51 protein-coding genes, 22 tRNA genes, 2 rRNA genes and 1 riboswitch (1 of these 76 only partly in view) are annotated in these 56,817 nt (G+C 43.1%); of the genes, 21 read left to right on the top strand and 54 right to left on the bottom strand.

Annotation, left to right across the window (positions count from 1 at the left end; genetic code table 11):
• Positions 1–271 carry the beginning of a tetraprenyl-beta-curcumene synthase family protein gene (locus EKQ44_RS09915; protein ID WP_237663382.1) on the bottom strand. It extends 800 nt beyond the left edge of the window, so the window shows 271 of its 1,071 coding nt (coding positions 1–271); the start codon lies at positions 269–271; its stop codon lies beyond the left edge, outside the window.
• Between the two features lie 2 nt (positions 272–273).
• Entirely contained in the window at positions 274–1,065 is a 792-nt protein-coding gene (locus EKQ44_RS09910; protein WP_237663381.1) for an alpha/beta hydrolase, read from the bottom strand.
• An 82-nt stretch (positions 1,066–1,147) separates the two neighbouring features.
• On the opposite strand from EKQ44_RS09910, the gene EKQ44_RS09905 reads away from it, so the two are divergent.
• The 5 genes from EKQ44_RS09905 (at position 1,148) to abc-f (ending at position 5,944) form a co-directional block, all read left to right on the top strand.
• A complete protein-coding gene (locus EKQ44_RS09905) occupies positions 1,148–1,666 on the top strand; it encodes a gamma carbonic anhydrase (RefSeq protein WP_237663380.1) in 519 nt (172 codons plus the stop codon).
• Between the two features lie 171 nt (positions 1,667–1,837).
• Entirely contained in the window at positions 1,838–2,377 is a 540-nt protein-coding gene (locus EKQ44_RS09900; RefSeq protein ID WP_237663823.1) for a phosphatase PAP2 family protein, read from the top strand.
• Between the two features lie 196 nt (positions 2,378–2,573).
• Positions 2,574–3,719, top strand: a complete 1,146-nt coding sequence (locus EKQ44_RS09895) for a glycosyltransferase family 4 protein (RefSeq protein ID WP_237663379.1) — start codon at positions 2,574–2,576, stop codon at positions 3,717–3,719.
• A 77-nt stretch (positions 3,720–3,796) separates the two neighbouring features.
• Complete coding sequence (locus EKQ44_RS21575) at positions 3,797–3,928, top strand: RAxF-45 family protein (RefSeq protein WP_331254656.1); 132 nt, start codon at positions 3,797–3,799, stop codon at positions 3,926–3,928.
• Positions 3,929–4,057: 129 nt separating this feature from the next.
• Positions 4,058–5,944: a ribosomal protection-like ABC-F family protein gene (gene abc-f / locus EKQ44_RS09890; protein ID WP_237663378.1), complete on the top strand. Its 1,887-nt coding sequence runs from the start codon at positions 4,058–4,060 to the stop codon at positions 5,942–5,944.
• A 71-nt stretch (positions 5,945–6,015) separates the two neighbouring features.
• Here the strand turns inward: abc-f and metK are convergent, their stop codons facing one another.
• A complete protein-coding gene (metK, locus tag EKQ44_RS09885; RefSeq protein WP_148987974.1) occupies positions 6,016–7,215 on the bottom strand; it encodes a methionine adenosyltransferase in 1,200 nt (399 codons plus the stop codon).
• A gap of 177 nt (positions 7,216–7,392) precedes the next feature.
• A riboswitch (SAM riboswitch) is annotated at positions 7,393–7,557 on the bottom strand.
• Between the two features lie 455 nt (positions 7,558–8,012).
• On the opposite strand from metK, the gene pckA reads away from it, so the two are divergent.
• Positions 8,013–9,599, top strand: coding sequence for a phosphoenolpyruvate carboxykinase (ATP) (gene pckA, locus EKQ44_RS09880; protein ID WP_237663822.1), 1,587 nt, complete (start codon positions 8,013–8,015; stop codon positions 9,597–9,599).
• Positions 9,600–9,807: 208 nt separating this feature from the next.
• Here the strand turns inward: pckA and EKQ44_RS09875 are convergent, their stop codons facing one another.
• On the bottom strand, positions 9,808–10,578 hold the full coding sequence (locus EKQ44_RS09875) for an alpha/beta hydrolase family protein (RefSeq protein ID WP_237663821.1): 771 nt from the start codon (positions 10,576–10,578) through the stop codon (positions 9,808–9,810).
• Between the two features lie 123 nt (positions 10,579–10,701).
• On the opposite strand from EKQ44_RS09875, the gene EKQ44_RS09870 reads away from it, so the two are divergent.
• The 3 genes from EKQ44_RS09870 to EKQ44_RS09860 are packed head-to-tail and all read left to right on the top strand — an operon-like array spanning position 10,702 to position 13,272.
• Positions 10,702–11,697 (top strand): ABC transporter substrate-binding protein, encoded by a 996-nt coding sequence (locus tag EKQ44_RS09870; protein WP_237663377.1) that lies wholly within the window; start codon positions 10,702–10,704, stop codon positions 11,695–11,697.
• Between the two features lie 11 nt (positions 11,698–11,708).
• Positions 11,709–12,488, top strand: coding sequence for an ABC transporter ATP-binding protein (locus EKQ44_RS09865; protein WP_237663376.1), 780 nt, complete (start codon positions 11,709–11,711; stop codon positions 12,486–12,488).
• Positions 12,466–13,272, top strand: coding sequence for an ABC transporter permease (locus EKQ44_RS09860; RefSeq protein WP_237663375.1), 807 nt, complete (start codon positions 12,466–12,468; stop codon positions 13,270–13,272). The genes EKQ44_RS09865 and EKQ44_RS09860 overlap by 23 nt, the downstream gene beginning before the upstream one ends.
• Positions 13,273–13,482: 210 nt before the next feature.
• Here EKQ44_RS09860 and ytkD read toward each other — a convergent pair whose 3' ends face one another.
• The 3 genes from ytkD to EKQ44_RS09845 form a co-directional block, all read right to left on the bottom strand.
• Complete coding sequence (gene ytkD, locus EKQ44_RS09855; protein ID WP_237663374.1) at positions 13,483–13,953, bottom strand: RNA deprotection pyrophosphohydrolase; 471 nt, start codon at positions 13,951–13,953, stop codon at positions 13,483–13,485.
• A gap of 106 nt (positions 13,954–14,059) precedes the next feature.
• Positions 14,060–14,380, bottom strand: coding sequence for a hydrolase (locus EKQ44_RS09850; RefSeq protein ID WP_237663373.1), 321 nt, complete (start codon positions 14,378–14,380; stop codon positions 14,060–14,062).
• A 73-nt stretch (positions 14,381–14,453) separates the two neighbouring features.
• A complete protein-coding gene (locus EKQ44_RS09845) occupies positions 14,454–14,852 on the bottom strand; it encodes a phage holin family protein (RefSeq protein ID WP_237663372.1) in 399 nt (132 codons plus the stop codon).
• A 167-nt stretch (positions 14,853–15,019) separates the two neighbouring features.
• Here EKQ44_RS09845 and EKQ44_RS09840 point away from each other — a divergent pair, with 167 nt between their 5' ends.
• Entirely contained in the window at positions 15,020–15,256 is a 237-nt protein-coding gene (locus EKQ44_RS09840) for a hypothetical protein (RefSeq protein WP_237663371.1), read from the top strand.
• Positions 15,257–15,500: 244 nt separating this feature from the next.
• Here EKQ44_RS09840 and EKQ44_RS09835 read toward each other — a convergent pair whose 3' ends face one another.
• The gene (locus tag EKQ44_RS09835) at positions 15,501–15,941 is read right to left on the bottom strand and encodes a Dps family protein (RefSeq protein WP_237663370.1); all 441 of its coding nucleotides are present in this window, start codon (positions 15,939–15,941) and stop codon (positions 15,501–15,503) included.
• A gap of 161 nt (positions 15,942–16,102) precedes the next feature.
• Here EKQ44_RS09835 and ytzI point away from each other — a divergent pair, with 161 nt between their 5' ends.
• Positions 16,103–16,264: a YtzI protein gene (gene ytzI, locus EKQ44_RS09830; protein WP_237663369.1), complete on the top strand. Its 162-nt coding sequence runs from the start codon at positions 16,103–16,105 to the stop codon at positions 16,262–16,264.
• 168 nt (positions 16,265–16,432) lie between these two features.
• Here the strand turns inward: ytzI and EKQ44_RS09825 are convergent, their stop codons facing one another.
• Both EKQ44_RS09825 and EKQ44_RS09820 read right to left on the bottom strand, forming a co-directional pair.
• Positions 16,433–17,437: a TIGR03943 family putative permease subunit gene (locus tag EKQ44_RS09825; protein ID WP_237663368.1), complete on the bottom strand. Its 1,005-nt coding sequence runs from the start codon at positions 17,435–17,437 to the stop codon at positions 16,433–16,435.
• Between the two features lie 17 nt (positions 17,438–17,454).
• Positions 17,455–18,465, bottom strand: coding sequence for a permease (locus EKQ44_RS09820; protein WP_237663367.1), 1,011 nt, complete (start codon positions 18,463–18,465; stop codon positions 17,455–17,457).
• 225 nt (positions 18,466–18,690) lie between these two features.
• On the opposite strand from EKQ44_RS09820, the gene EKQ44_RS09815 reads away from it, so the two are divergent.
• Entirely contained in the window at positions 18,691–19,863 is a 1,173-nt protein-coding gene (locus tag EKQ44_RS09815; RefSeq protein WP_237663366.1) for an FAD/NAD(P)-binding protein, read from the top strand.
• Positions 19,864–19,903: 40 nt separating this feature from the next.
• Here EKQ44_RS09815 and EKQ44_RS09810 read toward each other — a convergent pair whose 3' ends face one another.
• A complete protein-coding gene (locus tag EKQ44_RS09810) occupies positions 19,904–20,377 on the bottom strand; it encodes an S-ribosylhomocysteine lyase (RefSeq protein ID WP_237663365.1) in 474 nt (157 codons plus the stop codon).
• 139 nt (positions 20,378–20,516) lie between these two features.
• Between EKQ44_RS09810 and yidD the strand changes: the two genes are divergently transcribed.
• Entirely contained in the window at positions 20,517–20,744 is a 228-nt protein-coding gene (gene yidD, locus EKQ44_RS09805) for a membrane protein insertion efficiency factor YidD (RefSeq protein ID WP_237663364.1), read from the top strand.
• Here the strand turns inward: yidD and EKQ44_RS09800 are convergent.
• On the bottom strand, positions 20,741–21,307 hold the full coding sequence (locus tag EKQ44_RS09800; protein WP_237663363.1) for a beta-class carbonic anhydrase: 567 nt from the start codon (positions 21,305–21,307) through the stop codon (positions 20,741–20,743). The two genes, yidD and EKQ44_RS09800, sit on opposite strands and share 4 nt — an antisense overlap.
• 167 nt (positions 21,308–21,474) lie before the next feature.
• Here EKQ44_RS09800 and EKQ44_RS09795 point away from each other — a divergent pair, with 167 nt between their 5' ends.
• The gene (locus EKQ44_RS09795; RefSeq protein WP_237663362.1) at positions 21,475–22,659 is read left to right on the top strand and encodes a GTP-binding protein; all 1,185 of its coding nucleotides are present in this window, start codon (positions 21,475–21,477) and stop codon (positions 22,657–22,659) included.
• Between the two features lie 92 nt (positions 22,660–22,751).
• Positions 22,752–23,963, top strand: a complete 1,212-nt coding sequence (locus tag EKQ44_RS09790; RefSeq protein WP_237663361.1) for a metal ABC transporter solute-binding protein, Zn/Mn family — start codon at positions 22,752–22,754, stop codon at positions 23,961–23,963.
• Between the two features lie 106 nt (positions 23,964–24,069).
• Here the strand turns inward: EKQ44_RS09790 and EKQ44_RS09785 are convergent, their stop codons facing one another.
• Positions 24,070–25,035, bottom strand: a complete 966-nt coding sequence (locus EKQ44_RS09785; protein WP_237663360.1) for a CobW family GTP-binding protein — start codon at positions 25,033–25,035, stop codon at positions 24,070–24,072.
• Positions 25,036–25,276: 241 nt separating this feature from the next.
• Between EKQ44_RS09785 and EKQ44_RS09780 the strand changes: the two genes are divergently transcribed.
• Together EKQ44_RS09780 and EKQ44_RS09775 are read left to right on the top strand one after the other, a co-directional pair.
• The gene (locus EKQ44_RS09780; protein WP_237663359.1) at positions 25,277–26,629 is read left to right on the top strand and encodes a cytochrome ubiquinol oxidase subunit I; all 1,353 of its coding nucleotides are present in this window, start codon (positions 25,277–25,279) and stop codon (positions 26,627–26,629) included.
• Between the two features lie 15 nt (positions 26,630–26,644).
• Positions 26,645–27,673, top strand: a complete 1,029-nt coding sequence (locus EKQ44_RS09775) for a cytochrome d ubiquinol oxidase subunit II (RefSeq protein WP_237663358.1) — start codon at positions 26,645–26,647, stop codon at positions 27,671–27,673.
• A 31-nt stretch (positions 27,674–27,704) separates the two neighbouring features.
• On the opposite strand, the gene EKQ44_RS09770 is transcribed toward EKQ44_RS09775, so the two are convergent.
• Complete coding sequence (locus tag EKQ44_RS09770) at positions 27,705–27,989, bottom strand: DUF2325 domain-containing protein (RefSeq protein ID WP_237663357.1); 285 nt, start codon at positions 27,987–27,989, stop codon at positions 27,705–27,707.
• 181 nt (positions 27,990–28,170) lie between these two features.
• On the opposite strand from EKQ44_RS09770, the gene EKQ44_RS09765 reads away from it, so the two are divergent.
• The gene (locus EKQ44_RS09765; protein ID WP_065240314.1) at positions 28,171–28,332 is read left to right on the top strand and encodes a DUF1540 domain-containing protein; all 162 of its coding nucleotides are present in this window, start codon (positions 28,171–28,173) and stop codon (positions 28,330–28,332) included.
• Between the two features lie 79 nt (positions 28,333–28,411).
• Here EKQ44_RS09765 and EKQ44_RS09760 read toward each other — a convergent pair whose 3' ends face one another.
• The 10 genes from EKQ44_RS09760 to EKQ44_RS09715 all read right to left on the bottom strand — a co-directional run bounded on the left by EKQ44_RS09760 (position 28,412) and on the right by EKQ44_RS09715 (position 40,449).
• Entirely contained in the window at positions 28,412–29,305 is an 894-nt protein-coding gene (locus tag EKQ44_RS09760; RefSeq protein WP_237663356.1) for a metal ABC transporter permease, read from the bottom strand.
• Positions 29,302–30,660, bottom strand: a complete 1,359-nt coding sequence (locus tag EKQ44_RS09755; RefSeq protein ID WP_237663355.1) for a metal ABC transporter permease — start codon at positions 30,658–30,660, stop codon at positions 29,302–29,304. Before EKQ44_RS09755 ends, EKQ44_RS09760 begins: the two co-directional genes overlap by 4 nt.
• Before the next feature lie 10 nt (positions 30,661–30,670).
• Positions 30,671–31,417, bottom strand: a complete 747-nt coding sequence (locus tag EKQ44_RS09750; protein WP_237663354.1) for a metal ABC transporter ATP-binding protein — start codon at positions 31,415–31,417, stop codon at positions 30,671–30,673.
• Between the two features lie 212 nt (positions 31,418–31,629).
• Entirely contained in the window at positions 31,630–32,556 is a 927-nt protein-coding gene (locus EKQ44_RS09745) for a metal ABC transporter solute-binding protein, Zn/Mn family (RefSeq protein WP_237663353.1), read from the bottom strand.
• A 398-nt stretch (positions 32,557–32,954) separates the two neighbouring features.
• Entirely contained in the window at positions 32,955–34,070 is a 1,116-nt protein-coding gene (menC, locus tag EKQ44_RS09740) for an o-succinylbenzoate synthase (protein ID WP_237663352.1), read from the bottom strand.
• Complete coding sequence (locus EKQ44_RS09735; RefSeq protein ID WP_237663351.1) at positions 34,060–35,547, bottom strand: o-succinylbenzoate--CoA ligase; 1,488 nt, start codon at positions 35,545–35,547, stop codon at positions 34,060–34,062. Before EKQ44_RS09735 ends, menC begins: the two co-directional genes overlap by 11 nt.
• 98 nt (positions 35,548–35,645) lie before the next feature.
• Positions 35,646–36,467, bottom strand: coding sequence for a 1,4-dihydroxy-2-naphthoyl-CoA synthase (menB, locus tag EKQ44_RS09730; RefSeq protein WP_064097428.1), 822 nt, complete (start codon positions 36,465–36,467; stop codon positions 35,646–35,648).
• 22 nt (positions 36,468–36,489) lie between these two features.
• Complete coding sequence (menH, locus tag EKQ44_RS09725) at positions 36,490–37,299, bottom strand: 2-succinyl-6-hydroxy-2,4-cyclohexadiene-1-carboxylate synthase (RefSeq protein ID WP_237663350.1); 810 nt, start codon at positions 37,297–37,299, stop codon at positions 36,490–36,492.
• Positions 37,289–39,058, bottom strand: a complete 1,770-nt coding sequence (menD, locus tag EKQ44_RS09720) for a 2-succinyl-5-enolpyruvyl-6-hydroxy-3-cyclohexene-1-carboxylic-acid synthase (protein WP_237663349.1) — start codon at positions 39,056–39,058, stop codon at positions 37,289–37,291. The genes menH and menD overlap by 11 nt, the downstream gene beginning before the upstream one ends.
• The gene (locus EKQ44_RS09715) at positions 39,055–40,449 is read right to left on the bottom strand and encodes an isochorismate synthase (protein WP_237663348.1); all 1,395 of its coding nucleotides are present in this window, start codon (positions 40,447–40,449) and stop codon (positions 39,055–39,057) included. Before EKQ44_RS09715 ends, menD begins: the two co-directional genes overlap by 4 nt.
• A gap of 470 nt (positions 40,450–40,919) precedes the next feature.
• On the opposite strand from EKQ44_RS09715, the gene EKQ44_RS09710 reads away from it, so the two are divergent.
• Together EKQ44_RS09710 and EKQ44_RS09705 are read left to right on the top strand one after the other, a co-directional pair.
• Positions 40,920–41,858 carry a 1,4-dihydroxy-2-naphthoate polyprenyltransferase gene (locus EKQ44_RS09710; protein ID WP_237663347.1) on the top strand — a complete coding sequence of 313 codons (939 nt, stop codon included), beginning with the start codon at positions 40,920–40,922 and terminating at the stop codon, positions 41,856–41,858.
• A 348-nt stretch (positions 41,859–42,206) separates the two neighbouring features.
• Entirely contained in the window at positions 42,207–42,950 is a 744-nt protein-coding gene (locus tag EKQ44_RS09705) for a TraR/DksA C4-type zinc finger protein (RefSeq protein WP_237663346.1), read from the top strand.
• Between the two features lie 39 nt (positions 42,951–42,989).
• Here the strand turns inward: EKQ44_RS09705 and EKQ44_RS09700 are convergent, their stop codons facing one another.
• Positions 42,990–43,439 (bottom strand): DUF1801 domain-containing protein, encoded by a 450-nt coding sequence (locus EKQ44_RS09700; protein WP_237663820.1) that lies wholly within the window; start codon positions 43,437–43,439, stop codon positions 42,990–42,992.
• 134 nt (positions 43,440–43,573) lie between these two features.
• On the opposite strand from EKQ44_RS09700, the gene EKQ44_RS09695 reads away from it, so the two are divergent.
• Positions 43,574–44,302: a lipase family protein gene (locus EKQ44_RS09695; protein WP_237663345.1), complete on the top strand. Its 729-nt coding sequence runs from the start codon at positions 43,574–43,576 to the stop codon at positions 44,300–44,302.
• Between the two features lie 96 nt (positions 44,303–44,398).
• On the opposite strand, the gene EKQ44_RS09690 is transcribed toward EKQ44_RS09695, so the two are convergent.
• The 29 genes from EKQ44_RS09690 to EKQ44_RS09550 all read right to left on the bottom strand — a co-directional run.
• Positions 44,399–46,804 carry a glycogen/starch/alpha-glucan phosphorylase gene (locus EKQ44_RS09690; RefSeq protein ID WP_237663344.1) on the bottom strand — a complete coding sequence of 802 codons (2,406 nt, stop codon included), beginning with the start codon at positions 46,802–46,804 and terminating at the stop codon, positions 44,399–44,401.
• The gene (glgA, locus tag EKQ44_RS09685; protein WP_237663343.1) at positions 46,794–48,245 is read right to left on the bottom strand and encodes a glycogen synthase GlgA; all 1,452 of its coding nucleotides are present in this window, start codon (positions 48,243–48,245) and stop codon (positions 46,794–46,796) included. Before glgA ends, EKQ44_RS09690 begins: the two co-directional genes overlap by 11 nt.
• Positions 48,242–49,258 (bottom strand): GlgC family sugar phosphate nucleotidyltransferase, encoded by a 1,017-nt coding sequence (locus tag EKQ44_RS09680; RefSeq protein ID WP_237663342.1) that lies wholly within the window; start codon positions 49,256–49,258, stop codon positions 48,242–48,244. The genes glgA and EKQ44_RS09680 overlap by 4 nt, the downstream gene beginning before the upstream one ends.
• Before the next feature lie 36 nt (positions 49,259–49,294).
• On the bottom strand, positions 49,295–50,452 hold the full coding sequence (locus tag EKQ44_RS09675; protein ID WP_237663341.1) for a glucose-1-phosphate adenylyltransferase: 1,158 nt from the start codon (positions 50,450–50,452) through the stop codon (positions 49,295–49,297).
• Positions 50,453–50,455: 3 nt separating this feature from the next.
• On the bottom strand, positions 50,456–52,339 hold the full coding sequence (gene glgB, locus EKQ44_RS09670; RefSeq protein WP_237663819.1) for a 1,4-alpha-glucan branching enzyme: 1,884 nt from the start codon (positions 52,337–52,339) through the stop codon (positions 50,456–50,458).
• Positions 52,340–52,862: 523 nt separating this feature from the next.
• Positions 52,863–52,934: transfer RNA gene (locus EKQ44_RS09665), tRNA-Glu, on the bottom strand.
• A gap of 8 nt (positions 52,935–52,942) precedes the next feature.
• A tRNA-Ser gene (locus EKQ44_RS09660) sits at positions 52,943–53,033 on the bottom strand.
• Positions 53,034–53,038: 5 nt separating this feature from the next.
• Positions 53,039–53,113 (bottom strand) — tRNA-Asn (locus EKQ44_RS09655).
• Between the two features lie 20 nt (positions 53,114–53,133).
• A tRNA-Ile gene (locus EKQ44_RS09650) sits at positions 53,134–53,210 on the bottom strand.
• Between the two features lie 7 nt (positions 53,211–53,217).
• Positions 53,218–53,291, bottom strand: a tRNA-Gly gene (locus EKQ44_RS09645).
• Positions 53,292–53,299: 8 nt separating this feature from the next.
• Positions 53,300–53,372, bottom strand: a tRNA-His gene (locus EKQ44_RS09640).
• Between the two features lie 25 nt (positions 53,373–53,397).
• Positions 53,398–53,473 (bottom strand) — tRNA-Thr (locus EKQ44_RS09635).
• A 27-nt stretch (positions 53,474–53,500) separates the two neighbouring features.
• Positions 53,501–53,573 (bottom strand) — tRNA-Phe (locus EKQ44_RS09630).
• Between the two features lie 19 nt (positions 53,574–53,592).
• A tRNA-Asp gene (locus EKQ44_RS09625) sits at positions 53,593–53,668 on the bottom strand.
• Positions 53,669–53,671: 3 nt separating this feature from the next.
• Positions 53,672–53,748, bottom strand: a tRNA-Met gene (locus tag EKQ44_RS09620).
• Positions 53,749–53,929: 181 nt separating this feature from the next.
• Positions 53,930–54,022 (bottom strand) — tRNA-Ser (locus EKQ44_RS09615).
• A 15-nt stretch (positions 54,023–54,037) separates the two neighbouring features.
• Positions 54,038–54,114 (bottom strand) — tRNA-Ile (locus tag EKQ44_RS09610).
• Positions 54,115–54,118: 4 nt separating this feature from the next.
• Positions 54,119–54,195: transfer RNA gene (locus tag EKQ44_RS09605), tRNA-Met, on the bottom strand.
• A 163-nt stretch (positions 54,196–54,358) separates the two neighbouring features.
• A tRNA-Ala gene (locus tag EKQ44_RS09600) sits at positions 54,359–54,431 on the bottom strand.
• A 20-nt stretch (positions 54,432–54,451) separates the two neighbouring features.
• Positions 54,452–54,528: transfer RNA gene (locus tag EKQ44_RS09595), tRNA-Pro, on the bottom strand.
• Between the two features lie 4 nt (positions 54,529–54,532).
• Positions 54,533–54,609 (bottom strand) — tRNA-Arg (locus EKQ44_RS09590).
• Between the two features lie 37 nt (positions 54,610–54,646).
• Positions 54,647–54,735 (bottom strand) — tRNA-Leu (locus EKQ44_RS09585).
• Positions 54,736–54,743: 8 nt separating this feature from the next.
• A tRNA-Gly gene (locus EKQ44_RS09580) sits at positions 54,744–54,818 on the bottom strand.
• Between the two features lie 16 nt (positions 54,819–54,834).
• Positions 54,835–54,915: transfer RNA gene (locus EKQ44_RS09575), tRNA-Leu, on the bottom strand.
• A gap of 8 nt (positions 54,916–54,923) precedes the next feature.
• A tRNA-Lys gene (locus EKQ44_RS09570) sits at positions 54,924–54,999 on the bottom strand.
• Positions 55,000–55,003: 4 nt separating this feature from the next.
• A tRNA-Thr gene (locus EKQ44_RS09565) sits at positions 55,004–55,079 on the bottom strand.
• A 39-nt stretch (positions 55,080–55,118) separates the two neighbouring features.
• Positions 55,119–55,194, bottom strand: a tRNA-Val gene (locus EKQ44_RS09560).
• Between the two features lie 8 nt (positions 55,195–55,202).
• Positions 55,203–55,319 (bottom strand): 5S ribosomal RNA (rrf, locus tag EKQ44_RS09555).
• A gap of 121 nt (positions 55,320–55,440) precedes the next feature.
• A 23S ribosomal RNA gene (locus EKQ44_RS09550) occupies positions 55,441–56,817 on the bottom strand; the annotation flags it as partial.

The raw sequence follows: 56,817 nt of genomic DNA, 5'->3' as shown, positions 1-56,817 counted from the left end.
ATAGATTATCCAAATAATCACTGATGGTCTGATAAGCAACGATAAACTTGACCGCCTGACGGAAATCTACTCCTGCAAGCAACGATAGAATACCGCCACCCTCACAATGGAAGGCTTTCGTCTCAATACTTGCCAGCGCCTGCTTGCGAAGCTCATCATCCGGAATATCAGACGCTCTCTTCTTCCAATGCTCCAACTCCTGATATACAACAGGGAACACATCTCGATACACCCTTTTCATCAACGAAAAAGGATGGGTGGGTACCTTCAAATTCAGTCACTTCCTTCTATTTGTAAATCCACAAAAGCTTTGGCATAACGAAAAACGCGATCCCGCTCAGGCTCATTAAAAATTTCATGATATAGACCTTTCCATTCCTTGTAGCTCTTTTCTTTTGCTGAAAGAGAATTGAACCATGACTCTGAAGCAAAACTTTCCACAATCAAATCGTCACCTGCCTGCATAAGTAATACAGGAATATCAGGAAACTTATCAATCCCCGTAAAGGCTTGGTTCATGGACTGAACCAGCTCACGGTACCATCTAACAGATACTTTCGTGATATAAAGCTCATCTCCTGCAGCACTTCTCCAGATTTCTTCATTTCTCGTCGCTTTGTCAATGGTGATTCCTGTTTCGAATTTCGTTTTTGGCAAAATGAAATTCAATCCTTTGGATAGGACATCCAACCCTTTTGTCGGAGGTTGAATCAGCTTCAAACATGGAGAAGATAAAATAACTCCAGCTACCATCAAAGGTTTTTTCTCCTGAAGTGTACGGATGACCGCCAAGCCGCCCATGCTATGTCCGATGACAAAAACAGGCGGCTTCAACAAGTATGCCTCTTTGATCCATTTCTCCACTTCATCTATATATTCATCGAAATTGTCTATATGTCCCCTTCGACGTGTGGAAAGTCCCTGCCCAGGTAAATCTCCCATGATGACATTGAATCCGTTCGACTTCCACTGATCCATCAACCAGGAGTATCTCCCGTGATGTTCCTGTGCGCCATGGACTATTACGATGGTGCCTTTCGGTTCTTCTGCCTCCCATTTCCACATTCTCGAACACTCCCTCAAAATAATGACATTCTTTCTGATATAATAAAATAAAACAAACATTTCTTACAAGCCGGAGGAACTTATGTATAAAATATACCCATTTCTTGATAAAAAACCACAGATTGACGAAACAGTCTACCTCGCCGATTTTTCGGTAATCACAGGAGATGTATCCATCGGGAAGGAGAGCAGCATCTGGTTCCACACAGTCATCCGTGGCGATGTAGCCCCTACGATCATTGGCGAGAGGGTTAATATCCAGGATCAATCCCTGCTTCATCAAAGTCCCAACAAACCTTTGATAATAGAAGATGATGTCACAGTTGGGCACCAATGTACACTACATAGCGCATTTATTCGAAAAAACGCCTTAATTGGCATGGGCTCCATCATTCTAGACGGAGCCGAAATTGGCGAGGGAGCCTTTATTGGGGCCGGCAGCCTTGTACCACCTGGAAAACGTATTCCACCTAATTCGCTTGCTTTCGGCCGGCCTGCCAAAGTCGTTCGCGAACTGACGGAAGAAGACAAGCTGGACATGGCACGTATCAGAAGAGAATACGTGGAAAAAGGACAATTTTATAAATCCGTCCAAAACTGATAATCCCCTACACACCACCCATTTCCGGGTGGTGTTTTTTTATTCTTAAATTTCTGTTAATTTTCTACCAGCTAATCCTAACTCTATCTTTACACAGCCTTATAACTTCCTAAATAAATGCCATCTAAAATGAAGGTAAGAAAATAGCCTAGTTGAAAAGGAGTCCTGATGATGGAAAAATTACTCGCAAATTTCTACGAATTGGAATGTAATCTGTTTCGCTGTGTGAATCGTCATTTTGACAGAAAGCATGTGAACTTCTTTTTCCGTAACATCACGCATATTGGAGGGGCTACTTTCACTATTTGTACCCTTCTGCTTCTAATCATCTTCAGCAATCATTCTCTTAAATATACCGCTATGGCAGCGGGGCTTTCATTAGCGCTCAGTCATATTCCGGTGGCAATTGCCAAAAAACTTTATCCAAGACGACGCCCGTATCTAGCTCTGGAAGCGATCAAAGTGGGCACCAATCCGTTAAAGGATCATTCATTCCCATCCGGTCATACAACCGCAGTTTTTTCCAGCGTCATCCCTTTTATTCTATTCATACCACCTCTTGCCATACTTTTAATCCCTATTGCGCTCTGTGTAGCAGTTTCAAGGATCTACCTAGGGCTCCACTATCCCTCTGATGTTGCAGTCGGGGTGGTGCTTGGTACCACGACAGGTATCCTGTCGTACATGATGGTTGTACCATTATTATCTTGACTAGCCAACAAATCTGTATAACTCCAGTAAATTTCCGTTCCAGGTGTTCGCTTTCCGCGGGGCGCTGCTTGAGCCTCCTCACTGCGTTGCGGGGTCTCAACCTACCGCTACCTCCCGCCGGAGTCTCACACCTTGCACTACAATCTCCTGGGGAACCAGCTACCTACTTGTTAAATATATTTGAAGGAGGTTTATTATGAAGATTGCTATCTTTACAGATACGTTTGCTCCAGATGTTAATGGTGTAGCAAAAACCTTGAAACGTTTTACCAATTACTTGGACGGTCAAGGGATGGAGTATAGGGTGTTTGCCCCGGAAAGTACAAGCAAGGATTTGTTTACAAGCCATGTTCACCGCTTTGCCAGTCTGCCATTTTTCTTGTATCCCGAATGCCGGCTCGCCCTTCCGAACATGCTCTCTGTCAAGGCGGAACTGCAAAAATTCAAACCCGACCTCATTCATGTTGCAACTCCCTTTAATATCGGCCTTTGCGGGCTTCACTATGCAAAAAAACTCGAAATTCCAGTAGTAGGTTCCTACCACACCGATTTTGATAAATACCTCGAATACTACGATCTTCAATTTCTCACAAAAGTACTCTGGAGCTACATGCGCTGGTTTCATCGCCCATTGAGGAAGATTTTTGTTCCATCCACCGACACGCAAAATCACCTTAAGAAACATGGGTTCACCAATACTGCCATCTGGCAAAGAGGCGTGGACTGTTCTGTTTTTCATCCTACTGCCTCCTACTCAAAACAGTTGAAGGTCAAATATAAAATGAAAGAGAAATTTATCATTTCTTATGTAGGAAGACTCGCTCCGGAGAAAGATGTAGCACTTCTTCCTGAAATTGATGCTGCACTGCCAGAATCCATCCGTCATGATGTACACTGGTTATTGGTAGGGGACGGTCCTTTGAAACAGGAACTGTACAAAAACGCCCTTCCCAATATGACCTTCGCCGGTTACCAATCAGGTCAAAACCTTGCGGAAGTTTATGCAGGTTCCGATTTGTTCGTTTTTCCTTCCGCTACCGAAACCTTTGGCAATGTGGTATTGGAATCCCTTGCATCCGGTACTCCCGTGGTGGGCGCAAATGCCGGCGGAGTCAAAACCATCATACAGCAGGGGCTGACAGGGCATCTATGTGCTCAAGGCGATCCCAAAGCTTTTGCTGCAGCTATCACCAGCCTTTTGGTGGATGAAGAAAAGCGGGACCAGATGGCCCTGGCAGGTCGCCAATATGCTCTCGAACAATCTTGGAATGCCATTTTTGATAAACTACTGAGAGACTATAAGAGCACATTAGCTCAAGAAAACTTACAAGAGCTAGCTTAAAAATTAATAATTTGCAACTTTTAAAGAAATCATTATATAATAGAGACATCTTACTTGTTCGGAAGGAGGGGAAAAAGATGTTACTATCTGTTAATGCTCGCACACAATACATGGCATATTTGCATATTTGTCGTGCGATTTTTCATGATTCAGCTATCAACGGGACACGTATGTCCTTTTTTAGACAGCTGAATAGAAATGACAGATAGTAAGAGATCTTTTGCCCAAAAGCACACTAGGTGTACACCACCTGTTTCAAAAATAAACCATGGGAAAGAAGGCTTCTTCTTACTCATGGTTTTTTTGGTGCGTTTAAATTCTGAAGGAGTGAAATTAACATGATGATATGTACATTAAACAATATAAGTAAAAGCTTTGCAGGAACGATGATTTTTGAGGGTGTTTCAATGGAAATCCAGGCTAATGACCGCATTGGACTTGTGGGAAGAAACGGAAGTGGAAAGACGACACTCTTTCAACTGATAAGCAGTTTGGAAGCCCCTGATAAAGGAGCCATTCATATAAGAAAAGGTACTAAGATTGGCTACCTTGCCCAAATTCCTTCCTTTCCTGAAGGGACAACGGGAGAAGATGTATTGCGCTCTGCTTTTCAGGAGATAGTGGATTTGCAACATAAGCTTCGGGTATTGGAGGAGCAGATGACGGTGGTTGCTGAAGAGAGCAAATTGAACAAGATAATGAATGAATACGGCGTACTTCAAGAACGGTTTGGTTTTATGGGAGGATACGAGATGGACGCCTCCATCCAGCGAATTGCAAATGGGCTGAAGATCACCCATTTGCTCTCACAGCCATTTCCAAGCTTGAGTGGCGGAGAGCAAACAAAAATTTGTCTTGGGTTTATTTTATTACAAAACCCCGACCTGCTTCTTCTTGATGAACCGACCAACCATCTTGATATATTTTCAGTAGAGTGGCTGGAGCAATATTTAAAAGAGTATGATGGGACAGTTGTTGCCATCTCACATGATCGTTATTTCCTAGATGAGGTAGCAACTAAAATTATAGATTTAGAGGACGGGGAGATTCACACTTATCATACCAACTACAGTGGTTTCCTAAAGGAAAAAGAAGAGAGATTGCTGTTGGAATTCTCCGCGTATCAAGAACAACAGAAAAAAATCAAGAAAATGAAAGAGGCAATCAAGCGCCTAAAAGAATGGGCGAATCAAAGTAATCCTCCAAATGCGGCCATGCATCGCCGCGCGAAAAGCATGGAAAAGGCATTAAATAGAATGGAAAAAATAAAACGTCCCATCCTTGAGCGGAAGGCAATGGGACTTCAATTTGATGCCACAGATCGTAGCGGAAAAGATGTAGTAATATTGGAAAAGGTCCATAAATCATTTGGTAAGAAAGATCTTTTCAAAGACATTGACCTGGCAATTTATTTTAGAGAAAGGGCAGCAATTGTCGGTCAGAATGGGACGGGTAAATCTTCTCTGTTAAAGATGTTGCTCGGAAAACTGGATGCGGATAGTGGATTAGTGAAACTTGGCAGTAACGTAAAAGTAGGTTATCTTTCTCAGCATATCGAAGCTAGCAATCCAAATCAAACGTTGATTGAAGCATTCCGTGAAGACATTTCCATCACATTGGAACAAGCAAGGCATGTGTTGGCGAAATTCTTGTTCTACGGACCTTCTGTATTCAAGAAAGTAGAGAATTTAAGTGGCGGGGAGAAAATGCGGCTACGTCTGGCCCAGCTAATGCACCAAGATATCAATTTGCTGATATTGGATGAGCCGACCAACCACCTCGATATCGATTCAAGAGAAGTTCTTGAAGAGGCATTAGAAGACTTTGATGGCACCATCCTAGCCGTCTCCCATGATCGGTTTTTCTTGAATAAATATTTTGAGAAAACATGCTGGTTAGAAGATGGAAGGCTCGTCACTTTTGAGGGAAATTATCAATATGCCCGTGGAAAGCGGGAGGAGTTGGAGAGGAAAAAGGTAGTAAACCTTCCTGACTTCATACAAACCCAGAAGAAGAAAGAGCACCTACCTCCAAACACAACTAAAAATAAAAGCTTCGAGGAAATAGAAAAGGACTTAGAGGATCTGGAAACAGAAATAGTTGAGTTAGAAGCTCAAATGAGCAATGAAGAAGATCTACAAACTCTTCAAAGACTGCAAGATGAACTCACCCTTTTAGAATCCAAAAGAGATTCCTTATATGTAACATTAGAAGAAATCCTTTAGAACTAAAAAACCGCCCTAGAATATAGCTCTTAGAGAGCCTTATTCGCGGGCGGTTTTTCTTATTGCCTATATTAAGCGTTCGCTTGCTCTTTCAATGCATCTGCTTTGTCTGTTTGCTCCCAAGGAAGATCCAGATCATTACGTCCGAAGTGGCCGTAAGCTGCAGTTTGCTTGTAGATAGGACGACGAAGGTCTAGCATTTTAATGATTCCAGCTGGACGAAGGTCGAAGTTATTGCGAACCAATTCAACCAATTTCTCTTCAGAAACTTTACCAGTTCCGAAAGTATCCACTGCGATAGACACTGGTTGAGCAACACCGATCGCATAAGCCAATTGCACTTCACACTTGTCAGCAAGTCCACTTGCGACGATGTTTTTAGCTACATAGCGTGCTGCATATGCACCAGAACGGTCTACTTTTGTTGCATCTTTACCGGAGAATGCTCCACCACCGTGGCGAGCGTATCCACCGTAAGTGTCAACGATGATCTTACGTCCTGTAAGACCTGCATCCCCTTGTGGCCCACCGATTACGAAACGGCCAGTTGGGTTGATGAAGTACTTTGTATTCTCGTCAATCAATTCAGCAGGAACTACCGGCTTGATTACGTATTCCTTGATGTTCCGTTGGATACGCTCCAAGGAAACCTCTGGGTGATGTTGAGTAGAGATTACAATTGTATCAATGCGAACTGGTTGGTCGTTCTCATCATATTCTACTGTCACTTGCGTTTTACCATCTGGACGTAAGTAAGGAAGAACCTCATCTTTTCTTACTTCTGTTAAGCGGCGGGAAAGCTTGTGCGCTAGAGAAATAGGTAAAGGCATTAATTCTTTTGTTTCATTGCAAGCGAAACCAAACATTAGACCTTGGTCACCCGCTCCAATTGCTTCGATTTCTGCATCTGACATTTGACCTTCACGAGCTTCTAGCGCTTGGTCAACACCCATTGCGATGTCAGCAGACTGCTCATCGATGGAAGTAAGTACAGCACAAGTTTCCGCATCAAAACCGTATTTTGCACGAGTATAACCGATGCCTTGGATTGTTTCACGAACAATCTTAGGAATATCTACATAAGTGGAAGTTGTAATTTCTCCAGCTACTAATACCAATCCAGTAGTAACGGATGTTTCACACGCTACACGTGCATTCGGGTCATTAGTTAGGATCGCGTCCAGGATAGAATCGGAAATTTGGTCACAAATTTTATCCGGGTGCCCTTCCGTTACGGACTCAGAAGTAAATAAACGACGTTGTTTAGTCATTAAAAAAAGTTCCTCCTTTTTGTTTATGAAAAGCGTTTGACTTCTCTTCACGTACAACAGTTATATTTGATACGGATCTCAGTTCCTATTGTGATGTTCTATGTTATCTTGTGTAAAAATAGAAAAAACCTTCCCACAAAATTGAGGAAAGGTTTGATGTCGAGAATTAGCCTTTCACTCTTATCGGTCAAGGTCATAGCCTTGCTCAGGTTTAGCACCTTTTCTCAAGCGACCAAAAACTTGGCCTAATAAAACAGCGGCGTGCTTTTTCGCGCTCGCTCATCCTTTGAGCAGGTTGCTGGGTTTCATAGGGCCTGTCCCTCCACCAGCTCGGAATAAGAGTATCCGTTCAAGGTTCTATATTAGCGTACTAAAACCTTTTATGTCAACAAAAAAGAGAAATAATTCGACATCGATTTACAGGAAATAATTGCTTCCTTATTATTATCGCTTTTTCTTTGTTTATACTGATATTTTAAGCCCATGAGAAATTGATCCATCATTCTCTTTTACTTATGGGGAACAGGGTTTATAATGGTAGAGGGAATCGGGCTCGTCCCCCCTTGTTTTAGGCGAGAATTGGTAACGCTTTCAATTTTTTGGTCTACTTTACATATTAACTCTTAGCTTTTCCACTGGGATAAGCCTGTTTTTTCACAAAATATTAACGAATTCACATTAATTTTCATAAAATAAGCTAATTAGTATGGACTATTAGATTAAATGTGTTATACTTTTTAACAGATGAGAAAAAACAAAAATAATTATTAATTCAAATTGAAGGAGAGTTATCCATGATGAAAACGGTTGGGATCGATAATGGGTTAACAAAATTAATTTACGGAAGTAACACACATGTACAGCTTTCTGTTCCACAATTGGTGGAAAAAGTATTAAACCGTAACGAAGGCTGCTTGACCTCTACAGGTGCTGTGCTCGCAACCACTGGAAAATACACGGGTCGCTCCCCTAAAGATAAATTTATTGTGGAAGAAGAGTCAAGTAAAGATAAAATCGATTGGGGAAGTGTAAACAGCCCTATCTCAGAAGACGTATTTGACCGCTTATATAATAAAGTACTGACATACTTAGAAAATAAAGAAGAGATTTTTGTTTTTAAAGGGTTTGCCGGAGCTGATGAGAAATATCAGTTACCAATCCAAGTGATTAATGAGTTTGCATGGCACAACCTTTTTGCTCAACAACTATTCATCAAACCAAACGAAGAGCAGTTGGCCAAACATGAAACCGCCTTCAGCATTGTTTCTGCACCAAACTTCAAGGCTGATCCAGCTGTGGATGGAACCAACTCAGAAGCATTCATCATCATTTCCTTCAGCAAACGCGTCGTTCTTATCGGTGGTACGGAATATGCTGGAGAAATGAAAAAGTCCATCTTCTCCGTTATGAACTATCTTTTACCGGAAAACGGCATCATGCCGATGCACTGCTCTGCAAATGTAGGCCGCGAAGGCGATGTAGCCTTATTCTTCGGTCTATCAGGAACAGGTAAAACAACTCTATCTGCCGATCCAAACCGCAAACTGATCGGAGACGACGAGCACGGCTGGTCCAACACTGGTGTATTCAATATCGAGGGTGGCTGCTATGCAAAATGCATCGGCCTGACACATGAAAAAGAACCACAAATCTTCGATGCAATCCGTTTCGGATCTGTGTTAGAGAATGTAGTCATTGATGGGCAATCCAGAGTTGCCGACTATGATAACTCTACACTAACGGAAAACACGCGTGCAGCTTATTCCTTGGATGCCATGGAAAATATCGTCCAACCTAGCATCGCTGGCCACCCGACAACGATCGTCTTTTTGACAGCTGATGCAACTGGCGTATTGCCTCCAATCTCCAAGCTTTCTAAAGAACAGGCTATGTTCCATTTCTTAAGCGGTTATACAAGTAAGCTTGCAGGTACAGAGCGCGGAATCACTTCACCACAAGCAACATTCTCGACTTGCTTCGGATCACCGTTCCTGCCGCTTCCTGCCACAACGTATGCAGAGATGCTCGGTAAGAAGATTGATGAGCACAATGTACAGGTTTACCTTGTCAACACAGGCTGGACTGGTGGAGAATATGGCGTTGGAAGCCGCATGAAGCTTTCTTACACAAGAGCGATGGTACAGGCGGCACTTGAAGGCGACCTGACAAATGTAGAAGTGGAGAAGGATCCTTACTTCGGGGTCTCCATCCCTGTGCATGTTCCAGGTGTACCTGATGAAGTGTTGCAACCGAAGAAAACTTGGCATGACGAAGAAAAATACGATCAGTTTGCCCGCGAGCTTGCAGGAAAGTTCAAAGCAAACTTCAAAAAATTTGAAAATGTACCTGCCGAAGTCCTTGATATGGGCGGACCTACGGTTTAATAGTTGTAAATACTTAAAGCCAACCAAGGTTGTGAGAACCTTGGTTGGCTTTTTAGGTTATTCGAAACTTTCTATTTGACTGCTTCCTATTGTTAAATAGACGTTTGGGCTTTTAGAGCCGTTCTTTGACCGTTCTTTATTTTCAGAGCATATTCATGCATATAGAAACCCCCTCTTTGTCCATTGAGGGCCACATCCGCACCACTCACTACTGTTCTTTCATCCACCTCGTCAACCGCTCCACAATCCTCCGGTTCTCGCGTGGCGGAAAATAGTGCGTGTACTCAGGATAATACCACGCCTCCACCTTCTTCCCCATCTCCTTCGCGCACCTTTCTAGTCGATAGGAGTGCTCAATGGAAACGTTCTTGTCCCGCTCCCCATGGATAATCAAGATTGGAGCCTCCAATCTATCAAGCTCCAGTAAAGGCGTCCTCCATTCATATCGCTCCGGATACTTATTTGGCGTTCCTCCTATCACACGTTTCATCATGCGGCGCAAATCCACTCTCTCCTCGTAGGTGAGAAACATATCAGACACCCCGCCCCAGGAGACAACTGAACACACTTCAGGAAACTCTATTCCTGTCATAAGAGCCATGACGCCCCCACGTGAGAAACCGAACACATGAATGCTGTCAGCCTTCACTTTTTTTAGACCCGCCAATACTTTATACGCAAAAAACGCATCCTCCCTGTCATCCCCGGCAAAGTCCTCATTTCCCTCCCCACCTTGATTTCCACGGTAAAAAGGTGCCATCACCACAAACCCTTCCGAGGCGAACTGAACGATCCTACCAACCCGGACCTGTCCGACATTTTTGATTCCGCCCCTTAAATATAGAAATCCATCGTACTTCCCTTCCGCTTTCGGTTCGGCAAGTAACCCCTTCACTTTCAATCCACCGCTATAATAGGTTACCGAAAAAACATGGATATGCGGACTGGGTGATGGAAATGGAGTCTTTTCCACAATCATCCCGTCTTGCAAAATATTGCCCCCCTTTTACGCACTAGGCATTCACACATATTTAGCCCAAATCATACGCTAATCTATAAAAACATACAAAGTATATGCCCAAAATTTCTGAGGAGGTTGGACATGAAAGGTTTACGAATAGCATCAAGTATTTTATTGACTTTTGTTTTAATCGTTACCCTTGCAGCTTGTGGTGGTGGCAAAACAGAAAAGGTCCGGATTGCCGAAGTTACCCGTTCTATATTTTATGCTCCCCAATATGTTGCGATTGAAAAAGGTTTTTTTGAAGAAGAAGGACTTGAAGTGGAACTTACCACAACTTGGGGTGGGGATAAAACGATGACCACATTATTGGCTGACGGTGCGGATGTGGCATTGGTAGGTTCGGAGACATCCATTTATGTGTATGCGCAAGGCTCAAATGACCCCATCATCAACTTTGCCCAGCTAACACAGACAGATGGAACATTTTTAGTGTCCAGAGAAAAGCTTGAAACCTTTTCGTGGGACGATTTAAAAGGCAGTACATTCCTTGGTCAGCGCAAAGGTGGGATGCCACAAATGGCTGGCGAATTTGTTCTAAAAAAACATGGTATTGATCCACAGAATGATTTAAATCTCATCCAAAATGTTGACTTCGCAAATATTCCTAGTGCCTTCGCTTCAGGAACAGGAGAATTCGTGCAGCTGTTCGAACCACAGGCTAGTATTTTCGAAGCCGAAGGTATTGGTTATATCGTCGCTTCTTTTGGGGAAGAGTCAGGCCACCTTCCATATACGACATTCATGGCCAAAGAAAGCTATTTAAAAGAGAATGCAGAAGCAGCTGAAAAGTTCACCCGTGCCCTCTACAAAGCACAGCAATGGGTGGAAAATAATCCAGCCTCCGAAACAGCCAAAGTCATCCTCCCATATTTTGAGGATACATCGGTGGAATTGATTGAAACCGTAATAGATCGCTATAAGAGTCAAGGCTCTTTCGCCACTGACCCAATCCTTGACCAAGAGGAGTGGGAGAACCTGCAGAACATTATGCAAGAAGCCGGTGAGCTACCTAAATATGTAGAGCATGGCACACTGGTCAATACCACCATTGCAGAAGAGGTAATGGAAGAATAGGATGATGAACGATGAGTTTATTATCAATCAATAACATTGAGCATATTTATTTTACACCAGAACGGGCCACAAAGGTCTTAGAGGACATTTCCATCACAATCGAGGAGGGGGAGTTCATCTCCTTCCTCGGCCCTAGCGGCTGTGGGAAAACGACACTGCTCTCCATCATTGCAGGCTTGCTTAAACCGACAGAGGGCAAGGTTCTGCTTGGAGGAAAACCTTCAAAGGACTGCATTGCTGATATAGGCTATATGCTCCAACAGGATTACCTCTTTCCTTGGAAAACAATTGAAGAAAACGTACTCCTTGGTTTGAAAATATCAAATAAACGTTCCCAGAATAACATAGTGAAAACATTGCAGTTATTAAAAGATATGGGACTTCCTGATGTGGAAAAACTATATCCTTCCCAGCTTTCAGGTGGGATGAGGCAACGGGCCGCACTTGTCCGGACACTTGCTACAGACCCGGCGCTCCTTCTACTTGATGAACCTTTTTCTGCCCTTGATTACCAAACAAAATTAAAGCTCGAGGACCTTGTTTTTTCCACACTCAAGTCCTTTAAAAAAACTGCGTTGCTTGTCACCCATGATATTGGGGAAGCCATTGCCATGAGTGACCGGATATTCCTGTTAAAAGCCAATCCTGGCCGTTTGGCAAAAACGTTCATTGTACCAGAAGAATTGAGAAAGATGGTCCCATTTGAAGCAAGGCAGCACACGGATTTCTCCTCCTTGTTCCAAAAGATCTGGAAGGAGCTGGAGCAACTTGAACAAGAAAGCGAACATTGACCTCCTTCATGCTGAATTCCTAAAGCAAAGAAAAAAAGTGACTTATAAAGTAAGATTATATCAATTAATCATTTTCGTCGTATTCTTCGCTTCATGGGAAATGGCCGGAAAAAACAGCTGGATCAATCCACTGTTGTTCAGTTATCCAAGCCGGATCTGGAATCTTTTTATAGATAAAATTCGGGACGGTACACTGCTTTCCAATATCAGTATCACCGTTACAGAAACCATATTTGGATTTATCCTTGGTACACTCATCGGTACCATTATGGCAGCAATCTTATGGTGGTCGCCGATGATTTCAAGAGTGCTCGAGCCTTACCTGGTCATCCTCAATGCGATGCCGAAAGTAGCGCTGGGACCTATTTTGATTGTTGCCATTGGACCTAATATGGGGTCCATCATCACAATGGGAGCCATCATCTCGGTGATCATTACCACCATTGTGGTCTACACCGCCTTTAAAGAAGTGGATACCAACTACCTGAAGGTACTGAAGACCTTTGGGGCGACCCGTGCACAGCTCTTCCACCAAGCCGTGCTTCCCGCCTCCTATCCCACCATCATTTCCACCTTGAAGGTGAACGTCGGCCTCGCATGGGTAGGGGTCATTGTCGGAGAGTTCCTGGTCAGTTCCAAAGGGCTAGGTTATATGATCATCTATGGCTTCCAAGTGTTCAACTTCACCCTGGTGCTGTTGAGCCTGCTGATCATCGCCGTATTTGCCACCATCATGTACCAGCTGGTGGAGTATTTGGAGAGAAAATTGGTGAAGCACACTTAACTGTCACAAAATTGTAAAGAGCAACCCCAGTTATATGGGGTTGCTCGCTTTTGTCAGAAGTTCTTGCTATTTTCTTGGAAGAGGCCGGCAATTGGATTTTTGCCACACAAATTCTCTAAACTAACATGCAGGCCAGTCATTACAGCTGGGAAAAGAGCACGATAGTAAGGGATATAACAGCTAACTTATCATTAGGAAAAGCAAAAAAGTTTACGAAAACAGCTTTTTAATTTTCTCCAAACTATGTGTCAGCACATCATCTTTCATTATAAAACTGAATCGATTATCTTTTTTGACATTTCCGGGAATCTGCCTCAATAAGACAGGTCCATTTGTTTCAAAATATGTATTCTGCTTTACAAGCTTATCGATGATGGCAAAGTAAACATTTTTGATAATGATTTTCTCTCTTCCATCCACTTTATATTGCCCTATGTATTGCAACTGGGCCACATGCCCGCCTGTTTCTTCCTTCACTTCCCTGATTGCTCCCTGAGCTGCAGTTTCCCCAACCTCTACTTTTCCGCCTGGGAATTCCAATCCACGGTTTTTATGGCTGGTCAACAACCACTGGTCCTCATATCGGCAAATAACCCAGACGTGTTTGGGGTCTCGAGAAAAAGGATGGTCTTCAAAGGATAACATCACTCGGTTGTTATAAATATCTTCAAACTCATACATACTATCGAAACTCCAATATCTCTTTTTTCTTATTTATCTTATCATAGTAGCATCGAAAATGTGAGAGTCAAGTACCCCATTTAGACCATCATTCATAAAAAAAATTCTATTCCATTAAATCATCCATCAGCCCTTGGTTCTTTATATGGGCCTTCGTTTCATCATCCCCAAGCTCATAAATCATCTTAAAAGCGTGTTGCAATCCGTTGTCGTAAGCATCATTTTCCCGGTCGTAATGGTATTGCACAAACGGAATGTGCGCTCTCCAAAAGCCTTGCCAATCGGAAGAATAGTTCTGATCAAAGATCTCTCGTAATTGTGTGATCTCTTCATCATTAGCCTGAATTTGATAATCCCAAGGGGTTGCGGTGCTCACTTGTGAAATAGATCCTTCTGCAAGAGAAATATAATATGTTTTTCGCTCCATATACTTTCACCCTTTCCAGTGTCTTCTCTTATTTTCACTCAAACTCCGCGCTTTATTCTTCCAAGTCACCTTGTTAAGAGTCCGCTTTTTTCTTGATTGCTTCAATTATCTTCTTTAACATTTTGGGTATTGGCACTCCCATGCGAGATGCATTTTCCATGATAGAAAGGAACTCATTCACTAAATAAAATAAAATCGTAACATCTTTTATCATACCCGTACCCAAAATCGTATCCACCACATGGGCAATGCTCACCAGGGCAAAAATGAAAACCTTTTGCGCTATTCCCTTGAAACCTACCCGACTCGATAAGCGTTTTTCTACATAGGCGGCCAAAATTCCCGTCACATAATCTACGATGACAAAAGCAATCAAAAATATTAAAAGCATACTGAAACCACCGTACAAAAGCGAAGCAATGTAGCCGAATATAGAAACTGCACCCAAATACATCAAACTGTACTTGTCCATAACAACTCCCCATTCAACTCAATTTTTATTTCTGACCATAAACTAACTGATTCCTTACAGCATAATATGCAATCTGCTAGCTTCCGGTTACGAGTTAGTAGAGTTTTTTGTATGAACAGAAGAAAATCGTGAAAACTAACTATTACTTTACTAGAGGAGATAGTTTAATGAAAACCTTTGAAACGTTCATAAATAAGTACCATAAAAAATGGATCAGAGAAGACGAAGATATTGATGCAGTCGCCTATGCGATTGTAAACAGCTTCACAAGGGAACAATGCTTAGATCTTCTTAACGAATTATCAGATGAGGAGCTTCACCTAGTGGTAGCTCAGTTGGTGATGGAGCAAGTGAAAGAGTTTCTGATAAAGGGGGAATACGGAGATAGTGGATTACTCCATTAACGGTTATAATGATAGGCTCTTTTCTCAAAGATTGTTGCTATCTTAAACAGTCGGTAATTGGATTTTTTACTGCTCACTTACTCCTGAAAATCGCAAGTAGTTTATAGTAACAAGGTAAAGAGCACGATAATAAGGAAAATAACGGCCTGTGTAATTATACGAAAAAGCAACAAAGTTTACGAAAACAGCCTTATGAAAAAAAGCCCGAACCCAAAGAATTTCTTCAGGGTTTCGGGCTTTTTCATTATTTTCCTAAGAATGCATGCAACATCCAATTATGTTTTTCCACACTCTGGTGAATGGCAAGTAGCATGTCCCCAGTAGTCTCATCTCCGGCCTGGTCTGCAATCTCCATGCCTTCTTTTAACTCATCAATAAGGGTAGAGAAGTCATTCGCGATGGATTGGACCATCTGCTCAGCAGACTCTTTTCCTTCCGCTTCATTTATAGTAGAAATTTCAAGGATCTCCTTCATTGTTCCAACCGGAGTCCCTTCTATTGCCAACAATCTTTCTGCCAGCTCGTCGATATGGGTCGCCGCCTCTCCATACAACTGCTCAAACTTTTCATGAAGTGTGAAGAACTCAGGACCTTTAACAAACCAATGGTAATTATGTAATTTAATAAAAAGGACACTCCAGTTAGCTACCTGCTTATTTACTACTTCCGTTAATTGATTAGACATTAAAAAACCTCCTATTGACAAAGCAATTTATATACATTATTTACCCCCTTTAGCGTCTCCTTAAACAAGTGACTTATGCCTCTTTGGAAAGCTTTTTATTAACCTCCACTTTAGTGATAGAATAAGAAAAGCCAATTCTATAAAAGGAGGATTACCATCAAATGATGACCATCTTGATTATCTGCATCATCATCGTATTCGTCGTGCTATTTCTGACCCTGCTCTCCACCAACAAAGCATACAAATACGAACACACCATAGACCCCGTCGACCGAGAAACAACACAAACCGAAAACCGCCCCGCCAAAGACGAGAAAAAGTAAAATAAATTTCAAAAAGGGGTCAGACCCCTAAAGGAATTTCGCTCCGAACGTCGAAACCCCCTGAGCACCGTCTGCTCAGGGGGATCTTTTATTAATATTTATTTTACTTTTATTAACAGTTATTTCGTATTTTTCTTCACATGCTTTTCTTTTTTTTAAGCTTAAGGGTTAGTAGTATTCATAGATGTAAGGGGAATCGGGTTGTTCGACTTTCTCCAGGGTGTCTACTTCGACGTATGGGAGCGTCCAATTGTTGTATTGGGTTGTCGTCAACGTTCCACTTACTTTCACCCAATCATCATTTTCTAGATCCCCTGCACCACTCATAGTAGATAATGTTCCATATACACTTGCATCGGCCACACAACAAGATAGGCCAAAACGAGCTACGACAAACTGGTTTTCTGAAAAGTCGGCTTCGCGATACACAAACCCTACCATCTCAATTTTTTTACCAACAAACTCTTTGATGCTCATATCAATGATGTTCATCATCGGAATATATCTGTCCTCATCGACCACAATCGTATCCATCTCAAGCATTTCAGCCTTCAATTCCTCATAATAACCCTCAGGTGGCTCTTGCAGTTCAAAGCCATCCGGGTGCTCCAGAGGTGCATCCGCTAACTGCTCATCAATGGTGGGTTGTTGATTCTCTTGATCTTCCATATATCCTTCTGGATCATCCAAATAGGCTTCCGCCCTGGATGTTTCAGATTCCCCCGTATTTCCGCCTTCATCAGAACCACCTGCCGGACCGTCAAATGCACCTGCCTGCTGGCGTTGCTCCACAATCTGCTTGGAACTTGTAAACCCCCGCTTATCAATGATGGAACTATCCAGAATGTTATCAGGAAACATAAAACCTGTCACAACAGGCAACACGAACATGGAATAAATCAAAATGGATTGGATCGGGGTGGAGGACTCCCCATGGTCAAATCCACAATTACACACCAATTCATCTTTATTCTTGGAACCGCTCCGCCATATCTGCACAATACCCAATATAAATAGCGTCCCCGCAGCAAAATACATGAACGGCATCATTCGGGGAGCGATGAAATTCGTAATATCACCTGTCACCAAAAGCTTAAAAAACAAGAGAGTAAATCCTAATAGAATGATTCCACGTAGATAAATATGGAACCCATAGTCTCGATTATTTTCCATATGTCGTCATCCTCTCCTTACAGCACCAGCTGTTGGAAAATAAGTATGCTCGCAAATACCACCACAGTCACCACAACCATAAACACTAGTACAAATTTAGTACGGAAGTAAGCAAATAACATAAACGTATTCTTTAAATCCAACATCGGACCATAGATCATGAACGCAAGTAACGATCCAGTGGTAAAGGTTGTCCCGAACGAAGCAGCAACAAAAGCATCAGCCTCAGAACAAAGTGACAACACATAGGCAAATGCCATCATCACAGCAGGAGACAATACGTCATTTTGCCCTAGTGCAAGCAGGATACTGCGATCAAGGAATGTCTGGAATAAACTCGCTATGAACGCACCAGCAATCAAGTATTTCCCCATATCAAAAAACTCATCACTTGCATGATAGAACGTCGCTTTCCATTTGTTTTGCTGTAGTACAGGCTGCTCCAATTCAACGTCCTGTCTGCCCTGCAGCTCACTTTTTGTCCAGCGTAATTGGTTCTTATTATCAAAAAGCAACAACATCAATAAACCAATGACAATACATAATACAAAAGCAAGTCCAAAACGGCCATATAGAATGGTCGGATCTCCATTAAACGCGAAGTATGTAGATGCGACAACTACCGGGTTCAGTATTGGTGCACCCACTAGCAGGACCACCCCAACATGTAGAGGCATCCCCTTCTTGATCAGCCTTCGCACTACAGGAATGATCGCACATTCACATATAGGAAAGATGGCACCTAGGATTGCTGCAGGAATGATCGCAGCAAATGCATTTTTCGGAAGGAACTTTTTTATTGTTTCCTCTGACACGAATGTCTGGATAAGTGCAGAGGCGAAAACTCCAAGTAAAATAAACGGAATTGCTTCTATGACAATACTAAGAAATATCGTATTAACGTTCAGCCATGAACTTGGAATATCCAGAGGAATCTCCTTAAAATCAACAAAGAAGAACAGATACAGGAATACCCCTATCAAAGCAAGACCGACCAAATCCTTCAAAAGACTATTGCTTGTCCTCATACTTCTACTCCTATCATATTTTCTATTTTGTATTATAACATATCAATCTTTCATTGCTTCACCTTTGATACTAGCAATATATGTCTAATCTATTAAAGATATGATAGAAAAGTTTGGGAAGGCAATCCCTCTTTTACATCTTGATTCCTGATGCATCTTACTATACTATATGTAATATTATAAATCGTAATAATTACTATTTTCACAAAATGAGGAGTGTTTCCTATGCTTAAATGGGTTATTGTTGGTGGAGGAATTCAAGGAATAACAGTAGCTTCCTTTTTACTTAAAAAGAAGAAGACTTCCACTAATCAGTTGCGAATTATTGATCCAAATCCAAATCCTTTGGATAATTGGAAAAGGTGTACATCCTCCATTTCCATGCCTCACTTGAGATCGCCTTCGGTTCATCACATTGATACAGAACCATTCAGCTTGCAGTCTTTTTCTAAAAAGGAACATAAGTATCATCCAAACACCGATTTTTACGGGAGATATAAAAGGCCATCATTGGAAATGTTCAATGACCATTGTGATCATCTGATGGAAGAATTAGATATCCCACAGTCTTATGTGGCTTCTAAAGTGAAGAATATCGAAAAGAAGGATGGGTATTGGAGGGTGCACCTGCAAAGCGGTGAGGTATTAGAAACGGAAAAGGTAGTGATAGCCATTGGAATAAGTGACCAATTACACCTTCCGGATTGGTCCAAGGACCTAAAACAGGATCATCCTAACTCTTTGTATCACGTGTTTGACAAAGACCTACCACTTTTGGAGAGTATGATAGCACCATTTATTATAATAGGTGGAGGTATTACCGCCACCCACTTAGCTATCAAACTGGCTTCCTTGTTCCCGGGTGAAGTGACTATGCTAAAACGTCATCCATTCAGAGTCCATGATTTTGACAGCAATCCAGAATGGCTCGGTCCTAAAAGGCGTCAGCCTTTTGTCCAAATAAAAGACTATGAAAAAAGGCGTAAAACCATAAGAGCAGCAAGGCATAAAGGCTCTATCCCCTCAGAATTGAGGAACAGACTTAGCCATTTAGTCCGAACTGAAAAATTGAAAATAGAGGATGGAACGGTCAAAGATTATAAGGTTCAACCTAACAAGGTAGAGCTGTTTTTAGACAATGGAGAATCAATAATAGGGGGGACCATTCTGCTGGCAACAGGATTTGAACAAGGGCTTCCTGGCAGAGAATGGCTAGAGCCTGTCATCAAACAAGAGAACCTTCCGTGTGCAAAGTGCGGCTATCCTATCGTTAACAACATGCTAGAATGGGCTCCAAATCTTTTTGTAAGTGGCGCTCTGGCAGAACTGGAAGTCGGTCCTATTGCACGTAATATCTCCGGAGCAAGAGTGGCTGCCAACATCATATCTTCCATTTAAATTAAAGAAGGATGACTCAAAATGAGTCATCCTTTCCCTTTTATTCAAATACTTTTTTCAAATCTTCTTTATCCTGCTCTAACCAGAATTTCATCAATCTTTTTGCACCTTCAAGATCGTGAAGCTTTGCCTGACCGCACTGCTTTTCATTGGCAGCCGGAATTTCTACGATCTGAACTGCATCTTTTAACGTGTCTTCCATCAAGTCGACAATTTCATCTACTGTTGGTTCGCCGCTTACCACTAAATAGTAGCCAGTTTGGCAGCCCATTGGAGAAATATCGATGATATCAAAATGGCTATACTTTTCCGCATGTGTACGGATATTAAATGCCAATAAGTGCTCCAGTGTGTGAATGGCATCTGGCTTCATCGCCTGTTTGTTTGGCTGGCAAAAGCGAATATCATATTTATTGACAACACCGTCTGTTCCTACTTTGTGTACTCCACAATGACGAACATAAGGAGCTTTAACCGCATTATGATCTAGTTCAAAACTTTCTACTGAAGGCATAATTGCACTCTCCCTTTATTAAAAGTTATTTACAGTATAACACAGATTTAATCCCAATTAAATTCATCTGATTTATACGAATTTAATAAATTTCTGGTTTCCCACATTTTCGATTATAATTTACTTGAGGTGACAGTATATGAAACACATCTTTTTATCCATAATACGTTTTTATCGAAAATTCATTTCCCCATTAACTCCACCAACCTGCCGTTTTTATCCGACGTGTTCCCATTATGGAATGGAAGCGATTGAGCGCTTTGGAGCAATCAAGGGCGGATGGCTTACAATAAAAAGAATATTTAAATGCCACCCGTTTCATCCAGGCGGCATTGATCATGTACCGGAAAAGAAAGAAAAAGCTTAACGATGCTCGTATCCGTTAACAACAAGATCCAGTTTTCCTGTGTGTGGGTCAATGACCAGTCCATGCACAGGTACTCCCTCTGCCATCAAAGGATGGTTGGCAATCATATCTACACTTTCACGTACACTTTCCTCCACGCTATCAAAACCTTTTAGGAAACCTTTCACATCAATGCCTGCATATTTCAAGTCATCAATCGTTTCTTTCGTAATTCCCCTTGCTTCCATCTTTTCTCGCATGCCTTCAGGATTGATTTTCCCCATTCCGCAATCGTGATGACCAACAACCAATACTTCATCTGCATTAAGCTCAAACACTGCCACCAATATACTTCTCATGATACTTCCAAATGGGTGAGATACAATCGCTCCGGCATTCTTTACGATTTTCATATCCCCATGCTTTAGGTTCATCGCTTTTGGCAAAAGGTCCATCAGTCTTGTATCCATGCATGATAAAACCACTAATTTTTTATCAGGAAATTTGGTGGTTTGGTATTGAATATACTCCTCTTTTTCCACAAAATCCGAATTATGTTCTAAAATTTCATCCAGTAATTTCATCTTTTTAACCTCTTTCTGAATAATAGTTTAGATTCCCTTCTTTCAATATGACAAACTCAAAACAAAATGACAATAAAAATAGCTTGTTTTCTTTTTAGGTTTTTAGTACTATTTTATATGTAAATCGTAAAGATTACGCTTTAAATAAGAAGGGAAGTTTATATTTTATGAAAAAGAAGATACCTGTAACGGTACTAAGCGGTTACCTTGGTGCAGGAAAAACAACACTGTTAAATCATATCTTATCAAATAGAGAAGGGTTGAAAATTGCGGTAATCGTTAACGATATGAGTGAAGTAAATGTGGATGCGGCACTGATCCAACAAGGGGGATTCTCAAGAACTGAAGAAAAGTTGGTAGAAATGCAAAACGGCTGTATCTGCTGTACTTTGAGAGAAGACCTAATGAAGGAAGTAGAGCGCCTTGTTGATGAAGGCAACATCGACTATATCGTTATCGAGTCCTCCGGAATAAGTGAACCAATTCCTGTTGCCCAAACCTTTACTTACTTAGATGAGGAATTTGAGATTGACCTCACAGAAAAGTGCCGCTTGGATGCGATGATTACTGTAGTAGATGGATTCCGCTTCTATGATGACTATCAATCCGGAGAAAGCCTCCTAGATCGAAAACAGGGAACGGACGAATCGGATATCCGTGAAATCTCTGACCTTTTAATTGATCAAATTGAATTTGCAGACATCCTTTTATTAAACAAAACAGACCTACTAGATTCCCGGTACGTAGTTGAATTGGAGGCGCTGTTAAGAAAATTAAATCCAGATGCCAAGATTATTAAAACGGTTAATAGTGAAGTAGAGCTAACGTCCATATTAAATACAGGGCTGTTCGATTTTGAAAAAGCAAGCCAAGCTGCTGGTTGGATCAAGGAATTGAACGAAGAGCACACCCCTGAAACCGAAGAATATGGAATATCCTCCTTCGTATACCGCCGCAAGAAACCATTTCACCCAGAACGGTTTAAGAACTGGCTCGATAACTGGCCTGGAAATATCGTCCGTGCGAAAGGCTTCTTCTGGCTTGCTTCAAGAAATGATATGGCAGGGTTGATTTCGCAAGCTGGTGCATCCATTATGATTCAAGGTGCTGGAGAATGGGTTGCAAGCTACAGCGAAGAGGAGAAAAAGCTAACATTAGAAGAAGAACCAGAATTGCTGGAAAGATGGGACGAAACATATGGAGATAGAATGACAGAACTTGTATTCATCGGCATGGAAATGGACCAAAAGCAAATTGAACGCTCATTGGACACTTGTCTCCTGACAGAAAAAGAAATGAATGGGGACTGGTCCAACCTCGCAGATCCCGTACCTGCTTTTATCGTAGACTAATTGTAAAAATTTTATAACATTTGTCTTTTTTGTTCTCAAATCGTAATTGTTACGATATAATGTGGTGGGATACAAAAAGAGAGGAGAAAACAATGAAAACTAAATCTATTTTTATCGCAATGATGTTAGTAGTTTTTACATTCCTTGTTGGATGTAATTCAAATAACCAGGCTTCTGACGGCAGCGAAAAGCTAAATGTCTATACGACCATCTTCCCTTTGGAGGACTTTACAAAGAAAATTGGTGGTGAACATGTTGAAGTGACTTCCGTATACCCACCTGGTGCCGATGCCCATACTTTTGAACCTTCTACAAGAACCATGAGCGAAATGGCTTCAGCTGATGCTTTCATCTACTCAGGAGTTGGAGCGGAAGGATTTGCTGATAAGGCAAAAGGCGTTTTGGAAAACGAGGACGTAAAGGTTGTTGCGGCTGGTCATGGAATTGAGCTTCGTGGTGAGGATGATCACGATCATGAGGAAGAAGCTCACAATGACGACCATGATCACGAGCATGAAGAAGAAGCTCACGGCGACGATCATGATCACGAGAATGAGGAAGAAGCCCATGGCGACGACCACGATCACGAGCATGAGGAAGAAGCTCATGGCGACGACCACGATCACGAGCATGAAGAAGAAGCTCATGGCGACGACCACGATCACGAGCATGAAGAAGAAGCTCATGGCGACGACCATGATCACGAGCATGAAGAAGAAGCTCACGAGGACGATCATGACCATGAGCATGAGGAAGATGGACACGAGGGACACGACCACTCTGATGGAGACCCGCATGTATGGTTAGATCCTACTCTATCCATTTCACTTGCTGAAAATATTAAAAATGCGCTTGTGGAATTAAAGCCTGAAGCAAAAGAGGACTTTGAGGCAAATTTTGAAACACTGAAAGCCGACCTTGAAGAATTAGATGCAGAATTCAAGGAAACAGTCGATACTGCAAACACGAACAAAATATTAGTTTCCCATGCAGCATACGGTTATTGGGAGCACCGCTACGGATTGGAACAGATTAGCGTGACTGGCTTATCTCCAACTCAAGAGCCTTCTCAAAAACAACTGACAGAAATCATCGATACTGCAAAAGAGAATGAAATCCAATATGTCATCTTTGATCAGAACATCAGTGGCAAAATTGCTGAAGTCGTGAAGAATGAGATAAAGGCTGAAGCACTGGTACTTCATAATTTAGAGGCATTGACAGAAGAAGATATTAATAACGAGGAAGATTACTTCAGCTTGATGCGTCAGAATCTAGAGACGTTGAAGAAGGCGTTGAATTAATCACATAAGAAACCAGGTGGCCTAAGGGCTTCCTGGTTTTTTTGTGCACTCCATTAAAAAAGCTACCTCCAAGGCGACAAACCCACCTTAGAAGCAGCACACTAACCTATTCTCCCCTCAATGCCTCACAAAACTTTTCCACTTTCCGTTCATCAATTTCTTTTCCTATCAAAATAATAGAAGGCTTAACTTCAGTATTATCAATCCTATTAAGCACAAAAGTAGAAGCGGCATATTGGAATTCATATAATCCAGGAGTTTCATCTAGCCGGACGATACCTTTGGCCCTCACCACCTGTTTAGATAGTTTCTTTAATTGCTTTTCCAATACAATACGGTTAATCGGCTCTGAATAGGTTACTTTTACCGCTTCAATGTGGTGGTGATGATGGTGGTGATGGTGGCCGCCATGGCTATGATCATGTCCTCTGACCTTCCCCTCTCCCACTTCTTTCATCTGCATTCGCTTTTCCAACAGTATTTCCAATGGCACCTCACCATGGCTCGTCCGATAGACCGGTACATGGTCCTCTAACTCATCGGCGAGCTTTGACTCCACTTTAATGAGCTCCCTCTCCGAAACAAGATCCATTTTATTCAACACCAAAAGATGGGCAGATGTGACTTGTTCTTTCAACAAGCCACGTATTTCTTTGGAACTGCTGAAAAAGCTCTGATACTCAAGATAATGACTTGCATCCACAAGACTTATCATCGACTGCAACTCAAAATGCTCCATATAGATTGGTGTTAATAAGACATCTTTAATTTCAAGGGGGTTCGCAACACCCGTTCCTTCAATAATTAACACGTCCACCTTTTCACCCAAATATTGATCAAGCGTAGACTTCAGATCATCTTGAATGGTGCAACAGATGCATCCATTCAGTAATTCCACCACCTTCTCCCCTTTAAAAAGATGATCCTCTACATTTTCATCCCCAAGTTCATTGAGGATGATTCCAGGTTTCATCCCCTCGTTTTTAAAGTGATTCAACATATGTAAGAGTACGGTCGTTTTCCCGCTCCCCAAAAATCCACTGATAACATAAACAGGTATCCTTTTGGTCATTATATACACTCCTATCGTTCATCCTATTATCCTACTACCCATTATACAATTGCTTTAAAAGTAAATAAAATCGGAATACAAATCGTAACCATTACGCTTTTAATTTTATAGCTTAATCTTTGTTCCTTCAAGCAATATGGTGCTTCCTGTTAAAAGGGGCATTTCTTTTAGCAAAATATGCATAATAAGTGGAAAAATGTGGACCATAACCATATAAACCAGCGTGAAGGGACGTAGCCATATGGATGATGTAGTTATTGCAAGATCATTGTTTGGGACCACTATGGGATTTCATATCATTTTTGCCACACTTGGGGTGGGTATACCGTTGATGATCTTGATAGCGGAATTGATGTATCAAAAAACGCAGAACCGCGAGTATGCCATCATGGCGAAAAGATGGACAAAAGCAAAAGCAGTGCTACTTGGAGTGGCCATTCCAACCGGTACCATCGCAGGCGTACAGCTTTCCCTTTTATGGCCCGGGTTCATGGAGGTCATTGGAAAGGTTATGGCCCTTCCATTTCAGATTGAAATCTATGCTTTTTTCATCGAAGCATTATTTATCTCCATCTACGTCTATGCAGCGGATAGGATATCCCCCTGGATGAGAATATTCAGCGTGACGCTTGTTACCATCGGGGCTGCGGCTTCAGCAGTGTTGATCACAAATGTACATGCCTTTGAAGGGACACCAGCAGGATTCCGGATCGAAAATGGACAGATTGTCGACGTGGATCCTTGGGCGGCATTTTTCAACCCGAGTTTTGTCGTGACGGCCGCACATGTCGCCGTTTCTGCTTTTATGACAGGTGCATTTGTTATTGCTTCTGTGGCTGCCTATAAAATGTTAAGAAACAAACACAATGAGCGAGTGTATAAATTTCACCGCAAGGCGTTGATTATGGGACTTGTGGTAGGAGGAATCTTCTCGTTCATGACAGCAATCAACGGGCATGAATCCGCTCAGCTATTGCATCAATACCAGCCGGAAAAGCTTGCTGCGGCTGAAGGACTTTTTGAAACACAATCCCATGCACCCCTTGCCATCGGCGGATTCACTGATCGGGAAACAAAAGAAGTGAAATGGGGCGTTGAAATCCCCTGGGCGTTGAGCTTTTTGGCGGATGACCGCTTTGATACGGTGGTAGTGGGATTGGATGATTTCCCTGAGGAATATTGGCCACCATTATTTGTCCACACGCTTTTCAATGCGATGGTTGGAATCGGTTCATTATTAATACTGCTCTCCTTGGTCGGATTCTTTTGGAGCAAGATCTTGAAGAAACGTACTTTTCCAAAATGGATGATGTGGCTATTTGTTGCAGCAGGGCCTTTGGCTGTATTGGCCATAGAATTCGGTTGGATATTTGCTTGTACAGGAAGACAGCCATGGGTCATCTATCGCGTCATGTTAACAGAGGATGCTGTAACGGGCAACCAGAACCTTGCAGCTTTATTTTTAGCATTTGCAGGGATTTATGTTTTACTGGGAACTGCAGTAGTTCTTGTTTTACGCTACTACTTCAAACGCCATCCGATTGAGGATGAGCTTGATGAAATCCCCCCATCACCTACTGGGGTCCAGGCCTAAGGGAGGTTTACCTGCATGACAGATGTGATATTGGCAATTACCGTCCTATGGGGATTCATCTTCATTTATGCGGTAATGGCAACGATGGATTTTGGGGCAGGATTCTGGTCCATGCTCTATATAAAGAATGAGAAGACCAATGCGACCAACATTGCTAACAGGTATCTTTCCCCAACCTGGGAAGTGACAAATGTCTTTGTCGTCGCTGTAGTAGTGGCCATCTACAGTTTTTTCCCAAGCGCCGCCTACACGCTCGGCACGGTACTTCTGATACCGGGCAGCATCATTCTTTTATTGCTTGCTGTTCGAAGTGGATTTCTTGTCTTCTCACACATTGTGGATGACTACCACAAACCGTTGACGTATGTTTCAGGAATCAGCGGTTTTATCATTCCGGCTTTTCTGATCCTGGTATTACCGATTACACATGGGGGATTTGTGGACAACATAGATGGGGTTGATACTTTGATGCTCGGACGTTTGCTGACGAGTCCTCACGCCCTTTCTTTTATTCTTTTTGCAATAAGCAGTACGCTGTTCCTTTCCTCCCTTCTATTGGCGGATTTTTCAAAGGTGGCAAAAGATAAGCATGCCTACGAAATTTACCGAAGAGACGCGCTCATCCTCGGACCTGTTTCTTTGCTTGGCGCCCTCCTGATCATGATTACCATGCGCTATGAGGCAACCTGGCTTTTTAATGGAATGATGGATTATCTGGTCTGGTTATTCCTTTCGGCTGCGATGTTTGTTGTGACAGGTGTCGCCTTGGTTCTACCTGGAAAGAATGGATGGACTGGCCTCCCGCGTCTCGGTGTGGTATCGGCTTTCTTTCAGTATGCACTTGCAAGTTATGCATACGGGAGGGCACATTTACCATACATCATTTATCCCAATGTAACTATCCAGAATGCTTTTACAGACCCAGCTTCCTTCCGGGCACTTTTCATCACCTATATCATCGGATTCGTCATTCTTTTTCCAGGATTCATCTACTTTTGGAGACTGTTCATGAAAGATGAAAGGTATATTAAGAGTGAAAATTAAGGCTAGTGGACATAAATGTCTACTGGCTTCTTCATTTTCGAATATTCCCAAGCACCTTATGTATGGAACTCCACGATCTCTTGCAATAAAAGACTGGCTTGTTACTTTCTTTCGCTTTTTGCTTGATCACCTTGGCCAGATTATGATTGATATAATCTGTCAGTACCAGAATGATATCAATATGCTCTGGTATTGATCTTTTTACCACTTGCACTTTTCTTCCATCAATATGTAAAACATCTTCAAACCCTTGAGTTAACAGTTTCTCGTGGATATTCCCTAAGTGATCTGCACCAACTACCATTAATGAAGCCATTTCCATTCATCCTTTCTTTAATTGAGAACGATTCTCTTTTGTTACCATTATAATAATTGAGAATGATTCTCTTTGTCAATAACTTTTGAAATTATACCTATTTTTTAAAACTAAGTATGAAAAGTTTTCTCTGGTCAATATTAAGAAAGTATCTTCTGTACAAAAAGGGAGGACATAAAAGATGGCAAGAGACGTTGAAGTGTTATGTGAGGTTGAAAACTGTAACTACTGGGGCCAAGGAAATCGTTGCCAGGCAGACGCTATTTATGTAGTGAGCCATAAAGGCAATACGGCCCATGATACAAAAGACACTGATTGCAAAACATTTAAACCTGCCCATTAATTAGGTAGATGTAAAAAAAAGAAACCCAAGAGCTACGTGGCAGGTAGCTCTTGGGCTTTTCAATGTTTCTTAATAAATCTTACTGAATACCACTGCTTTCTCTCGATAAATTCCTTCTAAAAAACCATTTCATGACCAACCCATGTTTTGGGGATAAGAAAAATGTCAAAACGAACAAAATCCCTGCCATGGAAGCCATTGAACCCGATATGGACACATTAAACAAATATGCAGCATAATAGCCAAGAACCGCAGATGCAATACCTATAAGCGCACTCAAACCAAGCATGACACTCAGTTTATCTGTCAATAAGTAGGCGCTGGCCCCTGGTGCAATCAGCATCGCAACCACCAGGATGGCTCCCACACTGTCAAAGGAAGCAACCGTCGTAATGGAAAGCATCCCCATCAATAAATAGTGCATAAACATGACCGGGATTCCAATCGCAAGGGCCATCTCCGGATCAAACGCACAAATTTTCAATTCCTTATAAAAGAAGATGATGATTGCCAGGTTAATCACCAAAACCGTGCCCAACATCCAGACCGCTTTTGGACCAAGTTCCATCCCACCCAGCACGAGGGTGTCCCATGGCACAAATGCAATTTCGCCCATCAAGGCATGGTCTACATCCAAATGGATACGTCCCGCATATAAGGAAAGAAGGATGACACCCAATGCAAAGAGGGAAGTGAATACTACTCCGATGGCTGCATCGGATTGGACACCTGATGAATGAAGTAGCTGAACGAAGAATGCCGTCAACAACCCAACAATCAGTGCGCCAACAAACATATAGATCCCTTCTAGGCTACTCGATACCAAATATGCTCCCACTATTCCAAGCAACACCGTATGGCTTATGGCGTCCGCAAGCATCGCCATGCGTCTCAGTATAAGGAAACAACCGGTAATCCCACAAGTTATTCCAACAAGTGATCCAGTGAGGATAATCCAGCCTTCATAACTCATAACCGTCCTTCACTTCCTTTCATCGTGGAATGAAAGCCAGCTGGACCCAGACTTTTCTTTTTCCTATACAAAAATAAGCCATTGGGTTCCCTGCCAAAATCCCTGAGTAACGCCTTCAGTTCATCTAGGATTTCTTTAGGCCCCTCCAACAGATCCATGCTTCCTTCTCTCCATTCCGATACAGGAAACTTACTTTCAAACATAAGATACATATCCAGCAACCTATTTTTCAACACTATATCATGGGCCAGTTCCAGCCCTAGTTCTGTCAGCACAACTTGCTTGTCTTCCATCTCTTTAATTGCGCCTTCCCTCTTCAACCCTTTTATCACCGAAAGATAATTGGTGGAAGTAATGGGACGAACCTCCGTGATCTGATGATAGGAAAAGCTCCCCATCTCTCTTCCTTCCGAGCTTTTCAGTCTCGCTTCTGTCAGTTCATACAGACTGGAAAGGATATTCTCCCTTGTAACCAACCTTTTCACTCTCCACTGCTTCAAGAACTTCGGCAGCAGCCCTTTTTTGGTTCCAAATAAAAGGGATATGATAAAAAGGATGGTCGCAGCCATAATGATTAGTGGCCCTGTTGGCATTCCCCTTGAAAGGGTACTTAATAACGTCCCGACCACGCCCGATATTCCACCAACAAGTCCTGCCAAAATAACCATATAATCAAGCCGCTCTGTCCAGTACCTTGCAGCGATGGCAGGAGTGATCAGCATGGCAGCCATCAAAATGACCCCAACCGCCTGTAATCCGATGACAACCGCCCCTACAATCAATGTCATCAAAAGGCCGTTTAGCCATTTCACCGGTAAGCCCAAACCTTGCGCAAACTGCGGGTCAAAAGTAATCAGTTTCAGTTCTTTGAAAAGAAGAAAGGTAATGAATATCAAGACGAACGCTATCACACTGATAATTTGCACATCCGTCCCGACGATGGCTGCCGCTTGCCCGAAAATAAAAGAGTCAAGACCAGCCTGGTTGCCTTTTCCATGATGTTGGACATATGTTAAAAGGACAATCCCAAAACCAAAAAACACAGAAAGGACAAGCCCGATTGCAGTATCTTCCTTGATTCTTGAATGCTTAATGATCGCCTGAATGCAATAGGTTCCTATCAGCCCTGAAATGGCAGCACCGATCATAAACCAGGACATCGACTTTGCTCCATATATAAGAAAGGCAATACAGATGCCAGGCAAGGCCGCATGTGCCATCGCATCCCCTAAAAGGCTCTGCTTCCTTAAAAGCGCGAAGCTCCCAAGCACCCCGCTCGCGATTCCAAGTAGGATGGTCCCGATTAACACCCATTGTACATTCGGATCTTGTAGCATATATAGAAATGTTCCCATACTGTCACTCCTATTGTTCGACAATGGCCTGATTTTGATCTAAGAACGCTAATCGTCCACCATACGTTTTTTGTAGGTTCTCTATTGTAAACACTTCTTCCGTTGGACCGATGGCGATCTTTCTTAGGTTAATCAATAACGTCCAATCAAAATACTCTTTCACCGTTTGCAGATCGTGATGAACAACCAGCACCGTCTTCCCTTGGGACTTCAGCTCGTTAAGAATGGTGATGATCGCTTTTTCCGTGGCGGCATCGACCCCAACAAAAGGTTCATCCATAAAATAAATGCTCGCATCTTGTGCAAGTGCTCTTGCCAGAAAGACACGCTGCTGCTGCCCGCCTGAAAGCTGGCTGATCTGCCTTGTCGCATATTCACGCATCCCGACTTTATCCAAACACTCATATGCAAACTCGATATCCTTCTTGTTAGGACGTTTCAACCAGCCGATATGACCATACCTTCCCATCAACACAACATCTAGAGCATTCGTCGGAAAATCCCAATCCACCGACCCCCGCTGTGGCACATATCCAATTAGTTTTCTCTGAGATTTATAGGATTTTCCGTATATGGTGATGTTACCTGAAGCTATTGGTATCAATTCCAAAGCCGCTTTAATCAAAGTGGATTTCCCGGCTCCATTTGGGCCGATGATACCAATTAATTTTCCTTCCGGTACACTGAAGCTAATTTCTTTCAAAACAGGTTTACGATGATAGGCTACTGTCAGATTTTCTATTTTCACTGGCTCCATTTTCGTTCACCTTTTCCTTTTTGTTCTGTAAAATCTTTTACGCCCCTGTAACTCCTGTTGCCTTTCGAGCCATGTGTTTTTCCTTATCCTACGGCGTGTGCTTGAGCCCCCTCACTAGCTTCAGATATCTCAAGCTACTCCCGCTGGAGTCTCACACCTTGCACTTATAGGCAACAAGGAGTTTTTTAGCTACTGAATAGCTTTATAAATTCCTATTTCAATGCGGCAACGATTGTATCAATGTTATGTCGGAACATCCCTAAATATGTCCCCGTTTCTGTTCCTTCTGCACCCATGGCATCAGAGTAGAGCTCTCCACCAATAACAACCGTGTGTCCCCTGCTCTCGGCTCCTTTTACAACAGCATTGATGCTATCCTCGGAAATACTGCTTTCCACAAACACCGCTTTTATGTTTCTCTCCACCAGGAGGTCCACAATGGATCGCACATCATTCAAGCCGAACTCCGCATCCGTACTCAACCCTTGCAAACCGGTAACTTCCATTCCGTATGCCTCACCAAAATATTTAAATGCATCATGTGCTGTAACGAGTACCCTGCTCTCCTCAGGTATTGTTGCAATTTGCTCTTTCGCATAAGTATCCAATTCCTCAAGCTTCTGAATATACTCCTCTGCATTTTCTTCATAATAGGCGGCATTTTCTTCATCTAGTTCAATCAAGGAATCTTTCACTTCTTCTACTGCGTGCAACCAAAGAGAGATATCAAACCAAACATGGGGATCCAACTTCCCTGCCTCCTCTTCATCATTTAAGAGCAGATCTGTGGATATGGATTCCGCAACAGCAATTGTTGGTTTATCTTTGGACATTTTATTCAAAATGTCCCCCATTCTCCCCTCTAGTCTAAGCCCATTATAAAAAATGATATCCGCATTACTGAGTTTACGCAGATCTCCTTGTGAGGCCTGGTACAAATGGGGATCAATTCCCGGACCCATCAGGCTCTCTACCTGTACCTTATCTCCGCCAATATTTTTTGCAATATCACCGATCTGGGCAATTGTCGTGGTAACCTTGATGGTGTCATCCTCGTCTGTTCCGGCCTTGGCGTTACAACCCGCCAGACCTAATACAAGTAATCCTAAAAGCAATAATTTAATCCAAATTGATTTCACTTCCTACCCTCTCCTTTTAACTCTATTTATATTGCTCTAAGTAACAAAAGTTTCTCTAATGCAATTTTTATGGTAAAAAAATACACACATTCCCACTAACTCCTAGACCAATTTATGCAGTAATCAGCAAAATGGTGCGACCAAACTTGACCAAACACATTAATTTAAGCCACAACTCAAAAAGTTGCCCTCATACAAAACTTAAACCCTAAGCAAACTTTTGTCAAGAACGAAAAAACTGAAAAAATAAAAAAAAGGGGTCAGACCCCCAAAGGAATTCCTCGTTCCTTGTCGAATCTAAATAAAGTTAACGAGCAAAAGCCCACTGGAGTGCCAGTGGGCTTTTGTATTAATTTCTCTTTCATTTTTTCGAAAAAATTTACTTTTTTTGTTTATGGTTATGTTTCTTGCATTCTGAAAGTTTGAATCCTTGTACTGATCTCTTTGATATACTCTTCGTCCACTATATAACCTATACCAGGTTCGGTTGGCACTTCCACTTCCCCATTTTCCACCACAACTTCAGGGATTGTTATATCTCTCTTCCAGTACCGACTGGATGCAGAAATATCACCTGGGATAGTAAAATTCGGAAGGGAGGCCAAAGCAATGTTGAATGCTCGCGAAATACCCGTCTCCAACATTCCCCCACACCAAACAGGAATATCACTATTTTCACACAAATCATGAATCGCAATGGCATTGGTCAAGCCGCCAACCCTCCCGATCTTAATACTCATTACTTTGCAGCTGCCAAGCGCCACGGCATTTTTTGCATCCTGCAAGGAAACGATGCTCTCATCCAAACAAATGGGGGTAGATAATCGCTTTTGGAGTTCGGCGTGCTCCACTATATCGTCTGCTGCAAGCGGCTGCTCAATCATCAGCAAGTTTAATGTATCCATTGAAGCTAACCGATCTGAATCTTTAAGCGTATAGGCAGAATTAGCATCGACAAGTAAAGCAAGCTCCGGATAAGCCTCCCTGATCATTTTAAGGACTTCCACATCATTGTGGGGCTCTATTTTCACCTTCACCCGTTCATACCCTTCTTCTAGACGCTTCCCTATTGTAGAAAGCATCCTTTGTGGAGAGTCGACACTTACGACAACTCCTGCCTTCACCGAGCTTCGCACTCCGCCTATATACTCCGATAACGACAACTCCGAACGCTTGGCAAACAGGTCCCATACCGCCATTTCCAAGCCTGCTTTGGACATTGGATTTCGCTTGAAAATTTGGAGTGCAGCATTCACATCTTCGGGGCGATGCCAATCCCCCTTCAATATGCATGGAATAAAAAATTCCGTCAACATATGCCAAGCGGTTTCAATGGTCTCTTCTGTGTACCATGGAGAAGAGAAAGCCACTACTTCCCCCCAGCCGCAATAACCATCAACATCTGTCACCTTCACCAAGATGCTTTCTCTTTCTTTTACGGTTTCCAGGTGAGTGCGGAAGGGTTGGACAAGTTCCATGGATGTCAAAAACAGCTCAACCTTCTCAATCCTCAAAGATACCATCTCCCTCCGGCACCAACTTCAATAGCTCTCTGCGCATCAGTTTACTGGAAGCATTCCTTGGCAGTGCCTCCACCAAGTAAACCTGCTTTGGCACTTTATAGCCTGCCAGGCGCTCCTTCAAGAAAAATTGCAATTCTTCTTTATCAATCAACCCGAACTCATTTATCACGACGAATGCTACAGGAACCTGCCCCCAACGATCATCATGAAAACCTGTCACCCCTGCCTCTTTTATCAAAGGGTGAGAAACAAGTACCGCTTCTAGTTCTGCAGGATACACATTTTCCCCACCTGAAATAATCAAATCACTTCGCCGGTCCACCACAAACAAAAATCCTTCATCATCCACATAACCCAGGTCTCCGGTATATAACCAATTATCCTGAATCGAATCCTTTGTGCCTTCCTCCCGGTTATAGTATCCAGGAGTCACATTCGGTCCTTTCACAACAATCTCACCCGTCTCACCAGGAGCAGCCTCCTGCCCATTTTGCACGATTTTTAACTGGCAAGGAAACAACGGTTTACCCGCTGATCCCAATTTGGAAATAGCAGAGTCGGGAGAGAGCGTGACAATCTGGGAGCATGTTTCTGTCATACCATATGTCTGATACACAGGGATGGCTTTATCTTGGCACTCTTCTAGCATCGATTTGGGCACCGGGCCTCCTCCCACAAGCATGCAACGGAAAGAAGAAGGATACGTGTCAGTTCCAAGCCTCTCTAATAACGCACGGAGCATCGCACTTACCACAGACACAATCGTTACATTCTTCTCCATTAAATCCCGATGGACTGCTTCCACATCAAAGCGCTTATGGATAATGACCTTCATGCCATAAACGACACTCCTCATCAAAATGGACAAGCCACTGATATGAAACATTGGAACGGCCAATAACCAAGTGTCATTCTCATGAAGGCCCAAATTCAGCGCAGATCCGGTAGCACTCCAAAAATGATTCCCATATGTCTGTTTAACGCCCTTGGGAAAACCTGTCGTGCCACTTGTGTACATGATCGTATCCGTTTCATCAAGATTGAACTCTTCGACCACACTAATAGGTCGTCCATTCAGAGAAACCAACCTGCTAAACGGAATGATTCTCCCCGGTTCAAAAACATTTGATAAGGAAGCCTCATTCTTATCTTCCACCAAAATAAAGCGCGATGCCGCATCCTCCACTTGAAACGTTAATTCCTGCGCTGTCAATCGCAAGTTATGTAAAATGGAAATCGCCCCAATATTCTTCAAAGCAAAAAGCAATTCAACGAATTCCATGCTATTACTCATAAAAACAGATATCCGATCGCCTTTTTCCACTCCCAATTCTGTTAGCTTTTCCGAAAGCTGAATCGATTTGATGAAAAGCTCCCCAAACGTAACTTTTCTATCATCCATCTCAACTGCAATCCGGTCGGGAGTTAAAGCGGCCCGTTTCATCAAAAAATTTGGCAATGCTGTCATCTATCACAACCTCCTTTCACCAGTTTTCCCATAAAAAGAAGAGCAATCCAAAAGCCAAAAGCTCTTAGATTGCCCTCCCAAAAGAAGATTCAAATGTATTAAGGGAAACGCGGGAACTGTCCAAAGTCTGGCTTTCTCTTTTCTTTGAAAGCGTCACGACCTTCTTTTGCCTCTTCCGTCGTATAGTACAATAATGTTGCATCTCCAGCAAACTGTTGAATTCCTGCCAATCCATCTGTGTCGGCATTCATTGCAGCTTTTAGGAAACGAAGTGCAGTCGGGCTATTCTCGAGCATTTCTTCACACCATTGTACTGTTTCATCTTCCAAACGCTGCAAAGGAACAACCGTGTTCACAAGACCCATGTCAAGTGCTTCTTTAGCATCATATTGACGGCATAGGTACCAGATTTCACGAGCTTTCTTATGCCCTACGATACGAGCAAGGTAACCAGAACCGTAACCAGCATCAAAGCTACCCACTTTTGGCCCAGTTTGTCCGAATCGTGCATTGTCAGCAGCGATTGTCAAGTCACACACTACATGCAATACATGTCCGCCACCAATTGCCCATCCCGCAACCATTGCCACAACCGGCTTAGGAGTTACACGAATGAGACGTTGTAGATCAAGGACGTTCAAGCGAGGGATTTCATCCTCCCCTACATATCCACCATGTCCGCGAACCTTTTGGTCTCCGCCTGAACAAAACGCCTTGTCCCCTGCACCAGTTAAAATGATTACTCCAACACTGGAGTCGTCTCGTGCATATGCAAATGCCTCAATCAATTCCATTACCGTTTTCGGACGGAATGCGTTATGTACTTCCGGACGGTTGATTGTAATTTTTGCAATCCCGTTATATGTTTCATATAAAATGTCTTCAAACTGTTTTGGACCTGCTATCCATTCTCTTGCCATGTCTGTTTCCTCCCTAAATAAATTAGTTCGACAAAAACTCACTTACTATTTTACCAAACTTTCGTGGTTTCTCCACATGAATTGCATGTCCCGCTTCACTTATTTTTATAAAATGCGATTTTTCTATCCTTTTAATCATTTCCTGAGCAATCGAGACAAACTTCTCATCCCACTCGCCTGCTGTTAAAAGAACCGGGAACCTGATCTGTGTAAGATGCTCCCAGTAGGATGGCTGAATCCCTGTACCCATCCCGCGAAGGCTATTGGCCAGACCTATAGCGGAGTTGTCCATTCTCTGCTCATAAATTCCCTTGCGTTTACTCTCTGGAAGAACTTTTTGGGACTCAAACAGTGGAATATTCGACCAGAATTCCACGAAGGACTGGAGCCCTTCTCCTAGAATTTTTTCAGCAAGCTTCTCATCTGCCTGTTGCCTTTTCGAACGCTCCTCATTCGTTTTCAGACCTGGCGAGGAACTTTCCAACACTAGTTTTCTCACGAAAGAAGGATAAGAAATCGCAAAAGAAAGCGCTAAGCGCCCTCCCATGGAGTATCCATATAGAGATACTCTTGAAATACCTAGTTTATCAATTATTTCTTTTAAATCAGCCGTTGCATTTTCAATGTTATACCTTTTTGGATCCATCGGTATATCAGTTTTCCCATGCCCAAGTTGATCTATCAAAATGAAAGTAAAATCCCCTGAACCAGGAAATCCTGAAATCATCTCCTTGAAATTAGAACCTCTTCCTGTAAATCCATGCAACATAAGGACGTGATGTTCGCCATCACCTATCACATCGACATGATAGGTTACCCCGTTAATTTTCATCGAATCTCGTCTCCATCGACAAAATCATTTCCTGGGAAACATTTTTCCACAATTTCCGATGGAGGGCTTCGTTTTCTTCCCGATTTGTTGGTACTTCAATAACCTTCAATCCATCACTGTTTAAAGAATCGACCATCGCACCCTTAAAATCATGCCAATTAGATGCAAGCGTGTATTTCCCATCATACAGCTTCACGGCATGCTTATAATCCATATGTGTCGGTGTCCCAAATAATGCCTCAAAATGTTGCTCTACTTTTGACTGTGGAAGGAAAGAAAAGATACCCCCACCATTATTGTTTATCAGAACAATGATTACGTTTAACTTTTGCAATTTGGCAGCAAGCAATCCATTCATATCATGATAGAAAGACAAATCACCGATGACCAGTACGAGATTTTCATAGACAGTACTTGCTGCAAGTGCTGTCGATACTACACCATCAATCCCATTTGCCCCTCTATTCGCCAGCACCGTCAATTTTTTATCCTCACAATGCAAGAAGGTATCTACATCTCGTATCGGCATGCTGTTTCCTACAAAAATAGCGGACTTATTCGGAAGTATCTCCTGAAGCTCTGTTATGACCCTTCCCTCGAACATATTATCCACTTTCTCCGCTAATAGAACCATTTTGGTTTTATCATTCCATGATTGGATAGAATTCAGCCATTCACTGGTCCGACGAGGTTCCAGCTGGGCATTCACCCTCTCACAAAAGTGAGCTTCTTCCGCATGTATCATATAGTTTGCTTGAAGTGTTGGATCTCTCCAACCACCATCCCCGTCCACCACAATGTGAATAGCATTAGTGGCTTTGCTTATGTATTGCATCAAAGATTTGGACACAGGCATCGCACCGAATCGGATAATCACTTCCGGTTGCACCTTTTCTTTCACCTCATCCGAACGAAGAAAGGCATCATATCCCTCCATAATGGTAACCTTTGAATGGGTACCTGTCCTTAATCCAGACAAAGGATCTGCAAAAATCGGATACTGCAGAGATGCTGATAGCCTTGTAATGGCTTCTGTGAAAGCTTCCACCTTTGATTGGGGCAACTCCCCACAAACAATGACCCCTCTTTTTCGTTCGTTCAATAACTTTGCAAAATAAGAAGCTCGATCATCAGAAATGGAATAGTCGCCAACACTGACTTCCACGATGGAATCATTATTTTCCTTATATTTAGACCATAGATCCACTGCTTCTAAATCTGGGATTAATGGTTCGCGAAGTGGAAAGTTAAGATGAACCGGCCCACCAGGAGCACTCAGGGAAGTTCCTGCTGCCCGTGCAGCCATGTTACGAGCATAGCGGACCATTGCTCTAGTATCCTGAGGAAGGGACATTTCCACAAACCACTTCACATAATCCCCATACATTTTCAACTGATCAATAGCTTGTGGAGCCCCCACATCCCGGAGCTCATGAGGCCGGTCAGCTGTCAGGACAATCAAAGGTAACCTTGATTGAAAGGCTTCCACAATCGCCGGATAGTAATTAGTGGCTGCGGTTCCGGATGTGCAAAGGATGGCCACGGGTTTATCGCTTGTCTTCGCCAGGCCGAGTGCATAAAATGCCGCTGAGCGTTCGTCGATTAAGACAGTAACTTTTAGGTCCGGATGCTCTGCCATTAAAAGGGCAAGAGGGGTGGAACGGGATCCAGGGCTGATGATCACATTTTCCAACCCGCTTTTTACTAATTCGTCTACAAATGCCGCAAGATAATAGGTCATGTCGTTTGTTGCATTCATTGTGTCAAACTGCCCCCTAGTGCTGATAACATTGGTCGGAATTTAATCTGGGTTTCGTTGTATTCGCTCTCCGGATCGGAATCTCCGACAATCCCGCATCCTGCAAATAGAGAGGCTTCGCTTCCCTGCAAAAGTCCGGAACGGATAGCCACAATGAATTCCCCATCTTCCTTCCAGTCCATCCATCCAAGTGGTCCCGCATACCAACCCCTATCCAACCTCTCCACTTCCCTTATCGTCTCCAAGGAGATATCTTGTGGGAATCCCCCGAGGGCTGGAGTAGGATGAAGCAATTTCACCAAGTCCGCTATGCTACTATCCTCTTTTACTTTTGCCTTCACCGGGGTATGAAGATGCTGAATATGCTTCATTTTATACAGGTTGGGCTCAGATGGTGTGCTTACCTGTTCGCAAACTTCCTCTAAGGATGCACGTATCATCTGGACGACTAGATCATGCTCATGCATGTTTTTCTCATCTGTCAGTAGCGCTTTACCAAATTGAACGTCTTCTTCCATGGTTGCGCCACGGGCAATCGAACCTGCCAAACACATGGATTCGACTTTACCACTTTGTTTTTTTACTAATTGCTCGGGAGTTGCTCCTAAAAAGCAGTCCGTCCCTCTTTCAATTGTAAATAAATAACTGTTCGCCTGCTCTTCCAAGAGATTTTGCAGAACTGGTGTGACATCTACTTTGTCTTGAAAAAGTACACGGAGTTCTCTCGCCAGTACGACCTTATCCATCTCGCCTTCTGTAATTCGCTTCGTTACTTCCGAAATGGATTCCTTCCATTCAACAGGATCCATTTCCAAGCATTTTACAATGGACGTGGTTTTGGCATGCTTAATAGAAGAGACATTCAAAAGCTCCTCTTCCATTCTGACTAATTCCTTGAGTGAGGCTTCCTCACAATTGTTTAAATAATTGACCGTAATATATGTTTGATTCTCTATTTTCGTAAGCATAAATGTCGGTAAAATGAAAAGAGCATCGGCAAACTCATCCCAGAGCCCTGTCTTTTCTTTTTTTGGATCAAAGGAAAAGCCACCATAGCAGACTGGCCCTACATTCGGTGATTCACTTTTGTATACTGCAGCTTGTATAAAACGCTTCCATTGATTTTCAATGTGATGATACCTGTCTTCTTCTCCATTTGCAGTGAACTCTGCTGTTACTCCTGCACCAACCTGCATATGGGAATGATCTGGGTTGGACCAGAAAAAGCGCTGTCCCGGAAAGAACTGTTCACACTTCTGAAAAAATTGCAGGGGATCTAGCTGTTCCACTTTTTTCGTATAACTTATTAAGACCGACTGGTTTATCGAGGTCGCTCTTGTTTTCGCTTCCTCCCATAAACTCACTATATGGTTATATGGTATTGTAATCATGTAAGACTCCCCCCGAGGCCTTGTTACCGCAAGACTTTGTCTCTCGAATAGCTTCCTTAAAGATACACCTCAAAACCTTTTTATGTCAACAAAATGAACTGTTTTCTTTCGAGTTTCTTCCTTATAATATTACCATGTAAATTCTTCCTTTGTTTCTTCTGAAAAACCGTTGACACCCTTTGTCCCTTTACATACACTTATATTGTATTTATAATAGGCTCTTTTCTCAAAGATTGTTGTATTCACTAGGAAAAAGTCGGCAATTGGACTTTTTACTGCATACTTACTCCAGACATGCAGGGAGTTTATTCCGTATTGCAGGGAAAAGAGCACGACAGTAAGGAATATAAAGGATATTCTCAAAATACGTTAAAGCAACAAAGTTTACGAAAATAGCTTTATAATGTAACGTTTTCGCTTTTCCCATGGCTATTTCAGTATAGCCCTACTAATAGATGGAGGGGTCATAAATGCAACCTCAGACAATACAAACAGAGACAAGCTTTCAAGCACCTACTGAGAAAAGATGGAAGGTGTGGTGGAACTTGCTTCGACCACATACCTTGACCGCGGCTTTTGTACCGGTATTCATAGGGACGGCACTCGCACTATATGACACAACTATAGACTGGCCACTATTTTTTGCCATGTTGATAGCAAGCCTTTTAATACAAGCTGCCACGAACATGATCAATGAATACTACGATTTCAAAAAAGGGCTGGATAATGAAAACTCGGTCGGGATCGGCGGCGCAATAGTCCGACACGGCGTCAAACCTGAAACCGTTATCCGCTTAGCTTTCCTATTCTTTGGAATAGCCACGTTACTTGGAGTATTTATCTGTATGAATACCACCTGGTGGTTGGCAGTGATCGGGACGGCATGCATGGCAGCTGGGTACTTTTATACAGGAGGTCCCTACCCTATTGCCTATACCCCATTTGGAGAGATTGTAGCAGGATTCTTCATGGGATTTGTCATTATCCTGATTTCATTCTATATCCAAACTGGTGCGATTACAGGTACTGCCATGCTGATTTCCATTCCTATTTCCATTCTTGTCGGAGCAATCCTTCTGGCAAATAATATCAGGGACATAGTCGGTGACAAAGAAAATGGGCGTAAAACAGTCGCAATTCTTCTTGGACGGAAAAACGCGATCATCCTACTGGCAGCAATGTTCATTGTTTCCTATGCACTTATTGTGCTCTTTATCGTTTCCGGATACGCATCCTTCTGGTTATTATTAGTTTTCCTATCGATCGCGAAACCACTTTCTGCAATCAAAGGTTTTACAAATAATAACAGCAACGTAACGATGATGCCTGCGATGGTGGCCACAGCAAAAACCAACACCATTTTCGGCTTTCTACTTGGAATCGGATTGCTTGTAGGATACTTTATCTAATCAACAAGAAGCTGACACTTAATCGTGTCAGTCCAGTGTGTAGACAAAGTATAATCTTAATGAAATATGCAATACCCATGTTGATCGTAGTGGAAGGCGCACAGACTCCCGCGGGAGGAAGGGACAGGTAAGACCCCTGAAGCGGTGTGAGGAGGCTTACGGACCGCCCGCAGGAAAGCGTAGCGCCTGGAACGAAGAACAAAGATAATGCAAAACTAAAGATGATTAGAGTTTGGCAACAGTCTAAAGCTGACACTTAAACGTGTCAGCTTTTTTTAATTGGCAATCATGTTTTTCAAAGGGAACGTTCATAATACAAATAGACAGGTATTTGAAAGGAGTCTATTTATGATATCCCCTGATAAAATAAACCGTTTAAAGCAACAGCTAGAAGATACAAAAAGGGAACTTCAAACCCACCTGGACCAAAATGACCACTACCAGCTTGAACAAGAACATCCCTACGAATCAGTAAGTGAACTCTCTGCTTACGATAACCATCCAGGAGACCTTGGTACCGAACTGTATGAGCGCGAAAAGGATATTGCCCTAAATGAACATGCTGAAAAAGAAATGAAAGATATTAATCACGCCCTCCAAGCAATGGCTGAAGGGACTTATGGTAAGTGTGAGGTCTGCGGAAAAGAGATCGATGAAGAAAGACTCGACGCCCTTCCTACTACCACTTATTGCAAGGAACACAGCCCAGACCAAGTCGTCTCCCATGACCGTCCGGTGGAAGAAAAAGTACTGATGCCGCCATATGGGCGTTTTGAATACGACGAGTCCGAAGGGGTTGCTTTTGACGCAGAAGACACATGGCAAATTGTGCAACGCTACGGTACATCGGAATCACCATCCGATTTCTCGGATGATGTGGAAAACTACGACCGCACATATGTGGAAAGCGAAGAAAATGAAGGGTATGTTGAGGACTACGAAAACTTTGTAGGCACCGATATGTACGGACAAAATGTCACCGTTTACCCATCCATCAAGCACGAGGCCTATGAGGATGCCCTAGATGAAGAAGGAATCATGACATCCTTCGGAGATTTACACGGGTATGAAAAGGATCCCTATACAGAATAAAAAGGTAAGGCCGCCTCTATCACAACGAGGCGGCCTTGCTTATTTTTGTGGATAGGTTTCTTTTAAAAACGCAACAGACTGGTTAATTAACGCTTTCAATACATTCTCATCAATATCAGCAACCTTATTTATATACACACAAGCCTTACCGGTCGTATGCTTCCCAAATTCCTTCAGCAGTTCCTCCCTTTTCGAATCACCTGTCGCAAAATAAAGACTTATTTTCGCTTTCCTAGGTGAAAAACCTACTAATGGTGCATCCCCTTCATGGCCCGTTGGATATTTGTAATGATAGGAACCGAACCCTATTATACTTGGCCCCCACATTTTGGCCTCATACCCTGTCGTTTCCGTAAAAATAGCTAAGAGCTTATAAGCGTCTTCCCGTTTCTTTGGACTATCCACTCCTTCAATAAAATCTATTACACTGCTATCTGTTTCTTTTGTTTTCAACTCATAAGCCACCGTTGTTCCTCCTTTAGAAATCATTCTATAAAAGTAGTTCCACAAACCAGCTGACTTTTCCTTTTCCTTCAGCAAAAATAGGCACCACTTCCTTCCTGCATCAATACATTATCATAGGCCGTTACCACACGAGTTTTTCTAAAAGTGAGGGATATGAAATGTACTACCGAAATATTTTATCCAAGGAATGGGCTATTTTCCTAGCTGAATGCTGTCAGTTAGCCTACGATCAATATCACCAGAATGGCATCTTTTCCATTCCACCTGGTTTTGAGTTGATGAAAGAATTTAAGGGGGTATCCTTCCATAGCTTAGAATGGTTCGGTTTCGTTTTAGAAAATGAAGATGCCATTATCATTACATTCAGAGGCACCCAGACGGATCCCGACTGGATAGCTGATGCCGAAATATTTCAGAAACCATTTCCGTATTGCCAAGCGCAACCTCTTGTCCATGGTGGCTTCCTTTCCGTTTATGAATCCATGCGGGAAGAGCTTCTGAGCCTTCTGAAAAGCCTGGACTCTTCTAAAAGCCTTTTTGTGACTGGTCATAGTCTCGGCGGTGCACTGGCCACCCTATTTTCTTTGGATTGTGCGTTGAACACGGACTTCTCAGCGGTCTACATCTACACATATGGCGCTCCAAGGGTTGGCGACGAAGCATTTGCCAATCTCTTCAACGAGACTGTTCCCGCATCCATCCGTTTCGTGAACCTGGCTGACTTGGTTCCATTTGTTCCACCGACAAAAGTCGTCGCCCCCATCAGCAAAAAAACCTGGCACTACAAACACACCCAAACACCATCACGCTTCCTGCTAACACAAGGCTCCATCGTCAAAAACCACAGCATCGAAACCTATATCAAGGCAATGAAGGAAAAGTTGTAAAAAAAAGTTCAAAAGGGGGTCAGACCCCCAAAGGATTTTCGTTACCGACGTCGAATGGACAAAAAAAAGAAGGGCCAGCTTGCCCCTCTCTCTTTGTTATCGTTTGCTATAGCTCGGTTGGAGTCCCCAGATTTCGTCGGCGTATTGCCTGATGGTCCGGTCGCTTGAGAAGAAACCGGAGTGTGCGATGTTTTTGGCGCTCATGGTCAGCCAATGGTTACGATCCCGATAGGCTGCATCCACCCGCTCCTGCGCACTTATATAAGATGCAAAATCCTTTAGGACAAAATATTCATCATTTTGCATCAGCAAAGAATCGTGAATCGGTTCAAAGTGGTCATCCACATCCGGGAAGAAGCCGTTGACAAGCTGTTCTAGGACTTGTTGGATACGTTTATCATGGTGATAATATTCACTAGAACGGTATCCCCCGTTCTGATAATAGTTCAGCACTTGTTCCGCTGTCAGACCAAAAATGAACATATTCTCTTCGCCGACCTCTTCTTTTATCTCTATATTTGCCCCATCTAGGGTACCGATGGTCAAAGCTCCATTCATCATGAACTTCATATTTCCGGTTCCTGATGCCTCTTTACTGGCAGTAGAGATCTGTTCGCTCACATCGGCTGCAGGAAAGATATCCTCCGCCAAGGATACACGATAGTTTTCCAAGAAGATGACCTTTAAACGTCCATTGATTGCAGGATCATTATTCACCTTATCCGCCAAGGAGTTTATCAGTTTGATAACCCGTTTGGCATAATAATAACCAGGTGAAGCCTTCGCTCCAAAAATGAATGTTCTTGGATGTATATCGAAACTGCTATCCTCTTTCAATCGGTTATAAAGATACATAATATGAAACACGTTTAACAACTGACGCTTGTAGGCATGCAACCTTTTCACCTGGACATCGAATATGCTATCTGAATCGACGATAATCCCTGTCTGCTTTCTTATCCGTTCTCCAAGAATCTGCTTACGCTCACGCTTTACTTGATCCAGCTTATCCAAAAAAGCGGAATCGTTTGCATATACATCAAGCTGACGAAGCTGTGTTGTGTCCTTCATCCAGCCGTGGCCTATAGTTTCCTGGATAAGGGAGGTCAGCTGCGGATTTGCCTTTAACAGCCAACGGCGATGTGTAATTCCATTCGTTTTATTATTAAACTTATCCGGGAAAGCTTCGTAAAATAAACGCATTTCCCGGTTCTTCAAAATTTCCGTATGAATTTTAGCCACACCATTCACACTGAAGCTACCGACAACCGCCAAGTGTGCCATCTTCACCAAACCATGGGCAAGAATCGCCATTTCCTCAATACGTCCCCACTGACCAGGATACTTCTTCCACAAATCTGCACAAAAGCGCTCATTGATCTCTTCCACTATCATATAGATACGTGGCAACAACGGCTGAAAAATGTTAATTGGCCATTTTTCCAACGCTTCTGATAGGGTGGTATGATTTGTATAGGAAATGGTATGGGAAGTTATCTCCCATGCTTCCTCCCAGCTCATATCCTCCTCATCCAGCAGTATCCTCATCAGTTCAGGGATGGCCAGCACAGGATGGGTATCATTGATATGGATGGTGACCCGCTTATGGAAATCTATTAAACTTCCATTCTTCTTACGGTAGGAGCGTATAATACTGCCAATACTCGCAGCTACCAGGAAGTATTGCTGTTTGAGGCGTAATATCTTTCCTTCATCATGGGTATCATCGGGATACAAGAATTCAGATACTGCTTCTGTATCACGCTTATATTGCATGATATCTTTATTAGTTGGGAAAGGCGCTGGCTCTGCACTCCAAAGACGCAGCATATTGACTGTATCTGTTTGATAACCGACAACCGGCATGTCATATGGTACAGCAGTTATCGCTTCTCCTTTTGCATGTCTAAACTTTTCTTTTCCATCTTCCTTATAGGATTCCACCTTGCCCCAGAAGTTAATTTCCACAGCCTGGTCAGGCTTTCTGACTTCCCAGACGTTTCCATGTCTCAGCCATTGCTCCGGTAGTTCCACCTGATAGCCGTCGACAAACTTCTGATCAAACAGACCATGCTTATAACGGATTCCACAGCCATGTCCCGGTAGATCCAAGGAAGCAAGCGAGTCAAGGAAACATGCAGCGAGACGGCCAAGACCCCCATTTCCAAGCCCAGCATCCGCTTCAATCTCCTCAATTGTGGATAGATCAAGTCCAAGCTCTTTCAAGCCTTCCTCGACCACACTTTGAATTCCGAGGTTCAATAGGTTACTTCCGAGTAACCTACCCAATAAAAATTCGATGGAAAGATAGTACACCTGTTTTTCATCTGCGGCGCGATTTCGTTCATTGGTCGTAATCCAGTTGGCACTTATATATTCACGCACCATATTTCCGAGTGTATGATAATGGTCTCTTGATGTTGATTCCTGAAAGCTCTTCCCGTACATACTCTCCAGCTTTTTTAAAAAGGCTGTCTTGAACTTTTCTTTATCAGAGAACATGCACTCCACTCCTAGCCATTAAGGTTGAATACAATTGATTGTATTTGAATGCTGATTTCGCCCAGCTATAATCTCGTTCCATTGCTTCTTTCATAATGCCATTCCATACTTCTGGCTGCTCATAAAAGCTGATGGCACGTCTGAGGGTATACAGCATATCGTGGGCATTGAAGTTTGTGAACGAAAACCCGTTACCTTCCAAAGTGGTTTCATTGTAAGAAGTGACCGTATCATTCAGCCCACCGGTTTCCCTTACGACCGGAATCGTCCCGTAACGTAGGGCGATCAACTGGCCAAGCCCACATGGTTCAAAACGGGAAGGCATCAAGAACATATCAGCCCCCGCATAAATCTGATGGGCAAGCGGTTCATCGAATCCGATGAAGGTTCTCACCTTTTGCGGATAACGGTAGGACAGTTCACGGAAATATTGTTCAAATTGAGGGTCACCTGTTCCAAGTACAACCACCTGTACATCCTCTTCCAACACTTCATGCAATACACAAGTGACAAGGTCCAACCCCTTCTGCTTTGTTAACCTGCTGACCATGGCAATGATCGGGGTATCTTCTTTTACAGGCAACCCGCATAAATTTTGCAAGGCCTCTTTATTCAGCTTTTTATTCTCCATCTTGTTGGCAGAATAATTTGCTTCAATGTATTCATTGGTTTCAGGGCTATATAACTCATCATCAATTCCATTAATGATTCCTACTAGCGCGTCGCTCCTAGCCTTGAGTACCCCATCCAATTTTTCACCGAAGTAGGCCGTCTGTATCTCATCCTTATACGTTGGACTAACGGTGGTTATGTAACCGGATGAGACCAATGCCGCCTTCATGAAATTAACATTTCCATAAAATTCTAGTTCATCAGCAGTGAAATGCTTATAGTCAACCCTTAGCAGGTCGTGCAGGATGCTAGGAGGGAAGACTCCCTGGAACTGTAGATTATGGATGGTAAAGACGCTTTGAATATGTTCAAAACGTGGATTTTGCTTGTATTCCCGCTCGAGGATAAAGTTGACCATGCCAGTATGCCAGTCATGACAATGGATGACATCTGGAATGAAATCGATGGCAGTCATGCTCTCCAATACCGCACGACAGAAAAAGGAAAAGCGTTCCCCGTCATCGAAATGGCCATACAGGGAATCGCGATTGAAATAGTATTCATTATCAATAAAATAATAGGTTACATTTTCATGTGTCAGTTCTTCCACGCCACAATACTGGTGGCGCCACCCCACATCAACAAATGTGGTCTGTATCCTTTTCATTTTATTTTTAAATAGTTCAGGAATCTGCCCATACTTAGGCAGGATGACTCGCACATCCGTACCAAGCTTCTTCAATTCCTTAGGCAATGCTCCCGCAACATCGCCCAAGCCTCCTGATTTCACAAATGGAACACATTCGGATACGACAAACAATACTTTCACGAATTCATCAGAGCTCCTTGTACTGATCCTTTTTTCACTAAATAAGGGGAATCTTCCTTACCTGTTATTACCGTTCGGTTCTCTACCTTCACATCTTTGTCTAGAATGACAGAATCTAAAACACAATTCTCTCCAATAATGCCTTTTTGCATAACAATACTGTTTTTGACCACGGTACCTTTCCCAATTCTGACGCCCCGGAAGATGATACTGTTTTCCACATGCCCCTCAATGATGGCACCATTGGCAATCATGGAGTTCTTCACATAAGCATCTTTTGAGTAGCTTGTTGGCGGCTCATCTTTTACTTTTGTAAAGACAGGCTGGTTCTTTACAAACACCTGCTTCCAGACGGAAGGATCCAACAGCTCCAGGCTGTGCCCATAATAGCTCTCCAAGGAATCAATCACTGCAGCGTAATTCGTATATTCATAGTTGCATATTTTATAACCGCTCGTAATGTCCTGCACCACATCCATGATACTTCTATACCCTGTTTGCTCATGATTCATGAATAATTTGACAAGTAAATCTTTTTCTAAGACATACATATCCAGAGTTTCTTCTTCTTTCACCACATGCGTGATATCACATCTATTTTGAATATGGCGATCTAAAATTTGTTTGAAATTCATATTGCATACTGTAAAACTATTGGCGATAACAACATATGTCTGATTGCTCCGCACGAAAAAGTCCTCATTCTCTTTAAAATGCTGAAAGGAACCAGTATTCACATTCTCCGAACTTGGGAAGAAAAACAATCCATCACGTTTGCGATCCAGATCCCACTGTTTCCCCGATCCAAGGTGATCCATAAGAGATCGGTACTGGTAACGCGGAAAGATGGCTACATTCTGTATTCCGGAATTGACCATATTGGATAGTACAAAGTCTATCAATCGATAACGGCCGCCAAAAGGAACGGCAGCTATTGAACGCTTCAACGTCAACTCCTGCATATCTTCATTATGGATTGTTGCATCGATGATCCCAAGCATTGATTTATTCATAAATGACACCCTTCCTGTGTTTGATTTTTGCGTCTATTAACGGGTTGTGGAGAAAATTCCTTTATCCATCATTTCCTCTGTCACTAAAATAATCTCGTCTTCATTCTTCTCTGGGCAAATGACGGCACCATCTGGAATTTTGATACCTGCAGGAATGATTGCCTTGTTCACATAGACATTCTCACCTATTATTGCATCAGGCATAATAACAGAGTTTTGGATCACAGAGTTTTTGCCGACATTTACACCCTGGAATAACACAGAATGATCGATTTTTCCTTCAATGAAGCAGCCTTCATTCACTAGAGAGTCCTTCACGTCTGCGTACGGGGCAATAAACTGTGGAGGCTGATTTGGATTAACAGAATAGATTCTCCAGTCATACTCAAACAGATTCAATTCACAATCTTCTTTCAATAAGTCCATATTCGCTTCCCAAAGACTTTTAACTGTCCCGACATCCTTCCAATAACCTTTGAAAGGATAAGCAACCAATCTCTTGTTCTCTTCTAATAACAAAGGAATGACATCCTTCCCGAAGTCATGGCTGGATTCTGGGTTTCTGTCATCCATTTCCAAATACTCTTTCAAAATAGACCATTTGAAAATATAAATTCCCATGGACGCCAGGTTGCTTTTAGGATGGGCCGGTTTCTCGTCAAATTCCACTACTTCCAGCTTCTCGTTAGTATTCATAATGCCAAATCTGCTTGCTTCCTCCCATGGTACCTCCACTACGGAGATGGAGACATCTGCATCCTTTTGAATATGGTAATCTAACATTTCCTCGTAATTCATTTTATAAATATGGTCACCAGAGAGAATCAACACATATTCCGGTTCATACTGCGTTAGATAATTGATATTCTGGTAGATTGCGCTCGCGGTCCCTGTGTACCATTTGACACCCGAAGATTCGGTATAAGGAGGTAGTACGGTCACTCCCCCATTTTTACGATCAAGGTCCCATGTACTCCCAATGCCGATATAGGAATTCAGTACCAGCGGCTGATATTGAGTAAGTACCCCAACAGTAGTAATGCCTGAGTTTGTGCAATTGCTCAATGCAAAATCTATGATTCTATATTTTCCACCAAAAGGGACGGCCGGCTTGGCTAGAGTTTTCGTCAAGGAACTGAGCCTGCTTCCTTTTCCTCCTGCTAGTAACATTGCTACACATTTATTCTTCGACATCCGCTACCTCTCCCCTCTAATTTTCTTTGGTTTCCACATGCTTACTCCAAACGGAGCAACATTGACCATCATATGATATTGCATGCCGTGATATGCTCCCTCTTGTGCACTAATTTCCTTATCATTCACAAGGCCACTTCCACCGAATTTTTGCTGATCAGAATTGAATATTTCTTCATAATCCGCCAAAAGGGGTACTCCCACTTTAAAGCCTTCATAAGAAGCGCCAGTGAAATTACATAGTATAACCAACATATCTCCAGGTTTTTTGCCTCTTCTGATAAAAGAGAAGATGCTTTGATCCCGGTTGTCCGCATCAATCCATTCAAACCCTTCCGCCTCATGATCCCATTCATACAAAGCCTTTTGATTGTGGTAAAAAGACAATGACTCTTTAAAATAATGATGAAGCTGTTGATGAGTTTCATATTGATCTATCAAGAACCAATCCAATTGCTCCAGGTCCTTCCACTCATCGAACTGTCCGAACTCTCCCCCCATATAAAGAAGCTTTTTCCCGGGATGGGCTAGAAAAAATCCATACAATAACCTAAGCTGAGCAAATTTTTCATGGTACTCACCTGGCATTTTGTTAAGCAGTGATTTTTTTCCATGAACGACTTCATCGTGCGAAAACGGTAAAATGAAATTTTCGGAGAATGCATACACGATGGAAAATGTCACTTTATCGTGCAGATGCCTCCTTTGCTCGGGTGATGCCTCCATATACCGTAGAATGTCATTCATCCATCCCATATTCCATTTATAGTTGAATCCTAAGCCTCCACTAGAAGTTGGAGTGGTGACAAGAGGCCAATCCGTAGAATCCTCCGCAATCATCAGCACACTGTAATCCTTCTCAAAAACGGCCTCATTTAACTTTTTCAGAAACTGCTGGGCAAACGGATTCGCATGCTCCTCTTGTGAATTCGGCCAATACAACATATTTGCCACAGCATCCACCCGGAAACCATCTACATGATAATACTCCATCCAAAACAGGGCATTGGAAATGAGAAAACTTCGCACTTCAGGCTTGCCAAGATCGAAATTAGCAGTCCCCCACACCTCATTCTCCCGGTCATGATAGTTCTCATATTCAAAGACAGGTGCTCCGTCAAACATATATAAGCCATGGGCATCCTTACAGAAGTGACCAGGAACCCAGTCCAATATCACACCGATATCTTCTTGGTGACATGCATCGATGAAAGCCATCAGGTCAACCGGACTTCCATACCGACTCGTAGCAGCATAGTACCCTGTACCTTGATATCCCCAAGAACGATCATAGGGATGCTCTACTAACGGAAGCAATTCAATATGAGTGAAGCCATGCTCCTTTACATAAGGAATAAGCTCGGAAATCAACTCTTTATAGGAAAAGAGCACATCCCCCTCTTTTTTCCTCCAGGAACCAAGGTGTAGCTCATATATGAACATTGGTTTTTCATAAACCAGTTTCCGTTTTTTCTTTCGGCGCCAATTCTGGTCTTTCCATTTATAACCTTCCATATCATAGACAATGGAAGCTGTATTAGGGCGCACCTCTGCATGAAAAGCAAAAGGATCCGCCTTATGTAAAATCTCTCCTGATTGTGTAACTATTTCATATTTATATAAATGTCCGTTCAAATCTTCTTCTATATGGATGCTCCACACACCCTCATTATTCAATCTTTCCAGGGGATGCTTCTGCCCGTTCCACTCGTTAAAAGAACCCATGACACGGACCGCTTTCGCATTAGGTGCCCAAACAGTAAACCTGGTTCCCAACACCTTTTTGCGATGGCGTACGATATGTGCTCCGAAAAGTTCATAACTTTTATGTAACGTCCCCTCGTGAAAAAGGTGCAGTTGAAAATCCGTCGAACTTGTAGCAATCAATTTTTTCACCCTTCCGTCATTCCATATAAAAAGAATAATGTTATACACTACTATTCTCTTTTTTATAATATTCTCCTTTATACGACAAGTCAGAATCGTATGACATAAAACAACATAATTTATATCAATAGGGGATTTTGTCGAATATTATGTTTTATAGGAAATCGTTTTCATTGTTGTTTTACAAGAACTCTTGATTTACCAACGTTTTTGTAAGGGGTTACAAAAGGAGATGATTCGACCAAATACTAGGAGGACTTTTGTAGTAATATGTCGAAAACTATTTAGGGGAATTATAGAGAAACTAATGAATTGTACACGCTTACATTTGCTTATTATTCTGATATATTAAATATATTATTGAAAAAAGCGTTTGAGATGAAAAAGAAAAGGGTATAACATATGTTGCCGATCTATTTTTTATGGAAAGATTAAGGGAAGATGGAGGAGTGAAAGAAGGAAGTAATAAAAAAAGACAAATAAAAAAAGCCATGATATTTTTAAAAATACCACAACTTTTTGATGACCCGTACGGGATTCGAACCCGTGTTACCGCCGTGAAAGGGCGGTGTCTTAACCGCTTGACCAACGGGCCAGATATTCTGGCGGAGAAGGAGGGATTTGAACCCTCGCGCCGCTTACACGACCTACACCCTTAGCAGGGGCGCCTCTTCAGCCACTTGAGTACTTCCCCAGATATGGCTCCACCAGTAGGATTCGAACCTACGACCCTTCGGTTAACAGCCGAATGCTCTACCGCTGAGCTATGGTGGAATAAAACGGTATATATATAATGGTGGGCCTAAGTGGACTCGAACCACCGACCTCACGCTTATCAGGCGTGCGCTCTAACCAGCTGAGCTATAGGCCCATAAAAATGGAGCGGGTGATGGGAATCGAACCCACGACATCAGCTTGGAAGGCTGAGGTTTTACCATTAAACTACACCCGCTAAAAAAGGGCGACTGATGGGAATCGAACCCACGAATGCCTGAACCACAATCAGGTGCGTTAACCACTTCGCCACAATCGCCATAATAATATTTATTTAAAAGAGATGGTGCCGGCGATAGGAGTCGAACCCACGACCTACTGATTACAAGTCAGTTGCTCTACCAACTGAGCTACACCGGCATTAAAAAATCATTAGAAAAAACAAAGTGGCTCGGGACGGAATCGAACCGCCGACACATGGATTTTCAGTCCATTGCTCTACCAACTGAGCTACCGAGCCAAACTATAAAGATAAAAAATGGCGGTCCCGACCGGGATCGAACCGGCGATCTCCTGCGTGACAGGCAGGCATGTTAACCGCTACACCACGGGACCATTTGGTTGCGGGGACAGGATTTGAACCTGTGACCTTCGGGTTATGAGCCCGACGAGCTACCGGACTGCTCCACCCCGCGATAATATTAATGAAGTTTTCAATCTCATGCATATTAGTATCAACTGTCCCGATCTCTCAATGTTAATTCAGTGATGTGTGTCGATCGGTACAACTCGAAGCTTATACAAGAAGCTTATGCTCGTTGCTCCACCCCGCGATAATACTATAGAAACTATACTCACCATATTCTAAAGATAATATGGCGGAGGAAGAGGGATTCGAACCCCCGCGGGCTTTGACACCCCTGTCGGTTTTCAAGACCGATCCCTTCAGCCGGACTTGGGTATTCCTCCGCGTATAGAAAGAACTGGTGGACCTTGTAGGACTCGAACCTACGACCGGACGGTTATGAGCCGTCTGCTCTAACCAGCTGAGCTAAAGGTCCTTTTTGGTAGCGGCGGAGGGGATCGAACCCCCGACCTCACGGGTATGAACCGTACGCTCTAGCCAGCTGAGCTACACCGCCAAAAAGTAAAAGTATTTCATTAGGATTAACAGGCACCAATGTTACTGGTCTGTGTCCCTTCCTCTGCAAGCAAATTCAAGGATGTTAATCCGTCGGGACAACTCGGAGCAAATTCTTGAAGTCATGCTCGTCGCTACACCGCCAAAAAGTAAAAGTATTAAAGTGGAGCCTAGCGGGATCGAACCGCTGACCTCCTGCGTGCAAAGCAGGCGCTCTCCCAGCTGAGCTAAGGCCCCATATCAAGGTTGAAAACTAATGGTCGGGAAGACAGGATTTGAACCTGCGACCCCTTGGTCCCAAACCAAGTGCTCTACCAAGCTGAGCTACTCCCCGATAATGGCGCGCCCGAGAGGACTCGAACCCCTAACCTTTTGATCCGTAGTCAAACGCTCTATCCAATTGAGCTACGGGCGCTTATAAATGAAAGTCATTTTACTGTTGTAAAAAACTCTGGTGCCGAGGACCGGAATCGAACCGGTACGGTAGTCACCTACCGCAGGATTTTAAGTCCTGTGCGTCTGCCAGTTCCGCCACCCCGGCAAGTCTGTTGGAGCGGAAGACGGGATTCGAACCCGCGACCCCCACCTTGGCAAGGTGGTGTTCTACCACTGAACTACTTCCGCTAATATAAAATTACAATGCGGGTGAAGGGACTCGAACCCCCACGTCAAGGACACTAGATCCTAAGTCTAGCGCGTCTGCCAATTCCGCCACACCCGCAAGATAAATGGTGTGCCATGAAGGACTCGAACCTTCGACCCTCTGATTAAAAGTCAGATGCTCTACCGACTGAGCTAATGGCACAAAATGGTGCCGGCGATAGGAGTCGAACCCACGACCTACTGATTACAAGTCAGTTGCTCTACCAACTGAGCTACACCGGCATATTATGGATGATTATTTTCACTAGTGTAAAAAAATCTTGGTGGAGGATGACGGGATCGAACCGCCGACCCCCTGCTTGTAAGGCAGGTGCTCTCCCAGCTGAGCTAATCCTCCATATATCCGCCTGGCAACGTCCTACTCTCACAGGGGGAGATCCCCCAACTACCATCGGCGCTGAAGAGCTTAACTTCCGTGTTCGGTATGGGAACGGGTGTGACCTCTTCGCCATCATTACCAGACAAATAATATTATACAAAATTGAGAAAGAAAATCAAGAAGTTTTTCAACTTTCTTGTTCCTTCAAAACTAGATAATGTGTTCATATCAAGAATTCCTATCGTTCATAAAATTACTTATTGTTGGGTTAAGTCCTCGATCGATTAGTATTCGTCAGCTCCACATGTCGCCATGCTTCCACCTCGAACCTATCTACCTGATCATCTTTCAGGGATCTTACTTACCGAAGTAAAAGGAAATCTCATCTTGAGGGGGGCTTCATGCTTAGATGCTTTCAGCACTTATCCCGTCCGCACGTAGCTACCCAGCTATGCCTTTGGCAAGACAACTGGTACACCAGCGGTGCGTCCATCCCGGTCCTCTCGTACTAAGGACAGCTCCTCTCAAATTTCCTGCGCCCACGACGGATAGGGACCGAACTGTCTCACGACGTTCTGAACCCAGCTCGCGTACCGCTTTAATGGGCGAACAGCCCAACCCTTGGGACCGACTACAGCCCCAGGATGCGATGAGCCGACATCGAGGTGCCAAACCTCCCCGTCGATGTGGACTCTTGGGGGAGATAAGCCTGTTATCCCCGGGGTAGCTTTTATCCGTTGAGCGATGGCCCTTCCATGCGGAACCACCGGATCACTAAGCCCGACTTTCGTCCCTGCTCGACTTGTAGGTCTCGCAGTCAAGCTCCCTTGTGCCTTTACACTCTGCGAATGATTTCCAACCATTCTGAGGGAACCTTTGGGCGCCTCCGTTACTCTTTAGGAGGCGACCGCCCCAGTCAAACTGCCCACCTGACACTGTCTCCCAGCCCGATAAGGGCTGCGGGTTAGAATTTCAATACAGCCAGGGTAGTATCCCACCGACGCCTCCACCGAAGCTAGCGCTCCGGCTTCTCAGGCTCCTACCTATCCTGTACAAGCTGTACCAAAATTCAATATCAGGCTACAGTAAAGCTCCACGGGGTCTTTCCGTCCTGTCGCGGGTAACCTGCATCTTCACAGGTACTATAATTTCACCGAGTCTCTGGTTGAGACAGTGCCCAGATCGTTACGCCTTTCGTGCGGGTCGGAACTTACCCGACAAGGAATTTCGCTACCTTAGGACCGTTATAGTTACGGCCGCCGTTTACTGGGGCTTCGGTTCAAAGCTTCGCTTGCGCTAACCTCTCCCCTTAACCTTCCAGCACCGGGCAGGCGTCAGCCCCTATACTTCGCCTTACGGCTTCGCAGAGACCTGTGTTTTTGCTAAACAGTCGCCTGGGCCTATTCACTGCGGCTCTCTCGGGCTTTAACACCCTAACAGAGCACCCCTTCTCCCGAAGTTACGGGGTCATTTTGCCGAGTTCCTTAACCAGAGTTCTCTCGCTCACCTTAGGATTCTCTCCTCGCCTACCTGTGTCGGTTTGCGGTACGGGCACCATACTCCTCGCTAGAGGCTTTTCTTGGCAGTGTGAAATCAGGAACTTCGGTACTATATTTCCCTCGCTATCACAGCTCAGCCTTA

It is taken from the genome of Sutcliffiella horikoshii, assembly GCF_021991925.1.
In the GTDB taxonomy this organism is placed as follows: domain Bacteria; phylum Bacillota; class Bacilli; order Bacillales; family Bacillaceae_I; genus Sutcliffiella_A; species Sutcliffiella_A horikoshii_F.
This window is presented reverse-complemented; position numbering and strand designations above follow the sequence as displayed.

Excerpts from the sequence above, each read along its gene's own strand:
- EKQ44_RS09820 (WP_237663367.1), bottom strand. The coding sequence starts at position 18,465 with ATGAGGACAAGCAATAGTCTTTTGAAGGATTTGGTCGGTCTTGCTTTG.
- EKQ44_RS09835 (WP_237663370.1), bottom strand. The coding sequence starts at position 15,941 with ATGTCTAATCAATTAACGGAAGTAGTAAATAAGCAGGTAGCTAACTGG.
- abc-f (WP_237663378.1), top strand. The coding sequence starts at position 4,058 with ATGATGATATGTACATTAAACAATATAAGTAAAAGCTTTGCAGGAACG.
- EKQ44_RS09910 (WP_237663381.1), bottom strand. The coding sequence starts at position 1,065 with ATGTGGAAATGGGAGGCAGAAGAACCGAAAGGCACCATCGTAATAGTC.
- EKQ44_RS09710 (WP_237663347.1), top strand. The coding sequence starts at position 40,920 with ATGCAACCTCAGACAATACAAACAGAGACAAGCTTTCAAGCACCTACT.
- EKQ44_RS21575 (WP_331254656.1), top strand. The coding sequence starts at position 3,797 with ATGTTACTATCTGTTAATGCTCGCACACAATACATGGCATATTTGCAT.
- EKQ44_RS09775 (WP_237663358.1), top strand. The coding sequence starts at position 26,645 with ATGACAGATGTGATATTGGCAATTACCGTCCTATGGGGATTCATCTTC.
- ytzI (WP_237663369.1), top strand. The coding sequence starts at position 16,103 with ATGATGACCATCTTGATTATCTGCATCATCATCGTATTCGTCGTGCTA.
- yidD (WP_237663364.1), top strand. The coding sequence starts at position 20,517 with ATGAAACACATCTTTTTATCCATAATACGTTTTTATCGAAAATTCATT.
- EKQ44_RS09695 (WP_237663345.1), top strand. The coding sequence starts at position 43,574 with ATGTACTACCGAAATATTTTATCCAAGGAATGGGCTATTTTCCTAGCT.
- EKQ44_RS09785 (WP_237663360.1), bottom strand. The coding sequence starts at position 25,035 with ATGACCAAAAGGATACCTGTTTATGTTATCAGTGGATTTTTGGGGAGC.
- EKQ44_RS09870 (WP_237663377.1), top strand. The coding sequence starts at position 10,702 with ATGAAAGGTTTACGAATAGCATCAAGTATTTTATTGACTTTTGTTTTA.
- pckA (WP_237663822.1), top strand. The coding sequence starts at position 8,013 with ATGAAAACGGTTGGGATCGATAATGGGTTAACAAAATTAATTTACGGA.
- EKQ44_RS09750 (WP_237663354.1), bottom strand. The coding sequence starts at position 31,417 with ATGGAGCCAGTGAAAATAGAAAATCTGACAGTAGCCTATCATCGTAAA.
- menD (WP_237663349.1), bottom strand. The coding sequence starts at position 39,058 with ATGAATGCAACAAACGACATGACCTATTATCTTGCGGCATTTGTAGAC.
- EKQ44_RS09760 (WP_237663356.1), bottom strand. The coding sequence starts at position 29,305 with ATGAGTTATGAAGGCTGGATTATCCTCACTGGATCACTTGTTGGAATA.
- EKQ44_RS09905 (WP_237663380.1), top strand. The coding sequence starts at position 1,148 with ATGTATAAAATATACCCATTTCTTGATAAAAAACCACAGATTGACGAA.
- ytkD (WP_237663374.1), bottom strand. The coding sequence starts at position 13,953 with ATGTATGAGTTTGAAGATATTTATAACAACCGAGTGATGTTATCCTTT.
- EKQ44_RS09715 (WP_237663348.1), bottom strand. The coding sequence starts at position 40,449 with ATGATTACAATACCATATAACCATATAGTGAGTTTATGGGAGGAAGCG.
- EKQ44_RS09810 (WP_237663365.1), bottom strand. The coding sequence starts at position 20,377 with ATGCCTTCAGTAGAAAGTTTTGAACTAGATCATAATGCGGTTAAAGCT.
- EKQ44_RS09895 (WP_237663379.1), top strand. The coding sequence starts at position 2,574 with ATGAAGATTGCTATCTTTACAGATACGTTTGCTCCAGATGTTAATGGT.
- EKQ44_RS09705 (WP_237663346.1), top strand. The coding sequence starts at position 42,207 with ATGATATCCCCTGATAAAATAAACCGTTTAAAGCAACAGCTAGAAGAT.
- EKQ44_RS09765 (WP_065240314.1), top strand. The coding sequence starts at position 28,171 with ATGGCAAGAGACGTTGAAGTGTTATGTGAGGTTGAAAACTGTAACTAC.
- EKQ44_RS09735 (WP_237663351.1), bottom strand. The coding sequence starts at position 35,547 with ATGACAGCATTGCCAAATTTTTTGATGAAACGGGCCGCTTTAACTCCC.
- EKQ44_RS09900 (WP_237663823.1), top strand. The coding sequence starts at position 1,838 with ATGGAAAAATTACTCGCAAATTTCTACGAATTGGAATGTAATCTGTTT.
- EKQ44_RS09875 (WP_237663821.1), bottom strand. The coding sequence starts at position 10,578 with ATGATTGTGGAAAAGACTCCATTTCCATCACCCAGTCCGCATATCCAT.
- EKQ44_RS09675 (WP_237663341.1), bottom strand. The coding sequence starts at position 50,452 with ATGTCGAAGAATAAATGTGTAGCAATGTTACTAGCAGGAGGAAAAGGA.
- metK (WP_148987974.1), bottom strand. The coding sequence starts at position 7,215 with ATGACTAAACAACGTCGTTTATTTACTTCTGAGTCCGTAACGGAAGGG.
- EKQ44_RS09825 (WP_237663368.1), bottom strand. The coding sequence starts at position 17,437 with ATGGAAAATAATCGAGACTATGGGTTCCATATTTATCTACGTGGAATC.
- EKQ44_RS09845 (WP_237663372.1), bottom strand. The coding sequence starts at position 14,852 with ATGGACAAGTACAGTTTGATGTATTTGGGTGCAGTTTCTATATTCGGC.
- EKQ44_RS09850 (WP_237663373.1), bottom strand. The coding sequence starts at position 14,380 with ATGGAGCGAAAAACATATTATATTTCTCTTGCAGAAGGATCTATTTCA.
- EKQ44_RS09800 (WP_237663363.1), bottom strand. The coding sequence starts at position 21,307 with ATGAAATTACTGGATGAAATTTTAGAACATAATTCGGATTTTGTGGAA.
- EKQ44_RS09680 (WP_237663342.1), bottom strand. The coding sequence starts at position 49,258 with ATGAATAAATCAATGCTTGGGATCATCGATGCAACAATCCATAATGAA.
- menH (WP_237663350.1), bottom strand. The coding sequence starts at position 37,299 with ATGAAAATTAACGGGGTAACCTATCATGTCGATGTGATAGGTGATGGC.
- EKQ44_RS09865 (WP_237663376.1), top strand. The coding sequence starts at position 11,709 with ATGAGTTTATTATCAATCAATAACATTGAGCATATTTATTTTACACCA.
- EKQ44_RS09770 (WP_237663357.1), bottom strand. The coding sequence starts at position 27,989 with ATGGCTTCATTAATGGTAGTTGGTGCAGATCACTTAGGGAATATCCAC.
- EKQ44_RS09780 (WP_237663359.1), top strand. The coding sequence starts at position 25,277 with ATGGATGATGTAGTTATTGCAAGATCATTGTTTGGGACCACTATGGGA.
- EKQ44_RS09700 (WP_237663820.1), bottom strand. The coding sequence starts at position 43,439 with ATGATTTCTAAAGGAGGAACAACGGTGGCTTATGAGTTGAAAACAAAA.
- EKQ44_RS09815 (WP_237663366.1), top strand. The coding sequence starts at position 18,691 with ATGCTTAAATGGGTTATTGTTGGTGGAGGAATTCAAGGAATAACAGTA.
- EKQ44_RS09690 (WP_237663344.1), bottom strand. The coding sequence starts at position 46,804 with ATGTTCTCTGATAAAGAAAAGTTCAAGACAGCCTTTTTAAAAAAGCTG.
- EKQ44_RS09840 (WP_237663371.1), top strand. The coding sequence starts at position 15,020 with ATGAAAACCTTTGAAACGTTCATAAATAAGTACCATAAAAAATGGATC.
- EKQ44_RS09790 (WP_237663361.1), top strand. The coding sequence starts at position 22,752 with ATGAAAACTAAATCTATTTTTATCGCAATGATGTTAGTAGTTTTTACA.
- menB (WP_064097428.1), bottom strand. The coding sequence starts at position 36,467 with ATGGCAAGAGAATGGATAGCAGGTCCAAAACAGTTTGAAGACATTTTA.
- EKQ44_RS09795 (WP_237663362.1), top strand. The coding sequence starts at position 21,475 with ATGAAAAAGAAGATACCTGTAACGGTACTAAGCGGTTACCTTGGTGCA.
- EKQ44_RS09755 (WP_237663355.1), bottom strand. The coding sequence starts at position 30,660 with ATGGGAACATTTCTATATATGCTACAAGATCCGAATGTACAATGGGTG.